At 59.5% G+C, this 57671-nt stretch carries 49 protein-coding genes and 1 pseudogene; 15 read left to right on the top strand and 35 right to left on the bottom strand.

Annotation, left to right across the window (positions count from 1 at the left end; translation table 11 throughout):
- Positions 1-109 precede the first annotated feature (109 nt).
- Positions 110-1813: a hypothetical protein gene (locus LPB405_RS07180; protein ID WP_219100930.1), complete on the top strand. Its 1704-nt coding sequence runs from the start codon at positions 110-112 to the stop codon at positions 1811-1813.
- Positions 1814-1963: 150 nt separating this feature from the next.
- Here LPB405_RS07180 and LPB405_RS07175 read toward each other — a convergent pair whose 3' ends face one another.
- Positions 1964-3457: an amino acid permease gene (locus tag LPB405_RS07175; protein WP_219100928.1), complete on the bottom strand. Its 1494-nt coding sequence runs from the start codon at positions 3455-3457 to the stop codon at positions 1964-1966.
- 308 nt (positions 3458-3765) lie between these two features.
- Entirely contained in the window at positions 3766-4278 is a 513-nt protein-coding gene (locus tag LPB405_RS07170; protein WP_210398960.1) for an OsmC family protein, read from the bottom strand.
- Positions 4279-4503: 225 nt separating this feature from the next.
- Between LPB405_RS07170 and LPB405_RS07165 the strand changes: the two genes are divergently transcribed.
- The 3 genes from LPB405_RS07165 (at position 4504) to LPB405_RS07155 (ending at position 7130) form a co-directional block, all read left to right on the top strand.
- Positions 4504-5397 carry an AzlC family ABC transporter permease gene (locus LPB405_RS07165; protein ID WP_257604888.1) on the top strand — a complete coding sequence of 298 codons (894 nt, stop codon included), beginning with the start codon at positions 4504-4506 and terminating at the stop codon, positions 5395-5397.
- Positions 5398-5870: 473 nt separating this feature from the next.
- Positions 5871-6206, top strand: coding sequence for a branched-chain amino acid transporter permease (locus LPB405_RS07160; protein ID WP_219100924.1), 336 nt, complete (start codon positions 5871-5873; stop codon positions 6204-6206).
- A gap of 9 nt (positions 6207-6215) precedes the next feature.
- Positions 6216-7130 carry an AzlC family ABC transporter permease gene (locus tag LPB405_RS07155; RefSeq protein WP_219102062.1) on the top strand — a complete coding sequence of 305 codons (915 nt, stop codon included), beginning with the start codon at positions 6216-6218 and terminating at the stop codon, positions 7128-7130.
- Positions 7131-7324: 194 nt separating this feature from the next.
- On the opposite strand, the gene tpx is transcribed toward LPB405_RS07155, so the two are convergent.
- Complete coding sequence (gene tpx, locus LPB405_RS07150) at positions 7325-7825, bottom strand: thiol peroxidase (protein ID WP_012903128.1); 501 nt, start codon at positions 7823-7825, stop codon at positions 7325-7327.
- 275 nt (positions 7826-8100) lie between these two features.
- Here tpx and LPB405_RS07145 point away from each other — a divergent pair, with 275 nt between their 5' ends.
- From LPB405_RS07145 to LPB405_RS07135, 3 genes are all read left to right on the top strand, one after another.
- Complete coding sequence (locus LPB405_RS07145; RefSeq protein ID WP_219100921.1) at positions 8101-8877, top strand: LppP/LprE family lipoprotein; 777 nt, start codon at positions 8101-8103, stop codon at positions 8875-8877.
- Between the two features lie 483 nt (positions 8878-9360).
- Positions 9361-9753: a DoxX family protein gene (locus LPB405_RS07140; protein WP_005505158.1), complete on the top strand. Its 393-nt coding sequence runs from the start codon at positions 9361-9363 to the stop codon at positions 9751-9753.
- 166 nt (positions 9754-9919) lie between these two features.
- On the top strand, positions 9920-10177 hold the full coding sequence (locus LPB405_RS07135) for a GlsB/YeaQ/YmgE family stress response membrane protein (protein WP_070675807.1): 258 nt from the start codon (positions 9920-9922) through the stop codon (positions 10175-10177).
- A gap of 155 nt (positions 10178-10332) precedes the next feature.
- Here the strand turns inward: LPB405_RS07135 and LPB405_RS07130 are convergent, their stop codons facing one another.
- Positions 10333-10701 carry a zinc ribbon domain-containing protein YjdM gene (locus LPB405_RS07130; RefSeq protein ID WP_219100919.1) on the bottom strand — a complete coding sequence of 123 codons (369 nt, stop codon included), beginning with the start codon at positions 10699-10701 and terminating at the stop codon, positions 10333-10335.
- Positions 10702-11070: 369 nt separating this feature from the next.
- On the opposite strand from LPB405_RS07130, the gene LPB405_RS07125 reads away from it, so the two are divergent.
- A complete protein-coding gene (locus tag LPB405_RS07125) occupies positions 11071-11283 on the top strand; it encodes a TOBE domain-containing protein (RefSeq protein WP_005505155.1) in 213 nt (70 codons plus the stop codon).
- A 144-nt stretch (positions 11284-11427) separates the two neighbouring features.
- On the opposite strand, the gene LPB405_RS07120 is transcribed toward LPB405_RS07125, so the two are convergent.
- From LPB405_RS07120 to LPB405_RS07070, 11 genes and pseudogenes are all read right to left on the bottom strand, one after another.
- Positions 11428-12606, bottom strand: coding sequence for a hypothetical protein (locus tag LPB405_RS07120; protein ID WP_049341835.1), 1179 nt, complete (start codon positions 12604-12606; stop codon positions 11428-11430).
- Between the two features lie 269 nt (positions 12607-12875).
- Positions 12876-13079 (bottom strand): annotated as a pseudogene (locus LPB405_RS07115) (DUF933 domain-containing protein); the annotation flags it as partial.
- An 85-nt stretch (positions 13080-13164) separates the two neighbouring features.
- Positions 13165-14040, bottom strand: a complete 876-nt coding sequence (locus LPB405_RS07110; protein WP_219100917.1) for a hypothetical protein — start codon at positions 14038-14040, stop codon at positions 13165-13167.
- 1 nt (position 14041) lies between these two features.
- The gene (locus tag LPB405_RS07105; RefSeq protein WP_219100916.1) at positions 14042-15082 is read right to left on the bottom strand and encodes a hypothetical protein; all 1041 of its coding nucleotides are present in this window, start codon (positions 15080-15082) and stop codon (positions 14042-14044) included.
- 299 nt (positions 15083-15381) lie between these two features.
- Positions 15382-16467, bottom strand: a complete 1086-nt coding sequence (gene ychF / locus LPB405_RS07100) for a redox-regulated ATPase YchF (protein WP_049338127.1) — start codon at positions 16465-16467, stop codon at positions 15382-15384.
- 216 nt (positions 16468-16683) lie between these two features.
- Entirely contained in the window at positions 16684-17316 is a 633-nt protein-coding gene (locus LPB405_RS07095; RefSeq protein WP_219100914.1) for a response regulator transcription factor, read from the bottom strand.
- Positions 17317-17442: 126 nt separating this feature from the next.
- Positions 17443-18705 carry a sensor histidine kinase gene (locus LPB405_RS07090; RefSeq protein ID WP_219100911.1) on the bottom strand — a complete coding sequence of 421 codons (1263 nt, stop codon included), beginning with the start codon at positions 18703-18705 and terminating at the stop codon, positions 17443-17445.
- A 164-nt stretch (positions 18706-18869) separates the two neighbouring features.
- Positions 18870-19631, bottom strand: a complete 762-nt coding sequence (locus LPB405_RS07085) for an ABC transporter permease (RefSeq protein WP_219100908.1) — start codon at positions 19629-19631, stop codon at positions 18870-18872.
- Positions 19632-19700: 69 nt separating this feature from the next.
- Complete coding sequence (locus LPB405_RS07080) at positions 19701-20654, bottom strand: ABC transporter ATP-binding protein (protein ID WP_219100906.1); 954 nt, start codon at positions 20652-20654, stop codon at positions 19701-19703.
- Positions 20655-21049: 395 nt separating this feature from the next.
- Positions 21050-22135 (bottom strand): 4-hydroxy-3-methylbut-2-enyl diphosphate reductase, encoded by a 1086-nt coding sequence (locus tag LPB405_RS07075; RefSeq protein ID WP_219100904.1) that lies wholly within the window; start codon positions 22133-22135, stop codon positions 21050-21052.
- 27 nt (positions 22136-22162) lie between these two features.
- A complete protein-coding gene (locus LPB405_RS07070; RefSeq protein ID WP_219100902.1) occupies positions 22163-23386 on the bottom strand; it encodes a dehydrogenase in 1224 nt (407 codons plus the stop codon).
- 156 nt (positions 23387-23542) lie between these two features.
- Between LPB405_RS07070 and xseA the strand changes: the two genes are divergently transcribed.
- Positions 23543-24844 (top strand): exodeoxyribonuclease VII large subunit, encoded by a 1302-nt coding sequence (gene xseA / locus LPB405_RS07065; protein ID WP_219100900.1) that lies wholly within the window; start codon positions 23543-23545, stop codon positions 24842-24844.
- A gap of 53 nt (positions 24845-24897) precedes the next feature.
- Complete coding sequence (locus LPB405_RS07060) at positions 24898-25167, top strand: exodeoxyribonuclease VII small subunit (protein WP_219100898.1); 270 nt, start codon at positions 24898-24900, stop codon at positions 25165-25167.
- Positions 25168-25314: 147 nt separating this feature from the next.
- Here the strand turns inward: LPB405_RS07060 and LPB405_RS07055 are convergent, their stop codons facing one another.
- The 7 genes from LPB405_RS07055 to galU all read right to left on the bottom strand — a co-directional run bounded on the left by LPB405_RS07055 (position 25315) and on the right by galU (position 33339).
- Complete coding sequence (locus LPB405_RS07055; protein ID WP_005505099.1) at positions 25315-26538, bottom strand: pyridoxal phosphate-dependent aminotransferase; 1224 nt, start codon at positions 26536-26538, stop codon at positions 25315-25317.
- A gap of 6 nt (positions 26539-26544) precedes the next feature.
- Positions 26545-27723, bottom strand: a complete 1179-nt coding sequence (locus LPB405_RS07050) for a glycine betaine ABC transporter substrate-binding protein (protein ID WP_219100896.1) — start codon at positions 27721-27723, stop codon at positions 26545-26547.
- Positions 27723-28232, bottom strand: coding sequence for an NUDIX domain-containing protein (locus tag LPB405_RS07045; protein WP_005508451.1), 510 nt, complete (start codon positions 28230-28232; stop codon positions 27723-27725). The genes LPB405_RS07050 and LPB405_RS07045 overlap by 1 nt, the downstream gene beginning before the upstream one ends.
- A 26-nt stretch (positions 28233-28258) precedes the next feature.
- On the bottom strand, positions 28259-29461 hold the full coding sequence (locus LPB405_RS07040; protein WP_219100895.1) for a LysR substrate-binding domain-containing protein: 1203 nt from the start codon (positions 29459-29461) through the stop codon (positions 28259-28261).
- 96 nt (positions 29462-29557) lie between these two features.
- Positions 29558-30058, bottom strand: coding sequence for a DedA family protein (locus LPB405_RS07035; RefSeq protein WP_219100893.1), 501 nt, complete (start codon positions 30056-30058; stop codon positions 29558-29560).
- 422 nt (positions 30059-30480) lie between these two features.
- Entirely contained in the window at positions 30481-32109 is a 1629-nt protein-coding gene (locus tag LPB405_RS07030; protein ID WP_219100892.1) for a hypothetical protein, read from the bottom strand.
- Between the two features lie 321 nt (positions 32110-32430).
- Complete coding sequence (gene galU / locus LPB405_RS07025; RefSeq protein ID WP_005508447.1) at positions 32431-33339, bottom strand: UTP--glucose-1-phosphate uridylyltransferase GalU; 909 nt, start codon at positions 33337-33339, stop codon at positions 32431-32433.
- A gap of 355 nt (positions 33340-33694) precedes the next feature.
- Between galU and LPB405_RS07020 the strand changes: the two genes are divergently transcribed.
- Both LPB405_RS07020 and LPB405_RS07015 read left to right on the top strand, forming a co-directional pair.
- Positions 33695-34354, top strand: a complete 660-nt coding sequence (locus tag LPB405_RS07020) for a 5-formyltetrahydrofolate cyclo-ligase (RefSeq protein WP_257604886.1) — start codon at positions 33695-33697, stop codon at positions 34352-34354.
- Positions 34355-34594: 240 nt separating this feature from the next.
- Complete coding sequence (locus LPB405_RS07015; protein ID WP_005508445.1) at positions 34595-34780, top strand: FmdB family zinc ribbon protein; 186 nt, start codon at positions 34595-34597, stop codon at positions 34778-34780.
- Positions 34781-34889: 109 nt separating this feature from the next.
- Here LPB405_RS07015 and LPB405_RS07010 read toward each other — a convergent pair whose 3' ends face one another.
- The 5 genes from LPB405_RS07010 to LPB405_RS06990 form a co-directional block, all read right to left on the bottom strand.
- Positions 34890-35177: a hypothetical protein gene (locus tag LPB405_RS07010; protein WP_219100888.1), complete on the bottom strand. Its 288-nt coding sequence runs from the start codon at positions 35175-35177 to the stop codon at positions 34890-34892.
- Positions 35170-39171 carry a DEAD/DEAH box helicase gene (locus LPB405_RS07005; protein ID WP_219100886.1) on the bottom strand — a complete coding sequence of 1334 codons (4002 nt, stop codon included), beginning with the start codon at positions 39169-39171 and terminating at the stop codon, positions 35170-35172. Before LPB405_RS07005 ends, LPB405_RS07010 begins: the two co-directional genes overlap by 8 nt.
- Before the next feature lie 123 nt (positions 39172-39294).
- A complete protein-coding gene (locus LPB405_RS07000; RefSeq protein WP_012903100.1) occupies positions 39295-39753 on the bottom strand; it encodes a hypothetical protein in 459 nt (152 codons plus the stop codon).
- A gap of 87 nt (positions 39754-39840) precedes the next feature.
- Positions 39841-40641 carry a MurR/RpiR family transcriptional regulator gene (locus tag LPB405_RS06995; RefSeq protein WP_231840311.1) on the bottom strand — a complete coding sequence of 267 codons (801 nt, stop codon included), beginning with the start codon at positions 40639-40641 and terminating at the stop codon, positions 39841-39843.
- Positions 40642-40895: 254 nt separating this feature from the next.
- Positions 40896-42533, bottom strand: coding sequence for an alpha-glucoside-specific PTS transporter subunit IIBC (locus LPB405_RS06990; protein ID WP_219100884.1), 1638 nt, complete (start codon positions 42531-42533; stop codon positions 40896-40898).
- A 419-nt stretch (positions 42534-42952) separates the two neighbouring features.
- Between LPB405_RS06990 and LPB405_RS06985 the strand changes: the two genes are divergently transcribed.
- From LPB405_RS06985 to LPB405_RS06975, 3 genes are all read left to right on the top strand, one after another.
- Complete coding sequence (locus LPB405_RS06985; protein ID WP_049346414.1) at positions 42953-43831, top strand: endonuclease/exonuclease/phosphatase family protein; 879 nt, start codon at positions 42953-42955, stop codon at positions 43829-43831.
- A gap of 73 nt (positions 43832-43904) precedes the next feature.
- Positions 43905-45719: a glycoside hydrolase family 13 protein gene (locus LPB405_RS06980; protein ID WP_219100883.1), complete on the top strand. Its 1815-nt coding sequence runs from the start codon at positions 43905-43907 to the stop codon at positions 45717-45719.
- Positions 45720-45848: 129 nt separating this feature from the next.
- Positions 45849-47654 carry a glycoside hydrolase family 13 protein gene (locus tag LPB405_RS06975; protein WP_219100881.1) on the top strand — a complete coding sequence of 602 codons (1806 nt, stop codon included), beginning with the start codon at positions 45849-45851 and terminating at the stop codon, positions 47652-47654.
- A gap of 238 nt (positions 47655-47892) precedes the next feature.
- Here LPB405_RS06975 and LPB405_RS09200 read toward each other — a convergent pair whose 3' ends face one another.
- From LPB405_RS09200 to groES, 8 genes are all read right to left on the bottom strand, one after another.
- Positions 47893-48864, bottom strand: a complete 972-nt coding sequence (locus tag LPB405_RS09200) for a permease (RefSeq protein ID WP_257604884.1) — start codon at positions 48862-48864, stop codon at positions 47893-47895.
- A gap of 978 nt (positions 48865-49842) precedes the next feature.
- A complete protein-coding gene (locus tag LPB405_RS06965; protein WP_219100877.1) occupies positions 49843-50265 on the bottom strand; it encodes a type II toxin-antitoxin system VapC family toxin in 423 nt (140 codons plus the stop codon).
- Between the two features lie 9 nt (positions 50266-50274).
- Entirely contained in the window at positions 50275-50541 is a 267-nt protein-coding gene (locus LPB405_RS06960) for a type II toxin-antitoxin system Phd/YefM family antitoxin (protein ID WP_219100875.1), read from the bottom strand.
- 216 nt (positions 50542-50757) lie between these two features.
- Positions 50758-52350 carry a glutamine-hydrolyzing GMP synthase gene (guaA, locus tag LPB405_RS06955; RefSeq protein WP_012903093.1) on the bottom strand — a complete coding sequence of 531 codons (1593 nt, stop codon included), beginning with the start codon at positions 52348-52350 and terminating at the stop codon, positions 50758-50760.
- A 219-nt stretch (positions 52351-52569) separates the two neighbouring features.
- Complete coding sequence (locus LPB405_RS06950) at positions 52570-53700, bottom strand: GuaB3 family IMP dehydrogenase-related protein (RefSeq protein ID WP_049356381.1); 1131 nt, start codon at positions 53698-53700, stop codon at positions 52570-52572.
- A gap of 145 nt (positions 53701-53845) precedes the next feature.
- A complete protein-coding gene (gene guaB, locus LPB405_RS06945; RefSeq protein WP_012903089.1) occupies positions 53846-55363 on the bottom strand; it encodes an IMP dehydrogenase in 1518 nt (505 codons plus the stop codon).
- A 310-nt stretch (positions 55364-55673) separates the two neighbouring features.
- Positions 55674-57260 carry a chaperonin GroEL gene (gene groL, locus LPB405_RS06940; RefSeq protein ID WP_049363229.1) on the bottom strand — a complete coding sequence of 529 codons (1587 nt, stop codon included), beginning with the start codon at positions 57258-57260 and terminating at the stop codon, positions 55674-55676.
- Between the two features lie 106 nt (positions 57261-57366).
- Entirely contained in the window at positions 57367-57654 is a 288-nt protein-coding gene (gene groES, locus LPB405_RS06935; RefSeq protein ID WP_219100873.1) for a co-chaperone GroES, read from the bottom strand.
- Positions 57655-57671 lie beyond the last annotated feature (17 nt).

The raw sequence follows: 57671 nt of genomic DNA, 5'->3' as shown, positions 1-57671 counted from the left end.
GCGTGTTACCGTGTATTTAACCGCGATGTCGCGGTACCGTATACGCACTCGACTTAGCGTGATACAGGAAGAGTGCGGATCACTCAATCACTCATGTAGAAGGAACTTCATGATGGCTAACTCTTCTCGTTCCCGCCGCTACGGTAGCGCTGGCGCTTCTGTTCTTCTTGCCGCGTCGTTGAGCCTGTGCGCTCTGCCTTCTGTTGCGGCGGCTAATACCCCGGATCCGGTGAATCCGCCGGTTATTACGGTCTACAACTACAAGGTTGAGACCAATACCCGTGAGCTGAAGACCGCCCTGCGTCTGAACAAGATTACGCTCAAGGCGACGAAGCTGCCCGCGAAAACCACTGCTTTTTCCCCGGCTTTGCATGAGGCAAACCATAGGGGTTTCCCGTTCCTGAACCCGATCCAGACGGTGCACGTTGCGGGCCCGTTCAAGGATGGTACAGCTACTGCGACCCACTACGTTCCTGGAGAATTGATTGACCCGGCGAAGAACTACAGCTTCGTCGCCAATATCGCCGTTGATGGCCATTATTCGGGCGGCCAGGTGCTACGCATGGACGTTGTGAAAGATAGCGCCGCACCGGTTCTTCAGGTGGATTCGCCGCGCTTGAACACCAAGGGTGAGACTGTGTTGAAGGTGCGCGGTACCGGCTACACCGGTGAGGCGACCCCGCACGGTGTGCGCGTGGTGGTGTCTGATACGAATGTGTGGGTTCCCGGTCGTTTTCCCCAGACGGGTATGCGCTTCGTGGCTGAGGTGACCGTACCTGCTTCGCAGATTCACAACGGTGCTTTTGAGACGGAGGTGAAGGTCCCGGCGGATATTGCGGCGACGCTGAATACCTCTCACAAGTACATTGCGGGCACTATGGCGGCTGGCGTTGAGGGTGCCGAGTACGGCTCGTTTGATGCTCAGAAGCCTCTTGAGCTTTTCGCGCAGGAGCCTGTGGTGTCTGCGGTTCCGACCTATGCTCCGACGGTGGCTCCTCTGCCTGAGGCAACCATCGGCGTGAACCCCACTGACGCACCCACCGTGGCACCCCTGCCGGAAGCAACCGTTGGCGTGAACCCGACCGATGCACCCACCGTAGCGCCCCTGCCCGAGGCAACCATTGGTGTAAACCCGACCGACGCGCCCACCGTAGCGCCTCTGCCTGAGGCAACCGTTGGCGTGAACCCCACTGACGCGCCCACCGTAGCTCCCCTGCCCGAGGCAACCATTGGCGTAAACCCCACTGACGCGCCCACCGTGGCACCCCTACCGGAAGCAACTATCGGCGTAAACCCCACTGAAGCACCCACCGTGGCACCCCTGCCCGAAGCAACCATTGGCGTAAACCCCACTGACGCTCCGACGGTTCCCGCGCTGCCGGAAGCAACCGTTGGCGTAAACCCGACGGATGCACCCACGGTTCCCGCGTTGCCGGAAGCAACCATTGGCGTAAACCCGACCGATGCACCCACCGTCCCGGCACTGCCGGAGGCAACGGCCGCTCCGGCACCGGTTGCCGATAAGACCCCCAACGCTGACAAGCTGGAGGATGCGACCGTGGCGCATCCCAAGAGTAAGCCCGCTCAGAGCAATCCCGCTCAGGAGGCTCCGGTGACCGCCGCCCAATCGGCTAAGGACAACCTGGCAAAGGACAGCCTCGCTAAGGATCATCTGGCTCAGGAGAGCAGCCCCAAGAAGGCCACCCTGGCGAGCACCGGTGCATCCAGTGTTGGCGTGATTGTTGGCATTGGTGTTGCCGCGATCTGTGCGGGTCTGGGTTTGAGCGTTCTGCGCTCGCGCCGCAGCTCCTAAGAGCTGCAGGGCATACAGCCCAGTTCACCCGTCCGGAATAAACTGCGGATAGCAAAAAGCCGCCGGCTCCCCTCATCAGGGGAACCGGCGGCTCTTTACGTATCAGCTCATTCAATCAGCTGTCGCAGGCGTTTTCAGCTGGCGTTCGCGTTACTTCGAAGCCTTAACCTCAATGCCGCTCACGTCAATCTGCTCCAGCGGAATGATGCGGTCACGAGTGACCACGCGGTGCACCAGCCAGACCGCGATAATCACGGGCAGACCAATGTAGGAGCTGAGCACGCCAGCCCAGTCACCGCTCAGGAACGCCTCGTAGTTCTGGCCACCAATAACGACCAGGCACATGAGGAAGGCGATAATCGGGCCCGCGGGGAAGAACGGCGCCACGTAGGGCAGGTCCTTCAGGCTGTGGCCCTGCTTCAGGTATGCGCGGCGGAAACGGTAGTGAGCCACGGCGATACCCACCCAGGTGATGAAGCCAGCCAGGCCAGACACGTTCACCAGCCACAGGTACGCGCCATCCGGCGAGAGCAGCGCGGCGATGAAGCCGATTGCACCGATAGCCGCGGTTGCCAGCAGCGCGTTCATGGGCACGCCGCCGGAGTTGATGTGGGTGAACATCTTCGGTGCCTTACCCTCCTGGGCGAGTGCGAAGAGCATACGAGCCGAAACGTACAGGCCCGAGTTACCTGCAGAGAGCACTGCGGAGAGGATCACGGCGTTCATAATAGCTGCCGCGAAGGCGATGCCCGCACGCTCGAAGATGAGGGTGAACGGGGAGATGTTGATGTTGCCGTCCGCTGCGGTGAGCAGGTTCGGGTCGGAGTAAGGAATCAGGAAGCCGATGACGACCATCGCGCCGATGTAGAAGAGCATGATGCGCCAGAATACGCTGGTCAGTGCGCGGGGCACGTCGCGGCGGGGGTTCTCGGATTCGCCGGCAGCCACACCGATCATTTCGGTGCCCTGGAAGGAGAAGCCTGCAACCATGAAGATTGCGAGCACGGCGGGTGCGCCGCCGACGAAGGGTGCCTCACCGACAGTCCAGTTGGAGACGCCCGGGGAGCTACCACCCAGGATGCCGAAGATCATGGCGATACCCGCGATGAGGAAGACGACCACGGTGACGACCTTGATGGTGGCGAGCCAGAATTCGCTTTCACCGTAGGAGCGTGCCGAGAGGGCGTTGATACCGGTCAGCAGCACGAGGAATCCTGCCGCCCATACCCAGGATGGGATGTCCGGGAACCAGTACCTCATCACCTCGCCGACGGCGACGAGTTCGGCGGCGACGGTAATCGCCCAGTTGAACCAGTAGTTCCAGCCCATGGCGAAGCCGAAGGACGGGGACACGTAGCGTGCCGCGTAGGTCTGGAATGCGCCGGGGACGGGCAGGTGCGCGGCCATCTCGCCGAGGGACTGCATGAGGAAGAGCACCATGATGCCGATGAGGGCGTAGGCGAGGATTGCGCCGCCGGGGCCTGCGGTGGAGATGGTCTTGCCGGAGGCGACGAAGAGGCCGGTGCCGATTGCGCCGCCGATTGCGATCATCTGCATGTGGCGGGCGGAGAGGCCTCGCTTCAGTGCACCTTCTGCGGGGGTGGCTTCCGATGCAGCGCCGGAAGTCTCTGTAGGCTGTGCCATGTCAGGTCTTCTTTCTGAGGCTATTGCTTCGTGCGTTTGCTAGCGGTCTAGTCTGGTGTCCAGTCTAGTCTTGCTGTGCGTGGTGCCGCCGAAGGTTTGGCCTGCGGTCAAGAAATTCTTCAATCATAAGGATTTCTTACGTACCGTAAGTTTTTCTAATCTGAGGGTCAATCCTACTCGCTTTTCAGGCTCTTTTCCACCCAAAACCACAAAAACACAGAAAAACCCTCCCGTACCGCCTCATCACAAGCGGTACGGGAGGGCCCCATATCAGGCGAGTTCGCCCAGTTTATTTAGCTCACCCGGCTTTAGTCAGCCAGGTTGTGGAACGAAACGTTCGTGGGGTGCTCCACAGTACGGGAAACGGTGCAGTCCTTCTGCTCGCTGAGCTGAATCAGACGGTCCACCATCTTCTGAGCCTTGGCGCCCTGCTCGTCCTCGGGGAATCGCACATCAAAGTCCACCTCAACGTCGTCGAGGCGCACCGCGCCGTCTTCGGTCTGCTTCAGCGCCGAGGCGAGAACCTCGAACACCTCCGGGGTGGAGCGGCGGGAGGTACCCGCGTCCACATCCACGGAGGAGCAACCGGCAATAGCGGCGAGTAGCAGCTCGACGGGGGTCAGCAGGCCCTCACCCACACCGAAGTCGAGGGTTGCGCCGTTGGCACCGTAGGCACGGTAGCGCAGGCGGTCGATGCGCTCGATTTTGGTCTGACGGTAGTTTTCGAGTTCGCGGCGTTCCTGCTGGCGCGAGTACACCTTCTTCTGCTCTTCTGCGGTCTGCACGGTGTTGTTCTGCTCAGCGTTGTTCTGTTCAGCCATTGAGGTTCCTTTCGGGTTGTCTGCGCGGTCGCTAGGTTATTCAGCGCCGCGTTGTTTAGTGTCATTCACTATAAGCGTGTTTCTCATATTTTATTCCCGGACTCTTTTTCTCCTCGGTCAACCGCTTGCTCCTATACACTGGAAAGCCGCGGCGGGCGTTATCTTGACCCGCGCACAGGCAGACGAGGCATTTCGCAGAACGTAACGCATACGAGGAACCCACTTATGGCACAGACTCCCAAGCGTCAGGGCGCTAAGCGTCAGGGCGAGAGACTTCAGAGCGCCAAGCTTCAGGGCACTCGACTTAAGGGCACCGGCGCGCAGAATGATTTCCGTTTGGCTGTTGCAGATTCTTCCGTGGTGATGCTCGGTATCGCTGTGCTGGGTTTGGGTCTGGGTATTATCCTCAACGCGCACGGCCTGCCGATCTGGACTGCACCGCTGCTATCTGCCCTAGTTTTTGCCGGTTCGGTGGAGTTTTTGATGGTGGGCATGGTCAGCGGTGGCGCGCCTCTAGCGTCGATTGCGTTGACGGTGTTCCTGGTGAATGCGCGCCATCTGGTGTACGGTCTTTCCTACCCGTTGCACAATGTGAAGGGTTTCTGGGCTAAGGCTCTGGCGATTCACACTCTTTGCGATGAGGCGTTTGCTCTCAACTCCGGTCCCGATCGTAATGAGCGTTCGGGGGCGCGCATTCTGTGGGTGAACGTGCTGATTTACGTGTCGTGGGTTCTGAGCGTAGTCCTCGGGTATGTGCTGGGCGCGAGCTTCCTCAGCAGCCTGAAGGGCGTGGACTTCGTGATGGTGGCCATCTTCACGGTTCTTGCGATGGACGGCTACCGCGCTAACCCGGATCGTGTGACGGCGCTCTTTGTCGCGGCTTCGGCTGCGGTTGCGCTGATTTTTGCGCCGTCCTCGTTCCTGGTGGTGGCGTTGGGGTCGTATGTGGTGTTGCTGCTGGCGCGCTTTCCGGTGGCGAAGCGCCGCGGTACTCTGCCGCATCGTGCGGGGCATGAGGTAGCGGCTGAAGCTGAAAGCGCCGCAGAGAGCCCAATCGCCACAGCAGAGAGCCCAGCCACCGCCGCTACCGCTGATGCGCCCGCTTCCACACAGCGGTAAGAACGTTACATACGTGTTCAAAACCGGTTAGGATAGATGAGTGGAGCTTTGCTCTCCCCTCTTTCTATTTCTAGGATTCGCATAATGCCTCCCGCGTGAACCTGCGCGGAGGCTCCCAGAGGTTGAGGTACCCCATGACTCAGATGAAAGACACCGCTAAGGAAACTAGCGACGCAGAACGCTGTGCCGCCCCGGAGTAACACCGCACCGGGAGCGGCATCACCCGAGGTAACACACGAGAACTACTGACGCGCGCAACTACCCGCGCAGAAAACTTGCGTAAAACTCGTGCAGGAGGAACGGCCCTCCGCCTCCACGTTTCGCGGCTTTCATCAACTCACGTACCTACCGCACTACTTAGCACCCTGCCTCTCTTCGGTTGGGCTCTCCCTACCCTTTTTCGCGGATGCTTTTCAGGGCTTGCCCCACACCGCCTCCGGGTTTTTTATGTGGTGCAGAAAGAGAAAATCTTCATGAACAGTGAAGTAACCACCGGATATATTCTTGCTGCGGTGTTCGTTGCTGCGGGCATTACTTTTCTGTTGCGTCTGCTCCCCTTCGGTCTGAAAAAGGCTCTGGCTGGCTCCGAACTATTGGATGCGCTCAGCCACTGGATTCCGCTCGGCGCGGTCGCGCTACTTGCCATCTATGCGGTGGCGAAAATTAATTACTCCTCGTTCGCTACGGCGGCGCCGTACCTGGCGGGCCTGGTGGTGACCGTGGGGGTGCACCTGTGGCGCAAGAATATGGTGCTGAGCATGGTGGCGGGTACCCTCACCTGCGTTGTGCTGGCTAACTGGGTTTTCTAGGGGGTAATGATGAGCATCTCTAAGAATTCTGCTTCTTCTCAGCCCGCGTCTCAGCAGGCAACCCAGCAACAGGTTGAGCAGGTTATTGCCTCCGCTCTTCCGCTGACCGGTATGCTTCCCGTGGTGGAGGCGCCTGCCTCCCCCGATGCACAAGGCTCTCAGCAACCGCGAGAGAGCGGCTTCGCAGAGGCGATGCGCGTCGCCGGTGTGATTATGCTGGGTTTGTTCTTTGTCGGTATTGGTTTGGGTGTGCTTGTCCACAGCTACCATCTGCCGTTCTGGGTGGCTCCCCTGCTGCCGGTACTGGTGTTTGCCGGTTCGGTAGAGTTCGTGCTGATTGACATGATGTCGAATCATGCCTCGCTGTTCTCTATCGCCGTGATGACTCTGCTCATTAATTCCCGCCACCTCATGTACGGTCTGTCGTACCCGATTGAGCGTGTGCGTGGTGGTTTGGCGAAGTTCTACACCGTGTACACCCTCATTGATGAGGCGTACGCGCTGAACACCGGACCGGACCGCCATAAGCTGCGTGGTTCCCGCATCCTGTGGATTCATGCAGGTCTGCACCTGAGCGTCCTAGCGAGCGCTACGCTCGGCTATGTGCTGGGTGCAAGCTTCTTGAGCGAGCTCAAGGGCGTGGATTTTGTGATGACGGCGCTCTTTGCGGTGCTCGCCATCGATGCTTATCAGAGCTCAAAGGACCGTACCACCGCAGCTATTGCAGGTGTATCTGCAGTGGTTGGTTTGGTGTTGGCGCCGCAGTCGATGCTACTGATTTCGATGGTGGTGTATATGCTGCTACTTATCTCGCGTTTTGTGGTTGCAAAGCGCCGCGGTACCCTGCCGGAGCATATGCTGGTCGCCGATGAGGAGCCTGCCAAAGCCGACGCTCCCGGTCATCCCGGCGCCTCCGCACACTAAGTCTGGATATAGTAAAACGCCCCGCCCACCCGAAATACCGGGTGGGCGGGGCGTTATGCTGTCGCCAGCCGCATGTGTGGGTGAACCCATGCGCTGTAGACGTTCAGTATCTGCTGTGCTGCGTACCGCCAGGTAACCCTGACGGAAGTAGCGCGGATGCCGGGATTGTATCCGGCTCCCGTACCAAGCTTAGCTTACTTGATAGCTGCCAGGGCTGCTTCGTAGTTGGGCTCGTTGGTGGTTTCGGGGACCAGCTCGGTGTAGACAACCTCACCGGCGGGGTTCACGACGACCACAGAGCGTGCCAGCAGACCCGCCAGGGGGCCGTCAATCAGCTTCACGCCGAAGTCCTCACCGAAGGAGGAGCGGAAAGCGGAGGAGGTGACGACGTTTTCAATGCCCTCGGCTGCGCAGAAGCGGCCGATTGCGAAGGGCAGGTCGTTGGAGACGCACAGCACGACGGTGTTCTCCAGGCCTGCAGCCTGCTTGTTGAAAGTGCGGACGCTGGTTGCGCAAACACTGGTGTCGACGGAGGGGAAGATGTTCAGCACCAGGTTCTTACCTGCGAAATCTGCGGAGGAAATCTCGGAGAGATCAGCCGCGAGAACCGAGAATTCGGGCAGCTTTGCGCCGACTGCGGGCAGGTCGCCGTTGGTGTGGATTACGAGTTCGTTCTGTAGAGTTACTTCAGCCATGCTTTCATTGTCCCTTGGATGCGGCGGGTGTGCAAGGGGACACAGGCACTAGCGGGCAGAGTTTCCGCATAGCTGATTTTCTGCTATGCCGATTCGCCTCCCCTGGCTCTGCTGTAGCCGCTGTCTAGCGATAATCCCGGCCTGTGACTCTACGGTAACGAACGGCACTGACCGTGCGCACCGCGTGCCCGCCTCTTTTTCCCTATACTGGACGAGTTCACTATTCGCTTCTTGACCAGTACCAATGCGCGCTGCCGCGCATTTCAGGAGTATTCATGTCTTCTACTCGCCGCCGCTTTACCGACCGCATCTCTTTGGCTCTACCCGCATTGGGCGCCGCTCTAGCTCTTGTTGTCACTTCCTGCTCGGCAAGCACTGATTCTGCTGTTTCGGGTACCGTAGTGTCTTCTTCTAGCAGCGCTTCTGCATCCGCGAGCGCGACCTCCACTCAGGCGCTGTTCCCGACCCCGTCGGCGAGCCCGAGTGCATCCGCGAGCGCTTCCCCGAGTGCTTCGTCGCCTGCTCCGGTGCCGTCGGTGGTGACGATTACGGTTCATGCTGAGCCGACGGCATCCGAGTCGAAGTCGGATTCCAAGTCTGAAGCTAAGTCTGAGTCGAAGAAGGACTCCACCTGCGCCTCTGATTCTGCATCGACCGTGGTGTCTAAGGCTCTGCGCGATTTGAAGAATAAGAAAAATTGGGATCAGTGGACGAACGTTTCGGCAAGCTACGAAGGTTACGATCCCTGTGCTGAGCTGTCGTGGATTGACGCGGTTCCAGGTTCTTCCCCGTCTTCGTGCTGCACCGCGGCGATGGTGCACCACATTCTGCTGTTCCACCGCGGCAAGTTCATTGGTACCGCAACCTATGAGCCGTACTCGTTCTCCCCGGTGATCACCCGCACCTCAGACAGCTCGATTCGTGTGACCTACCGTTACATGAAGGAAGATGAGAAGGTGCACAATGCAAGCGGTCGCGCGACCGCTGAGTTCACCTGGAGCTCTTCGCAGAACAAGGTTGTGATGACCGGTGAGGTTCCGCCGAGCTACTAGGCTGAGCTACTAGGCAGCCCGTCTCATAGGCTCGCAACCTGCGAATCTACGTGTTTGAGACCCAAGATGTTGGGCATACGAAAACCCGCCGTCTCGCATATGGTGACATATGTGAGACAGCGGGTTTTTCGTTGCTTAAGGATATGTAGAGTGCCCGAAGGCTAACTGTTTAGGCAACGAACTTCTTGTAACCGAAGTATGCGGCGCCTGCCAGGATAGCGATGCACAGAATCTTCTTCACGGTATAACTCCTTTGATTGTTCCGGTAGGCACCCGGCGTTTTACTCCGTCTGGCGACTCACCTAAAGGTGAGGGCAGGCGGGGCGTCATCCGCACGTGGTGCCGTTGTTCCCTATCTTACCTGCTTTTGAACAACGTATTTCCGTTTGGCGTGCTGAGTCCGCATTCTAGACAGTCAAACACGCGACGGTTAGCGCACCATTGAGCCGAGGAATACGCCTCTGACGGGCGCATAATGGGAGCATGAGTATTTTTAAGAAGAAAGAGTACAGCGCTGAGCGCTCGGCTACTCGCATGGCCCGCGCCCTCGCAGTGATGGGTGCGCTGCACTTCATCATCCCGGACCCCTTCGACTCGATTGTGCCGAAGTACCTGCCGGGTCCTGCCCACGCGTACACTCACGGTTCGGGTGTAGCTGAGCTGGGCACCGCTGCCCTGCTGGCTAATGATAAGACCCGCCGCGCCGGTGGCCTGCTTGCTGCTCTGCTGTTTGTTGCGGTGTTCCCCGCGAACATTCAGATGGCTCTGGATGCGCGTAACCAGTCCACTCAGCGTAAGGCTATTGCGTACGGTCGCCTGCCCCTGCAGCTGCCGATGATTTGTAGCGCTCTGAAGATTTGGCGTAAGTCGAAGTAGTCGCTTCGTTCATTAGGAACGGCACCTCAGTGTTTTACACGTAAAACATTGAGGTGCCGTTTACCTTAACATACCCGTTATTAAGCTTTCCGTAACCAGCATTGCCTACACTGGAAATAACACGCCACCTGTCACAGCGGCAGGTGTACAACCTTTGGAGAGAACAATGGGCACTCTTATTGGCACCATTATCACCGGCGCAATTATTGGCGCGATTGCACGTTTCTTCATGCGAGGCCGCCAGAACATTTCGCTTCTTTGGACCATTGTCTGCGGCGCTATCGGTGCGGCTATCGGCAACTGGGCGGCCGCTCAGCTGGGCGTTGCCGTAACCGACGGTATCGACTGGATGCGTGGGATTCTTTCGGTCTTCGCGGCGATGCTGACCATCTCCCTGTACCTGGGCATGACCGGCAGGAAGTAACAATCCGTCCTATTGAGGGCGCGCTGAGCTTTTCTCAGATGAGCCCCTCATACACAAAGGCGGCACCTCCCCTAGCGTGAGCTAGTGCGGGAGATGCCGCCTTTTCTGCGCCTCACAGGAGGCGTTTTATACTTCTTGGCTTATATCGCCTTGGGTTATGCCTTCTTAACGACGGAGGACTTCAGGTACATCTGGCCTGCGCCGGGGACCTTCGCCTCAATGTCGTGGCCGTTGACGGGGGATTCGAGCAGGCGGATGCCGCGCACCTTGGTGCCTGCCTTGATGTCTGCGCCGCCCTTGACCTTCAGGCCCTTGACGATGGTGACGGAGTCGCCGTCGACGAGCTCGTTACCGACGGAGTCCAGAACCTTGGAGCCTGCTGCTTCTTCGGTTTCGCCTGCTGCGGTACGTTCCCATTCGTAGCCGCACATGGGGCATGCCCAGAGTTCACCCATTTCGTAGGTGTAGTTTTCGTTACATTCGGGGCAGGCGGGTGCTTCGATTTCGTTGAGGTTTTCGCTCATGGTTCCTTCTTCGATCTGTGCGGATGCGCCGCCGCTCCCCTGTTACTGCGGGTGGTACTGCAGTATTAATGCGGTGGTGCTGCGGCGTGTGGGCGCGCGTCAGCCAGGCAAGGGGTGCGACGGTGGAGGGTGCGAGGGTTCTCGCGTTCGTGCTGACTATACCATTTGGCGGGTGTGAACCGCATGTGCGGGGCTGGTTTTTGCCGGTCTTTTGGGGTGGGTGCGGGGCGTGGGTGAAACCGAAAATAAAATTTGCCTGGTTTGTGCGTAATATTTACGAAAATTCGGGTTTTTGCTCATTATGCAGAAGATAAGGCGTGTAAAGTATCTAGAGCATTTGTACGTTTATTGAGTGAAAGGCACGGCTTCATGAAGCTTTCTGCACGTAACCAGTTCGCTGGCAAGGTTGTTGAGATTACTGAGGGTGCAACCAACGGCATCGTTAAGATTGAGATCGCTCCCGAGGTTGTTATCTCTGCGTCCATCACCAACGAGTCCATCAAGGAGCTGGGCCTGAAGGTTGGCGAGACTGCTTACGCAGTCATCAAGGCGTCCAACGTTATGGTTGGTGCTGACCACTAATCCCGGTCGATAAGACTTACACCCGGGCAGCTGTATTATTCGGCGCGCGAGGGTTAATAGGGCGGAGCCCCGCACTGTGTGTACAGTGCGGGGCTCCGCTTTTATGCTTTTATCGCTTAGACATTGAAGCGGAACTCCACCACGTCACGGTGTAACTCGACGTTTCAGGGTGGTAAGCGATAACCTACGAGGAGAGGCCCCATTCCAGGGTCCAATTTCCGTGGCTGCCTTTTCCAGCCCTTCCCCATAGGTTTCCCACAATTTGGGGCACTTTTCACTGATCCACTCGAATCCCTGGCGGACATCGGCGTCATCAATTCCCCAGTCCCTTATGCAATCCGATTCAATTGCGGAAGCTAGATTCTCAATCATCCACTTCGATTGAAGGTCATCGACATCGGCAACCCATCCAACCGCTCTGATGAGCCAGGCGGCTGTAGCAGTCACGCGCTCAGTCGCTCCTTCAAGTTCCCACTCATCAAACGAGCATAGGGCACCTTGACGTAGCAGAGAAGCAAGAGCTGTAGCAATTCCATATTTCAGCGCCCTTACCTCTTCCTCAAATAACCTCCCGTCTTGGCACCGCGGTTCCAAATCTCTGACTGCCAGGAGGGTACCTGTCAGAACATTCAGTTTAAGACCTCCAGGAGCCTGGGAATCAATCCTCTCAACCGCTTCAAGAAGACCGCTTGCTACAGGGGGATGGAGATTAACCAGATCCCGGTAGAAGGAGTGACCTGGACGTTGCTTTTCTGCCGTCGGTCCCGTAACAAGCGCGACGATACGCGAGTCCTCAATCGTTGCTCCCTGTCTTATTGCTTCCTTAATAAATTCGAGCAATCCGGGATAGGGTTGGTGTCCGTCACTTTCTGCATAACGGCGCTCGAACCCGTCAACATAATGGCTCACAACAGCATCAGTTAGGTTATCTTGCACCTTCACGCCGTCGGACGATCCAGGAAGCGGAAGAGCAGGATTGTCGCGAAGAAGAGTGAGAAGGAATTCCCGGTCCTCTTTCTTATACCCACTAACTTCCTCCCATAACGTCACCAGATGCGGGGGTTCTGTGGCTCGATTAATAATCCCCGGTAGCTCATCGCGTCGCTGGCGTTGAGAAACTAACGTTTGACTCTCGAGGAATTTGGCTTGCAACTCACTGTCACGTCTTGCTTGTTTGGCTTGCGACTTGCTGTCACGTTTTGATTGCCGTAATCCTAGCGCCCATAACACAACAGGGATTATGAGGGCCGCTAAGCCCACGAGAAACATCGGGTCGTCCCACGCCAATTTAGCTGAAAGAGAATTCCACCAGTCGATTATCATTTCTTGCCTCCTAAACACTGAAGCCGAGCTCAACCAAGTCATCATGCATCAGCAATATTCTGCGTTTCCTCAGTTACTTCTGCCGGCGGAGGTGTGAGATATTCCCCCGCACGACGAGTTGTAGTAATGTATTGACGATAATTTTTACAATCTCTTTTTGATATAGCGGCTTACATTACGCATTAAGGGTACAAAAAATCCGGTGACAGTGAGATGAATTTCGTCATCCCTCCGTCACCGGATTCTCAAAGTCCTATCGACCCGTCAGATTAGACGTTGAAGCGGAACTCCACCACGTCGCCGTCCTGCATAATGTAGTCCTTGCCCTCCATACGGACCTTACCGCGAGCCTTCGCCTCCGCCATGGAGCCAGCCTCATCCAGATCCTTGAAAGACACAACCTCAGCCTTAATGAAGCCACGCTCAAAATCAGAGTGAATCACGCCGGCAGCCTGCGGCGCAGTATCACCCTGGATTTTTCCTTCGCTTCATATCAACTACAGTAAAGGTATTTTTTTACAAGACTAACGCCAGAAACTATCTAAACCACATTTACTATTACATATAATTTTGTCGCAACCAGGCAATCGCCTCCATGTACGAAGTGAATGATGCATTTATGTTAGTTGAGTTAGAATATCTAATCTGAATCTCGACCCGCGTAAATTTAAGATCATCAGACATCCCTTTAGAGTTTTTCATTCTTGCGAGAAATCCAAGAGCTTCATCAAGATTCTGAGCAACATAATTTACGCCATACAGGGGAAGAATAAATATGCTGTCAATTTTACGGGATAGATGCTCTCGCAATCGTCCAGCAAAATTACTAAATTGATTTTCAGCATTCTCACGAAGGGACAAAATAACATTTTGTTGCCCCGCATCCCCAATCGACGCCCAACGCTTAACTTGAGCCGCCATATGGTCCGCAGATGTCTTCTCATCAAACCAAAAGTCTATATTTTCGACCCGAAATGAGTCGACTAACAGTTCCATTGGAAAGTGCAAAACATCAATTCCCTGAGACTCCATCTGGCTAATACCACCTTGAGTCCATTCACCTGCCACTAAAGCACCAAGAAAAGGATTAGCAAAATGATAAGTTCTCCTCAGCGGGATAAGCGCATTAGCAATTTCACCAGCCTTATTAACTGAATGCTTTGTGTAGCGCCTCCAAGCACTTTCGATAAAGGCAACAGGAGTGCCAATAATCTCCTGTGTACCTCCACGTTCCAAAACGAAGTCTAGGTCATGTTTATTTTGGTGCACATCGACCCATGTAACTTTCTTCTTTTGTCCTCGCGCAGGTCTAGGACCTTGGCGGTCAACATATAGGTCAAATTCATAAGCAATAGGAAGAAGCATATCGTAAAAAGCTTGTTCCATCATATAGCCAGCAATTTGCCCCAACGCATGTGAAGGTGATGTAGCCATATTATCCCTCAATCCATAGATATCCCTCATGCAGAGGATGATTATGCTTACGGTTTTTCCATTTAGTGTTACGATCTCGAACTTTAGTAAATGACCAGGAGTTAAACCCTGCTGCCACAGCAAGCTCACCAAGCCACTTTTCTACTGGAGCATGAACACCATATGGAGCTGAATCTCCCACTACGTAGCACACTTTTGCTCCTGTCTTAGTCGCACGACGCAACGAGTGAAATACCTTTGCATTATCATAAAAATAGCCAGCCAGCATTGTGTTATATGCTTTATGACCTGCACGTTCTTTACGAGCTTGTGTAAGATCATCATACACAGGCATAAATTCATTCATGATAGGACTCATCAGAGGAGATTCAAGGGCCTCGTCCGCGTTCCAGCGCCCCATATTTTGTGTAGCGGATCGCAACAAAACAGTTCGTAGTTCTCGTAAGTCTTTCCACCCTTCAATTTCTCCAAGCAAAATCTGCTCCAGGCGAAGAGTGTCAGCATAATCATAATTATTGGCGTAAGGGGGTGACGTAATTACCGCTTCCGCCCAATTATCCTCAACGCCTGCCAGACTCCTTGCGTCAGAATGAAGTATGGTAGCCGTTGCAGGGTTATCCCCAAGCAAAAATTGTCGTTTTTCCATATCTGATGCGAAAAGATCACCAGCAGACGCGAAAGCACTTAGCGGTTCAGCTACGCGACTTTTGGTTTTATTCGGCAATACATACTGCCATTGAGCAGTACCTGCCGGGGAGCATGCACGAATAATCGAGACGAACGCAAGCCACAATAGCTCAGCGATTCCATCTGTATTCTGTTGTTTCAATACCTCATCGCGAATCCTCAAAAGCGTATGCAATGACTCTGAGTCAGGGAAACACTTAGCAATAAGAGGTGCTGTAGGTACCTGAACTGGACGATCTATTTTAGCTGCCGCCAATACCTCATCTACACGTTCGCGTAGCTCATCTGGGTTTTCGGTCCATAAAAGCTTGGCACTTGCGATACGCGCGACCATTGGATGAGCTTCTGTAGCCACAGATTCTATTTTCTGTTCTTGCGCAGCGAGCAAAGTCGTTCCAGAGCCGCCAAAAGGATCAAGTACCGTTTGCACGCCCCAATGCCGCATCAAGCTACCGGCCCAATCTGCTGAGTAACCAGCGCTATATCGGAACCACCTATGAACCGGGCGCTTCATGTTATCTGCGAAAGTTGTTGTGTTCCGGAGGTATCCAGACCCAGTCATAAGGAATTTCTCAGTATCTTCTGCAAATGAAGGTACGAGTGATGTTGTATCCATTCTTCTTCTACCCCTATGGTATTTGGAACCGACGTAGCTTAGACGTTGAAGCGGAACTCCACCACGTCGCCGTCCTGCATAATGTAGTCCTTGCCCTCCATACGGACCTTACCGCGAGCCTTCGCCTCCGCCATGGAGCCAGCCTCATCCAGGTCCTTGAACGACACAACCTCAGCCTTAATGAAGCCACGCTCAAAATCAGAGTGAATCACACCAGCAGCCTGCGGCGCAGTATCACCCTTGTAAATAGTCCACGCGCGAGCCTCCTTCGGGCCAGCAGTCAGGTAAGTCTGCAAACCCAGAGTCGAGAAGCCCACACGAGCCAGCTGGTCCAGGCCGGACTCATCCTGACCGTTCATCTCCAGCATCTCGCGAGCCTCCTCCTCAGACAGCTCCACCAGATCAGCCTCCAGCTTCGCATCCAAGAACACAGCCTCAGCCGGCGCCACCATGTCACGCAGCTCCTGCTGCTTCTCCTCAGACGCCAGAATGCCCTCATCCGCGTTGAACACGTAAATGAACGGCTTAGCAGTCAGCAGGTTCAGCTCCTTCAGGTGGGCCAGCTCCAGCTTCGCGTCCTTCGCACGCGAAATGATGGTGTCACCATCCTCCAGGATCTTCTGCGCAGCCTTGTAGGTCTCCAGCTGAGCGGCGTCACCCTTCTTAATCTTCACAGCCTTCTCCAGACGCGGAATAGCGTTCTCCAGAGTCTGCAGGTCAGCCAGAATCAGCTCAGTGTTGATGGTCTCCATATCGGACGCGGGGTCGACCTTGCCGTCCACGTGAATGACGTCCGGGTCATCAAACGCACGCACCACCTGGGCGATAGCGTGCGCCTCACGAATGTTCGCGAGGAACTTGTTACCCAGGCCCTCACCCTCAGAAGCGCCCTTCACAATACCCGCAATATCAACGAACGAAACAGTCGCAGGCAGAATACGCTCCGAACCAAAAATCTCAGCCAGACGGTTCAGACGCGCATCCGGCAGGCTCACCACGCCCACGTTCGGGTCAATGGTCGCGAACGGGTAGTTAGCCGCCAGCACAGTGTTGCCGGTCAGAGCGTTGAACAGGGTGGACTTGCCCACGTTAGGCAGGCCAACAATGCCGATAGTTAGAGCCACAAGTTTTCCTTCGAATCATGTACCCCACCAAACGCTCAGGATGCGCCGCGTACGTGATGCGGCGGGTGCGGGCGGGCACAGGGCGAAAATGGTGCCCGCTTCCAAGCGCGGCACCGGCGGTCTCAGGAAGAAACGGGTGCGGGGCGCCTGCGGGCATAGACACTACCATTCTACCGTGTTCGGGCAGGAGCCGCCCGTGTTGATGAGAGCAGGGGGCTAGAGCCAGCCGTTCTCCGTGGCAATACGCACCGCATCCTGACGAGTCGACGCACCCGTCTTCGCCATCGCCGCCGACAAATAATTACGCACCGTACCCGCCGACAAAAACAACGCCGCCGCAATCTGCTGAGCCGTACCACCCGACGCCGCCTCACGCAGCACCTGCGCCTCACGCTCCGTCAACGGAGAAGCACCCGTCACCAAAGAATCCGCCGCCAACGACGGATCCACCACACGCAACCCCGCATGCACACGACGAATCGCCTCCGCCAACTGGCGAGCACCCGTATCCTTCACCACAAAACCACTCGCACCAGCCTCCAGGGCGCGGCGCACATAGCCCGGGCGGCCAAAAGTCGTCACAATCAGCGTACGCACCGGCTTACCCGACTCACTCAAAGCACCCGCATCACGCAGCGCCGCAGCCGCCTCAATACCATCAGACAGCAAAGCACCGGGCATCTGCACGTCCAACAGCACCACGTCCGGCTTCAACAGGGCGACAGCGCCCAATACCTCATCACCGCTACCGACCTGACCCACAATCTCCAGGTCAACCTCCAGGCCGAGCAGGGCGGCAAGAGCCTCACGGATGAGCTGCTGATCGTCAGCGAGCAGAACACGAATCATGGGAGCCTCCCTGGGGTGAATACGGGACAGAAAATACCGGGCGGAACAACCGTGAGCGGTTGCCTACCACCACCATACAGGGGCGGATAGCTTCCCCGTCCAGGGCGCGGCGCCATGTTCCACAATCTACAGCAGCGAGGTGTCGCCGTCCATGCTCACACGGATGCGCGTGCCCACCCCACCGGCAGGGTTCTCCACCAGCCACTGCTCGGGCGCCGCCTCAATCACCACGCTACCGCCGGACGCCGCCACACGCTGAGCCATACCCGTCAGACCGTTACCGCGTGCATCACCCACGCCCACGCCGTTATCGAGGATGTCCAGACCGGTTGCGCTCAGACGCACCCGCGCGGCGTTCGCGCCCGAGTGGCGCACCATGTTCGTGACTGCCTCACGCAGAACCCAGGAGAACAGCTTCGCGTTCACGCCAGCCACCGCGAGCGCACTCTGAGCCTCCGGCAGTTCGGCGCGAATACCGGCGGTCTGCAGGGCACGGCCCGCACCCTCAATCTCACCCGAGAAGTCGGGCACACGCAGGCGCGTCACGGTTGAGCGAACCTCCGCCAGGGATGCGCGGGACAGCTGCGCGATCGCCTCCATCTCCGCACCGGCGCGGGCGGGGTCAATCTCCAGCAGGCGCTGCGCCAGCTCCGCTTTGAGGGTGATGACGGTCAGGGAGTGGCCCAGCACGTCGTGCACATCGCGGGCAATCTCCTCGCGCTCCTCAGAGAGCGCCAGGGAGGCACGCGCTACGTCCGCACGTTCGCCGAGCTCAATCAGGTAGGAGAAACCCAGCATGCCCACCATCGGCGCACCGATAAAGAGGGCAATTCCGCCGTGCGCGGTGACGTCAAAACCGATGCCCGCCATAAAGATTAGCCAGCAGGCCAGGGCAATCGTCGCCGCTACACCAAACCGCAGGCGGTACGGGGCGATTGTGCCAAAAATCCAGAACGCCACAAAGTACATGCTGAACGACAAGAACACCACATACGCAGATTCCAGCCGCAGCGCCGTCAGGCCAGCCACCGGCAGTGCCATCAGCGCCGTCCAGATGACGCTTCGACGCACCGTGGAGGTGACCGGCACCAGCCACGGCACCGCGTACGCTGAGCAGTTCACCACCGCAAACAGCACCACCAGTGCCACACCGGTCCAGCGCACCGGCGCCAGCTCCGGGGTGGTGAGGAAGCTGTCCAGCGGCATGAGCAGAAACACCAGCCACGGGGCGCTGAAGCCCAGTGCCAGCCAGTTCACGTTGCCGCGGCGTTCGCGGTGGAGGAAGCGGAAGCGGTGCTTACCCAGGGTGCGCTTCGCAGCGGAGGGTGCCGCCTCGTTTTCTGCGTTGGCCTGGTCAGCGTTTTGCGGGTGCGTGTGGGTTTCGGTCATGGTTCTAGCCTAACGTGCGGGTGCCGCGGGTGCAGATACCACCGGCGCGGCGGTGTCAGTAGGGGCTGTGTTAGTAGGAACAGTGTGAGTGGATACGGCTTCCGCCGCAGCCTCGGGAGCCCCTGATACTACGGGACCCGTAAGACTGCGGCGGGAAGAAGCGTTTAGCGGCGGGTTGCGCGGCGCATCAGCAGGGCAGAAACACCCAGGAAAATCGCCGCCCACACGACCAGGCTCACCACGGCGTACCAGAGCGGCTCGGTGACGAACCAGTCCTCACCACCACCCAGAATAATGGTCTGACCTGCGGCGAAGGGGTAGCGGGCAATCTCAGCGGCACCGTACAGCGGAGTGAAGCGGGCGTACTTCAGCAGGTCGGTGCTCAGCGGGGAGAACACGGTACCGAAGAAGCTCATAATCACCAGCAGACCGTTCGCAATGGACACGGCGTTCTCGTTACGAATCAGCAGGCCCATCATGATGCCGTAGAAGGCGAACACCAGACCGCACAGCACCGTCAGCGCGCCGGCTGCAAGCTGCTGGTTCACGGGGATTTCAACACCGGTGAACATGCCCACAATGTTCACCGCAATCACCGGCACCGCAGAAATCACCAGGGCGGTCAGCGCCTTCGCGCCCAGGTACTTGCCGGTGGTCAGCGGGGTCAGCGCCAGCTGGCGGTTCCAGCCGCTGGAGAGCTCGGTGACGGTGCTGCCGCTAATCGCCACGGTGTTCTGCACAGCACCGTACAGCGCCATGCCAATCATGACGTAGGCCGCTACGTTGCCGTCGCCCATCTGCTGGGAGGAGTAATCCTGCATCGCGCCAAAGAGCAGGAAGAAGACGATGGGCAGTGCCACGCCGAAGAAGAAACGGTCGGTCGAGAGGATAGAAGCGCGGATGTCGTAGAGTGCGTAGCGGAGCATGTTGTTTTCCTTGAGGTGTGTAGCGGCGGTGTGATGTTGAGGCGGTGCAGTGTTTAGGTGGTGCGGCGTTTAGGCGTCGGATGCCTTGGAGGCGGCGGCCTGCTCGGTCAGCAGGGTGAAGGACTCGTCCAGGGAGGGCTTGGTGACCTCCAGGTCGCTGATGCTGTAGTTGTTCAGCAGAGTGCGCAGTACCTGCTCAATCTCCAGCACGGAGATGCGGTGGCGGTACCCGCCGGACTCTTCGGTGACCTCAACCGGCACGTCCAGGTCGGTGATGGGTGCGGGTGCGAGGAAGGAAAGGTGGCGGTGGCCGGTCAGGGCACGAATCTCGTCGGAGGAGCCGTCAGCGATGATGGAGCCGGATTCCATGAGCACGATGCGCTGGGCGAAGTTCTGTGCTTCTTCCAGGTAGTGCGTCGCAAAAAGAATGGTCGTTCCACGCTCGGCGATGGCTTCCATACGCTCCCAGAAGGTGCGGCGCGCATTCACGTCCATACCGGCGGTCGGCTCGTCCAGGATCAGCAGTTCCGGCGAGTGCATGGTCGCCAGGGCGTAACGCAGACGCTGCTGCTGACCGCCCGAGCACTTGCCAACCTTACGCTTAGCAATCTCGGTCAGGTCGGCGCCGGCGAGTACCTCATCCACGTCAATGGGCTTGGGGTACAGGGCGGCAATCATCTCGACCGTGGCGCGAATCGTCAGGTCCTTGAGCAGGCCACCGGTCTGCTGCACCGCACCGAGTAGACCGGCGCGTGCCGCCTCGGAAGCGTTGCGACCGAAGACGCTCAACTCGCCGCCACTGGGCTGGGTCAGACCAAGAATCATGTCGATGAGGGTGGTCTTGCCTGCACCATTGGGGCCGAGCAGTGCGATAATTTCGCCGCGCTTGACGGTCAGGTCAATCGAGTCGACGGCGACCACGGTGCCTGCCGCGCGGGTGGAGAAAACCTGTCGGAGGGAGCGGGCAGAAATAACGGTTTCTGCGGTGTTTTGCTTGCTGTTCTGAAGTGCTGCGGTGTTCATGTTTCTATTACACCGCCGGTTTTTGCGCCGATGCGGTACAGAGTGTCATGACCTGCCCATGACAAATGTCATGAGTTCGCGGAGGGGCTGGTATGACGCGGTAATTTCCGGGGCAATAGGCCCTGGGCAACGAAGCTGCAGCGGAGGCGATCGCGCGAAGCGGGGGCTCCGTCCTCAAGGCGCCCCAGCGCCGCAGAGGGGGCACTCCCCCGCGTAGCGTGAGCGCAAAGCTGCGCATGCGCCCCTAACCGTGCATCCCTCAAGCCTCCTCCCCCGCGTAGCGTGAAAGCGAAGCTACACAAGCGCACCTACCTACCTGCGCATCCTCAGGCACGAAAAACCCCGTGTCTTCTCCCCAAAGCGGGAAGAGGACACGGGGTCATCAGTATAAGAGTTTAGCGAGTGGGCTTAGCGCCGCGGCCACCGAGCTGGCGGCCCACGTTCTCGTCATTCTTGAGGGCGGAACGCAGTTCCTTCGGCAGGGAGAAGAGAATATCTTCCTTCGCGGTCTCTACCTCTTCGATGGTGCTGTAGCCGTACTCGGCGAGCAGAGCCAGCACCTCCTGAACCAGAACCTCGGGCACGGACGCGCCGGAGGTCAGGCCCACGGTCGCCACGCCCTCGAACCAGGACTCGTCCACCTGGTGTGCGAAGTCTACACGCTCGGCACGCTTAGCACCGTATTCGAGTGCCACTTCCTTCAGACGCACGGAGTTCGAGGAGTTCGCCGAACCAACCACAATGACCAGGTCAGCGCGCGGAGCAATCTCCTTGATGGCGCCCTGGCGGTTGGAAGTTGCGTAGCAGATGTCGTCCGAGGGCGGATCCTGCAGGGAGGGGAAACGCTCACGCAGACGCGCCACGGTTTCCAGGGTTTCGTCCACGGACAGGGTGGTCTGAGAAATCCAGACGACCTTCTCGGGGTTGCGGACGGTCACCTGATCCACCTCGTCGGGCGAGTTCACAATCTGGATGTGCTCGGGCGCCTCACCGGCGGTACCCTCGACCTCTTCGTGGCCGGTGTGGCCAATGAGCAGGATGTCGTAGTCCTGCTTGGCGAAGCGTACAGCCTCGCGGTGTACCTTGTTCACCAGCGGGCAGGTCGCGTCAATGGTATTCAGGGAACGCTCGCCAGCTGCGGAAACCACCGCCGGGGACACGCCGTGCGCCGAGAACACGGTCACGGAACCTTCGGGAACTTCGTCCACTTCATCAACGAAGATAGCGCCCTGCTTTTCCAAGGTCTCCACCACGTGGCGGTTGTGAACAATCTGCTTACGCACGTAGACGGGCGCGCCGTAGTGCTCCAGCGCCTTCTCAACAGCGATCACGGCACGGTCAACGCCTGCGCAGTAACCACGCGGGGTGGCGAGCAGGACTTTCTTCTCACCGTTGACGGGGGCGGCGGCTTCAACCTCGGCGCGGCTGCGGCGCTCGCGGGGTACGGGCGGCAGGCCCAGGGCAATAGTTTCAGTGGACATGGTTACTATCCTACGTTGTTCGGACTTTTAGTGTGTGATGACTGTGGCACCGCTCGCAGGGCTACGGCCCAGGGCGGTGAGGCGAATCAGGATACCGAGCAGCAGGGCGAGGATTGCCAGGACCAGCCCGTAGCTTGCCGCCGCCTCCAGATGCCCGGTCAGTGACGGTGCGAGCTGATTCCATACCCCGGTAATCAGCGCCGTTCCGGCGGTGCTGTGGCTGGTAATTCCTAGGGATTCGGGGCTCTGGCCGCCTAACCAGGCTGCGGCACCCCATCCCAGCAGGGCGTAGAGCAGAGCCGTAACCACCGGAACCAGGATGCGGTGCCTGGGCGCCAGCAACGTAGCCAGCAGTAGGCTCAGCACCGAGATGATAGTCAGCGGCACGGTGGACTTGCCCAGCGCGGCGGCACGGTTAATGCCGGCGTGCAGGTACCACTCTTGCTGGTCCTGCTGGCTGTTGCCGTCCTTCACCCGGTCAATATTGAGGGTTTCAGGGCCGAGCTTCGTCAGGTCCGGGTCGAAGGAGCCGATAGAGCCGATCTTCGCATCCAGCGCACGGTAGAAGGGGGTGAGCACAATGACGGCGGGACCGTCCTGGTGTTCAAGGTTGTAGCGGCGAGTTTCCTCGGCGATTTCCTTCCAGAGGCTTCGATATTCTTCAGTTTTTGACAGCTCAGCCGCGGAACGGTTGAGCAGGGAACGTATGCCGTCTTGTGTCGGCTTTACAAGAATGGAGTATAAGCCGCTTTCTTTGGTGCCGTCGAGGAAGGTTGTCATAGCCTCGGAGTTCATGAGGTCTTCCACCGCGCCGTCCGCAATGCGCGAGGCAAGCTGCGAGTCCTCCGCCAGGTTGGAGGAAATCTGTGAGAAACCGCGCTCTGACATGAGCTTTGAGTTCACCCAGGCACCCGCGGTTGCACCCAGACCGGTCACCAGGGCCAGGGCGCACAGCACAACGGTCAGGAACCTGCGCAAACCTGCCGCGAAGGGAGGCTCCGGGGCAGCCTGCAATTCAGCTTTGGTGGGGGCTGTCCCGTGGCCGAGCGTGCGGGTGGGCTGTAGCAGGGTGGTGTCTTCATCCGCCGTGTAGTGGCCGTCCGTGTAGTAGCCATCCGTGCGGGTGATCCGGGTGCCGACGTCTCGGGTCGCATCCGCCGGGTAGTTTTGCGCGCCCGTACCCGCCGCAGACGAAGCTGCGGCGGTGTTGAGGGCATTGTTCTGGTCTTCTGACTGATCGGGTGAGCGCATGAGCCTAGGGTACCCGCTCACACTGTTCAAAGCCGATTCAGACCCGCCGAATGCGCCAGAAGCTAAGTTCCACCTGCACTGCGTGCAAGATACCCCGATTCGCTCGGCTGACCTGTGGGCAGGCGCATAACCAACCAATCAGGGACAATAGAGGGTATGAACTTCTACAACCCCTCCGCAGCGCAGCCGGCACCCGCACTCGTGGTGCCGCCCGTGCACGAGCGGCAACTTCCCGGGAAGTCTCAGGAAACCACCGCCACCAACCCCTGGCCCCTCGCCCTGCTCGCGCAGAACCTCAAAAACTACGTAGACAAGGTTCCCGAGCTCTGGGTGGAGGCACAGGTCGCCTCCCTCAACGGCCGCGGCGGCAACGTCTTCATGGAGCTCAAAGACCTCAACGAAGACTTCTCCTTCACCCTCGCGCTCTTCGGGCGTGCCGGTAGCGGCCTGGCGGCCGATGTGACCGTAGGCGCTCGCATCGTCACCCGCGCCAAGCCGAGCCTGTGGAAGAACGGCAAGCTCTCCCTCATCGGCAAAGAAGTGTACGCGGTCGGCACCGGCAACCTGCACGAGCAGCTGCAGCGTCTGCGTGAAGCTCTCGCCGCCGAGGGGCTGTTCTCTGACGCCCGGAAGAAGCCGCTGCCCATGCTACCGAACCGTGTGGGTCTGATTACCGGTCGCGATTCTGACGCGGAGAAGGACGTCATCCGCAACGCCTCCCTGCGCTGGCCCGGCGTGGTCTTCGAGGTGCGCAATACCCGCGTGCAGGGTGAGGGCGCGGCGGCTGAGGTCATTGCGGCTCTCGCCGAGCTGGACGCCCACCCGGAGGTGGACGTCATCGTCATCGCCCGAGGCGGCGGCTCCTTCGAAGACCTGCTGCCTTTCTCCGAGGAGACGCTCATCCGCGCCGTCGCGGCAGCCACCACCCCGGTGGTCTCGGCAATCGGTCACGAGGCGGACTCCCCCATCCTCGATGCGGTCGCTGACCTGCGCGCCTCCACCCCCACCGATGCGGGTAAGCGCATCGTGCCCGATATTTCGGAGGAAACCGCCCGCATCACCGAGGCCTGCGCCCGCCTGGACCGTGCGGTGCTCGGCTACGTGGGCATGCAGATGAACTACATTGCGCAGCTGCGTAGCCGCCCGGTGCTCACCCATCCGGAGTCCTCCCTGCTCATGCGTGTGGAGGAGCTGAGCCAGCTACGCGAGCGCGCTCACCGTTCGGTGCAGCACCGTCTGGAGCGTGAGTCGGCGACTCTGTCGCATACGTTGGCACGGGTGCGTTCGCTTTCGCCTGCGCAGACGCTCAACCGCGGCTACTCTATCGTTCAGGATGCCGCGGGCGCTATTGTGCGCGATGCTTCGGCGCTGAGCGAGGGCGAGCAGATTACGGTGCGTGCGGCGACCGGGCAGGCGCAGGCGACCGTGACTTCTACGGATCCCTCAAACATCTCCTAAACCTCGATACCCCTACGTTTTACCCCTAGTTTTTACCTCTGAAAGGTTCCTCAATGAGCGAGAACATCAGCTTCAACAGCGCCGAGTTGGGCGCACCCGTCGAAACCCTCGGCTACGAGCAGGCGCGTGCCGAGCTGGAGCAGGTCGTGCGCCAGCTGGAGTCCGGCGCCAGCGACCTGGAGACCTCCATCGCCCTGTGGGAGCGTGGCGAGGCGCTTGCCGCCCGCTGCGAGGCGTGGCTGCAGGGCGCGCAGGAGCGCCTGAACGCGGCACGCGGCGCACAGGCTGGTGCACAGGCAGGTCAGGAGCCTGCAGCGAACTAGCACGCCTCTCTCTCCTCCTCCCCCCCCCCCGGCGCGTTGCTGCGCCCTCTGGCGCATCCGCAAAGCCTCTAAAAATAGCCTGCCCCGCAGCTCAACAGAACTGCGGGGCAGGCTATTTTCCGTCTATATGCAGCAGAGGCGGCAGGGCTAGTGCTTCTGCTTGTAGTCAGCCATGAAGTTACCCAGGCGCTCCAGGGCGCTGGTGAGGGTCTGCGTATCGGGCAGGAACACCAGGCGGAAGTGGTCCGGGTCCTTCCAGTTGAACGCGCGGCCGTGGCTGAAGAGAATCTTCTGGCTCTTGAGCAGGTCCAGGGCGAACTGCTCGTCGTCGGTAATGTCGAAGCGCTCAACATCAATCTTCGGGAACAGGTACAGTGCGCCGTCCGCACTGGTGCAGCTGATGCCGTCAATCTCGTTGAGCATCTTGTGCGCCAGGGTGCGCTGCTCGTAGAGGCGGCCGCCGGGGACAATCAGCTCGTTAATGGACTGGTAGCCGCCCAGTGCAGTCTGGATTGCGTGCTGTGCCGGAACGTTGGAGCACAGGCGCATGGATGCAAGCAGGTGAATGCCCTCAAGGTAGCTTGCGGCGTCCTTCTTCGGGCCGGTGATTGCGACCCAGCCTGCACGGTAACCACAGACGCGGTACGCCTTGGACAGGCCGGAGAAGGTCAGGCAGAGCACGTCGTCGCCGGTGAGGGTTGCCATGTTGATGGCCTCTGCACCATCGTAGGTAATCTTTTCGTAAATCTCATCAGAGAACACGACCAGACCGTGTTCGCGTGCCACATCCACAATCTGCTTAAGCACGGAACGCGGGTAGACGGAACCGGTGGGGTTGTTCGGGTTAATAACCACGATGCCCTTGGTGCGCTCGGTAATCTTCGACTTAATGTCTTCGATGTCCGGGTACCAGTTGTTTTCCTCATCGCAGAGGTAGTGCACGGGCTTGCCGCCTACCAGCGCGGTGGCTGCGGTCCACAGCGGGTAGTCGGGCATGGGGACGAGGATTTCGTCGCCGGTCTCGCACAGTGCCTGCAAGGTCATCGGGATCAGCTCAGACACACCGTTACCCAAGTAGATAGACTCGGTGTCGAGGTTCATGATGCCGCGGTTCTGGTAGTGGTGCACAATGGCGGTACGTGCCGAGTAGAGACCGCGGGAGTCAGAGTAGCCCTGAGTTTCGGGCAGGTGACGAATGATATCCATCATGATGGCATCCGGCGCCTCAAAGCCGAAGGGCGCGGGGTTACCAATGTTCAGCTTCAGGATGCGGTGGCCCATCGCTTCCATGCGATTGGCCTCGTCCAGAATGGGGCCGCGGATGTCGTACAGGACGTTGCTCAACTTTGAGGACTGACGGTACTTCGTCATGATGCTTTACTTTCTAGGGTGATCCAAAATGAATTGTGCTGCGTCATCATCTGCGATGGGGTTGGAACCGCTAGTCAGACGCAACAGGAACGAGAGGTTACCCGTGTCTAATGTAGATGATACGCGGTTAATTGCCGTCCGGGCGCTATCTGGCAGGGTACGGCGAATAATGGGCACCAGTTGCTGCTGCAAAAGCGCCGTCGAGGGGTCTTCCAGGGTGACCAGGCGATTCTCTTCAATCGCGGAGTCGCTGCTGTGCAGCAGGGTCACCTGCACGGTGTCTGCGGTGAGGGCGTTGACGCGCTCGGCGGGGTCGTCCTGAATCTTCGGGTCGTGCACACGGTAACGGTAGAGGCTACGCAAAGAATCCACGCCGTAGGTGCCGCTGGAGTACCCGGTCGGGATGGAGAACGCCAGGGAAGACTGCACCTCACGCAGGTTCGCGAGGGAGTTGAGCTTGTGGCGGGCGCTCACGGCGCGGGTAGTGACCAGCACATCCTTGTTGGTGGCGCTAGCACCGTTGAGAAGCATGAGCTCTTCGGGCAGGATGCGCGAGATGGCGTTAGTCATGTCGGTGGTGCTCATGGCGCGCAGGTTGATGGGGTCAGCGGATCGGGTGGAGCTTGCCGAGGGGCTCGCGGTACCGTCCGTAGCATGTGCGGAGGTGGTGCTCTCCTCCGTGGTGGGGGTGGCCGCCGGGGGCAGGGTCACGCCTGCGGCTTGAGCGGAGGCACTCACGGAGGCGGCAATACGTTCGTTCTGCGCGGCGGCGGGGCTGATTTTGCCGTCGTCGGTCAGGTAGAGCAGCAGGTCGCCGCTGTAGTCGATAACCAGGTCCAGCGATTCAACGGCGGCAGTGCTACTGGTTTCCTCATCGTCGGGCAGAGTTGCGGTGGGGGTGGCGGAGTTTGCCGAAGGAACCATGAGCCCGCGCAGGGCGGTAGCGCGACTGTTGTCGGTGTCGACAAGTTCAACGGAGTAGCCAACCTGTCGCAGGGCGCGCGCGTACACGTGCGCAACGGCGCGCATCTCACGCAGGGCACCGTAGCCGATGCGCAGAGTACCGTAGCTGGACGCGGAGGGATCCACGTGCGGGGTCGTGTCGTTGCTACCGCAGGCGGCGAGCAGCGGCATGAGCGCCAGGGAGGTGAGCGCCGCACGGCGGGTGAGGGTTAGTCGGTTCATTAGGGAAGCTTCCGTGCGTTTTCGTCGGCGAGAAATTCGCGGTATTCGCGTGCCCAGCTGGCGGCGTTGGAGTAGCCCATCATGGAGGCAACCTCGTCGATGAGGGTGCCGTAGCGGATGGTGTCTAGCTCAGCGATGGGTACCCAGCGTGCGGTGTCGGAGGAGCCGTTGATTTCGTGGCGCAGTTCGCCGGTGACAATGTGGGCGCGGAAAACCACCCGCAGGGCGCAGAAGGGGAGCGCCTGCGGGTCTTTCTGGGTGGAGCGCACGGGAAAGTGTCCGGCGTGCACACCCAGAATGTCTTCAATGGCGACGCTGTAGCCGGTCTCTTCGAGGGTTTCCCTCAGCGCGGTCTCGTCCGCCTGTTCGCCGGGTTCCATGCCGCCTCCGGGCAGGGACCAGAGGGGGCTGAGCGCGCGATCTTCGGGCACCCAGCGGGTCATGAGCAGCTTGCCCTGCTCGATGATGACTGCGTAGGCTGCGGGTCGGGTTTCCATTGCTAATGCCATGGTTTGATTTTACCGTCTATCGTTCTTTATCGTTTCTTGCCGCGGCGTGCGCTGGCGGCTTTGGCGGACTGTCGAGCGTGCTGGCGTGCGTTGCCGTTTTTCTTGGCGTTGGCGCGCTTTTTATCGCGGGCTTCACGGCGGGCGTTGGCTGCTCGTGCCTTCGCTTTTTCCTTTGCTTTTTCGGCGGCGATGCGTTCGGCGCGTGCCTGTCGGGTTTCGCTACCGCGGTCGCTGGTTGCGGTGCGGCCGCGCACAATACCGATGAAGTCCTGCAGGAGCGCCTCAAGCTCTTCACTGCGCGGCTCGCCCTTGGGGGCACGCGGCCAGACCAGGTGCACAGGGTAGGTGTCCAGACCCGCAACGGGGCGGTAGGTGAGGTCCTTGCGGTGGTAGAAACGCGCGATGGACATGGGCACAATGTACAGGCCCACACCGGCGGCAACCAGCTCGATGGTTTCCTTATCGGTCAGACCTTCGGGCACGATGCGACCGGCACTCTCACGCCATGCGCGGGAGACTTCTTCATAGGCGGGAATATCGGAGGCGGGCTGTAGCAGGAACTCCTCGGCAAGCTCCTCCACGGGTACCTCATCGAGCACGGTGAGCACGTGGTCCACGGGCAGAATGACCACGGGCAGCTCCTCGTAGAGGCGGATGCTGTGGTATTTCTCGCCGTCGGTGCTTGCCGGTTCGCGGTCGGGGCGCACAATGCTCATGTGCGCGAAGGGGGTCTCGGGTACGTCCTTGCGCTCAATGGGGGCGTGCTCGGTAGCCTCAGCGCTAACCTCGACGGGCGTCTCGGAGACAGCGGCACCCTCTTCTGCGGATCCAGCAGCGGGGTTATCGGCGGGATCAATCAGGCACAGGTCCTGATGCAGAGAGTCCAGGCCGCGCGCCTCACGCACGGGCACCTCCGCCAGCTGCACGCGGTCACCGAAACGCTCATGCCAGCGGTTGAACCACTTACCGGGCATAATCGCCGGCACGTAGCTAACACGCAGCACGGAGCGCTGCAGCACGGGGACGGGCAGAGCCTCCGGAGTCTGGATCATTGCCAGCTGCTCGGGATGCAGGTACACGCGGGTGGGAGCCTCGGCGGGCGCTTCGGTTTCTACCTCATCGGTAGCGTTTTCGGACGCACTCATCTCGGGGTCGATTGCGGTGAGGGCAGGGTCGTTGGCGAGCTGCTCTTCGGGGGTGCCTGCGGTGGAGGATGCGGATGAACTCATCCCTCCACGCTAGCACATCTTGGGCGGGGGTATTGGGGTCAGATGAGTGGCCTCAACCCGGCGAGATAGTGCTCCTATCCCCTGCTGGAGGCAGGACTAGTTCTCGCTGATATTCGCCGTATCGTTCTCAACGCTTTCGCGGTTGATGCGGCGTTCACGCAGCTGAGCAACAATCACCATTGCCGTAATAACGATGGCGAGGGCGAGCGGGAACATCCAGGGTTCCAGGCCGAGCGCGGCAAGAATTGCGAAGCCGATGGTGGTGTAAATACACGCCCACATGAAGGTTCCAACCAGCATCGCGGGAACCCAGCGACGCAGAGGCATTTTCGTGAAGCCGGTCGTGATGATGACCGCGGTTTGCAGACCCACGGTGAGAAAGCAGAGGGGCACAGCAATAACGCCCCACCGGTTAATCAAGCGGCGCGCTTTACGGTAGAGCGGGCTGTCCATGGCTTTGCGGATGCGGTCGAGGCGGGCACCGCCTTCAGCAGCAAGCGCGCCAAGAGCGTACACGATGCTGGTGCGGACGATTCCGACCACCCACATGAAAGCTAGGGCAACCTCAATCGGGAGTGCGTCAAACCAATCTTTCACCCGGCTATTCTCTCATGAGTGGGCGATATTAACCTGATTGAAGGTTCTTTGAGGCTTCTTATTCGACTTTTGGAGGGGTCAGAAAATTTTTTTAAATTTTTTCAGCCGGGGGTTATTGCCCCTTGTCGCCTGCAATGGCGCGGATTTTACTTAGGGCAACCTTAGTTTATTGACAGGGTGTCGCTATTTTCAGCTTGTCACCCGCACGGGAATTAGGATATATTTTTATTACCGAATAGGGCAGGCCTTGTGGGAAGGCCTTCCTAATCGGTCTAGAAGACTTTCTTCCTGTGTGTGATGCTAGAAAAGGAACCCCATGGACGGGGTTCCTTTTCTTTTTAACTTCTTCCCAATCATCCCCAGGCATACAAAAACCCCGACAGTGTGAACTGTCGGGGTTTTATGCGTGTCTGGAGCAAAGTCTACTTCTTACCCTGGTTCTTGTCCTGGCGGTGCAGTGCACTCAGCGGCTTAGGCAGCTGAACCGGGTTCCAGGTGTTGCTAACCGCCTCAAAGGAGGAGCCGGCACCGGGGTGACGGTTCGTCGAACGAACACCGCCGGTCGCAGTAGCACCGGTCGAAAGAGCCGAATCGTTCAGCGAGGCGATATCCAGCGCGTCGAATTCGGAATCATCCAGGACATCCGGCAGAGGAATCTCTTCGGGAATCGGCTGAGCGGGAGCCTGAGTAGCAGGTGCCGCAGGTGCCTGACGGACGGGCGAGCCGTCGCGCAGAGCCTGGCGAGCCACCGGCTGAGCCGGATGAATTGCCGACTGCTGAACAGGAGCTGCTACCGGCTGTGCGGGTGCCTGAGCGGGGGCCTGCTGAACCTGAGTAGGCTGAACGGGCTGTGCAGGCTGAACGGGCTGTGCAGGCTGAGCGGGAACCGCAGGTGCCTGAGCGGGCCGACTCGGAACTACCGGAGCCTGCGCTACCCGCTGAGGCTGTGCCGCAGTACGCGGTGCACCGGAGGAAGTAGCGGAACCGCTCTCCTGATCAAAGAGCACGCTACCACGGCGAATCGGCTGGAAACGGCTCGGACGCTGCTGCTGGCGACGCTCCTGACGGTGTGCGACGGGCGCCTCCGCCGCGCGGGCAGAACGGGCAGGTACGGCACGAGAAGAATGAGCAGGTGCCGCAGCAGGCGCTTCCGCACGAGGAGCCGCCTCGGGAGCCTCATCGGAGGACTCCACCGCGATGTGCGCGCGGCTCGGACGTGCCGCCTCGCGGTTCACACCATGTACAGGCTTGCGGGTAGTAGCCTCACGGGTGGCGGGGCGAGCATGATGCGCAGGCTCTTCAGCAACTTCAGGCTCCACACCCTCAGCCGCCGAGTCCTCTACAGGCTCAGAAGCGTCATCGCCGGCTTCTTCATGTTCATCGGACTCTTCGTAGGCTTCGTCCTCCTCATCACCTTCTGCCTTAGCTTGGCGTGCATCGCGGCTCGCCTTGACCTGGTTAGCAACAGACTCCAGCAGACCAAAACGGCTCACAGCCCATGCACCGCCGGCAAGAATCAGCAAGAGAACAGCCCAGCCCCACGCCAGAACTCCAAAGAGCGCCAGAAGACCGGTGACCAGGGCAAGCACACCCAAACCGGCAGCAACCAGCAGGGCAATACCGCTCGGACTCGAAGTATCAAAGTAGGACAGCGGCGAGGACTTTGCGTCCTCCACCACCGGAATCTCGTCGGTGTAGGGGGCAGTCGGGGAAGATTCGCGAATCTGCGAAATAGAAGCCGTATCGGGCGCAGGCTGGGCGGATTCCTCCACCGCGTGGGAGGAACGGGAAGAAGCCTGCGGAAGAGCAGAAGAGGGCAGGGAGGTGCCCGGTGCCACCGCGTGATCGGAGGACTGGTATGCCTCCGACTCGTTCAGCAGCACACCGGCGGAGGCGAGAATATCCTCCGCGGTACGCTCAGCACTAATCAGGGGACGTTCAGGCTCCATGACAGGGCCAGCGGGCGCGCGACGCAGGCTCCTGGGCACAAACCACAGCAGCAAAATCACGGTCAGAATTACCAACACGCCGGAGGTGTTCAAAAGCGTCATATTCAGGTCGCCCTCTATCGTCCCTTTATCCCTAGACTTTAATCATACCCTTATATTCCCAATGCTTTCCATAAGCGGCAAGAATCGGGCTGGATATGCACATATACCCCAGAAGGAATATGCACACTACAACGTCGTCGCGTCCCTGCACAAGGCACACCCTGGGCCCTCACCCAGTAGCACCCCAAGCACATAATAGACACATACGACGCAAAGGAAGGCGCCCTCCCTTGGGGCTAAAACGCCCCACCGGAAAGAACGCCTTCCTCAGCGTGGTTGGTATTTATCGGTTGCCCTCTTTAGAGAGCGGATGCAGAGTAATTAGCAGTTCTCTGCGACAAAGTCCTTCAGCCATGCGCGCAGGTCGTCACCGAACTCGGGGCGCTCAGCAGCAAGAATAACGTTTGCCTTCAGGTAGGACAGCTTGTCACCGGTGTCGAAACGGCGGCCGGAGAAGACCACGCCGTAGACGCCTTCACCTTCGCCCTCACCCTGGGCCAGGGTCTGCAGGGCGTCGGTCAGCTGAATCTCGCCGCCACGGCCCGGAGCGGTGTTCTCCAGAACCTCGAAGACTTTCGGGCTCAGAACGTAACGGCCGATCACAGCGTAGTTCGAGGGAGCCTCATCAGCCGCAGGCTTCTCAACCAGACCGGTAATCTTAACGAAACCGTCCTCGCCCTCAACAGCCTCAATAGCAGCTGCGCCGTAAGCAGAAATAGCCTCGCGAGGAACCTCCATCAGAGCAACGACGGAACCGCCGGTGCGCTCCTGGACCTCCACCATACGAGCGAGCAGGTCTTCCTTCTCGTCAATCAGGTCATCGCCGAGCAGAACAGCGAATGCTTCGTCACCAACGTGGCGCTTTGCGCGCAGAACAGCGTGGCCCAGACCCTTGGGGTCGCCCTGACGCACGTAGTGCAGGTCGCCACCCATCTCATTGGTAGCTACCACGGATGCGAGTAGGGCGTCCTTACCCTGCTCAGCGAGCTGCTGCTCCAGAACGGGAACGCGGTCGAAGTGATCCTCGAGAGCGCGCTTGTTACGGCCGGTAATCATCAGAACGTCGTTCAGACCGGCACGGATTGCTTCCTCCACCACGTACTGAATCGCGGGGCGATCAACGACGGGGAGCATTTCCTTGGGGGTTGCCTTCGTTGCGGGCAGGAATCGGGTGCCCAGACCAGCAGCAGGAATAACTGCCTTAGTAACAGACTTAATTTCAGTAGCCATGCCACAAGAATACCCTAAGTTGTAAAGTGCTTAAGGCGATTTATAGACACTATGACATGAAAAAATCTTCAACGTGACTAACTGCATATCCACAGCGGCACATTCTTCGGCGTGCAAAGAAAATGCACCCCACAGAACTCAGCACTATTTTTCTCAAACCCTATACTAAAAAGTGGAATCCACGTCCCCGCAGATATAGGTCAATTTTCACCACCCACCAGGGCAGTTTTACCCTGCGCACGGATACCTCTCAGCCACGATACCTCTCAGCATAGAGTGAACGCACCTTACTTCCTACGGGACGCGCCACTCCCCAACCCTTCACACAAGACCCGCAACGACGATGGGACACACCATGCACCTCAACACAACCCCCGCCACCAGCAACTCCGACGCCGGTGCCAGAGCAGACGATATCTCCCTAGACAAAGACATTCTCCGCTCCCAAATCCGCCCGCGCCGCCTCACCGCACGCAGCCACCGCGGCGAACACGGCCAGCAGCAGGTGGAAGAGCTCTTCACCGCCCACATCCTCGAAGCAGTCGCACAGCGGGTCCACTCCCCCGGTATCATCGCGGCGTACCTGCCCACCAAGTCCGAACCGCCCATCGTCGAGGCGCTAACCCGCCTGCACAAGGACGGACACCGCATCCTCGTACCCGTCGTACGCCCCGGTCGCAAACTCGCCTGGGTGCACTGGGATCCTGCCGTCGAGCATCCGCTCAGCCCCATGGGCATCCCGGAACCCGAAGGCGAAGAACAGGACGAACGCGCCTTCGTCGACGCCGACCTGCGCCTCATCCCCGCACTCGCCTTTGATGCCGGCGGGCACCGCCTCGGTCAGGGAGGCGGCTACTACGACCGCATTATTCCCCTGCTCAGCGCACAACAGCTGGAGGAGCAGAGCATCGGTATCGTCTTCAGCGACGAAATCTACGAGGCTGTCCCCTACGACCAGTGGGATGCTATTCTGCCGGTCATCCTCACCGAGCAGGGTATCTACCGCACCCGTTAGCAGGTCTAAAAGTACCCGATTCTCTCGTGCCCGTTTCACTCCTGATTGACACCCCGCATCTTTCTGCAAAAGCACAAAGATATGCGGGACACACCCACAAAATCACTCAGGAAAAAGGCAAAAAGAAACCAGAAATAGCTTTTTGAGAAGAAAACGCAAATAGCTCCCAACGTTTCAAAAGCGGTACACTCAAACCACGTTAATAAACCATCCCAGCGAAAACGGATACAGAAGGACAAAATGCCGGTCTACGTTTACCAGTGCAAGAATTGCAACCATGTCTTTGAACAGCGCCAGTCCTTTAGCGACGATGCACTGCGCATCTGCCCGCAGTGCGGCGAAGAAACCCTGCGCAAGCGCTACAACACCGTCGGAGTGACCTTCAAAGGTTCCGGCTTCTACAGCACCGACAAGGGCAACTCCTAAACGGGGTCAACTCCTAAACGGGGTCCCACACCAGCCCAAAAGAGGGGCGGGGCAACACACGTTGCCCCGCCCCTCGGCGTTTTAAGAAGTGCTCTCCCTCAGGAAGACGCTACACGATATTGTTACCCCAATGCGGAGGACGCTGCTGACGCATCCATTCCAGACGCTCACGCTCCTCCGGGGTCAGCGGCTGCGCAGAAGCAACCGCTCTCTGAGAACTCTCCTTCTGGGCATCAGCTTTCTTCGGGGAAGCCCCCGCGGCAGAGGAAGTACCCGAAGCCACAACCGGAGGCGTAGTCACGCCCACCAGCAGAGGCTCAGCCCCGCTCACCGAACCGCCGCCGCTCACACGACGGTGCCCACGGCGCGGCTTCGGCGTTGACGAATAGCTAGCCACGGACCTCAGCGTCCTCGTCCATATCCAGGTAGTGCAGCACGCGCGCCACCACGGCGTCCGGATCAGCAAATACTTCCAGGGTGCCCAGCGTAATGTAGTTCCAGCCCGTGCGGCTCAGACGCTCCGGCAGCAGACGGGTACGCTCACGCACCGAAGCACGCGCATAATTCGGCTCACCATCGGAGCACGCCACCAGCGGCATAGCCGCCGGAACACTCGGGTTCGAAGAGACCACGGGAGCCACACCCAGCGCGGGAACCGGCTCAGCCGCCAGCTTCTCCGGGGCGTGCGCAATCAGAGCGATATCGCCCTCACCGCGGGTCACACGCACACCGCGAGCCTGCAGACGCGCCACCAAATCGTTCAAAAGCCAGTCGCCCAAATCCGGGGTGTCCGCATCGTCAGCCGCCAAGAACGCGTTACGCGGCAGGGTCTCCGGCACGCGCTGTGCCTTCGCTTCCACCTCTTCACGCGCCTGACGTTCCGCGTGTTCACGCAGCAGGTGGTAGAAATCTACCGCGCCATGATGCAGCTTCTGCGGGTCCAGCTCGGACGGGTCAATACACGAAACGATGCGCAGGGCGCGGCGGGCACGAGTCAACGCAACCACAAAGCCCTGACGACCGTGCTCGGCAGACAGCTGACCCAAATCATACGACGCCTGACCCAGGCGGGCACGGCCCACGCCCAGGGAGAAAATCACGGTGTCGCGCTCGAGGCTCTCGGCGCGGGTCAGGTCGACCACGCGGAAAGATTCCTCACCGGCGGCAAAGAACGGCGCCAGCTGCGGGTACAGGCTCAGGGCGTGACGCACCGACTCAGCCACACGCTGAGCGTGCTTCGGGCTAGCCGTCACCACCGCCAGCGAACGGTCCGGGGTGCGGTACGCGTGCTCGAGCACCAGGTTCGTGACGCGCTCCACCTCAACACCGGGCGAATCCAGGTTCGCGTTATCGCTGACCTTACCGCGAGTATCAATGTACTCAACGGTCAGCGAACCGGCAGGCTGGGCGGAGGCGCGGCTCACCGGAGTCGCATGCAGCTGCGAACCGTAGAACTCACGGTTCAGGTAGTCGAGAATCACCGGGTCCATGCTGCGGTGCAGCATCGCCAGGGTGCGGTTGGGCAGTACGGTAGCGAGCACGTCGAAGGTGCTGTCCAGTTGCTCGTCGGTCGGCTCGGGAGCGCCGAAAGTCGGCGCAGACACGATGAACGGCGAGGGGTAACCCGAGTGCGGGTCGCCCAGGGCAATCACCTGGTCGGCGCGGGTAATCGCCGGCAGGTTCGCCGCCAGCGGGGTCGACTCGGAGTCCAGCAGCAGCACCGTATCAAAACGCATGGAGGCGGGAACCTTACGCGCAAGGGCGAACGGGCTCGCCGTCCACAGCGGAAACAGGGTACGCGCCATGACCGGGGCGTGAGTCAGCAGCTCTTCGAGCACGAACTCGTAGCCGCGCAGCTGGCTCTTCAGGTACGCCGCCTGGTCGTGCTCAGACTCAATACGCTCGGTCCACACGCGCGCAACCTTCGCCAGCAGACGCGCCGGGGCGCTGGTCATGTGGGCGTAGTCGGCACGGCGGAAACGGGACTCCGTATCGCGCAGGCGGTCGCCATCCAGCAGCTTACCCTCGTGATGCTGCAGCAAGAACTCCAGGGCAGACTGCCACCAGGCAAGCTCCAGCTCATCGGAAACAACCTCAGTCGGAACCTGACGCGCGTACAGGTCATCGAGCAACTCCGACAGGCCGCGCTCACGCAGCTTCTGAGTCAGGGCGTCACGCTCCGGCAGGGTCATGAGCAGCACGCGGTCCGCCATGAGGGCATCCAGGCGCGCATCCAGAGCATCCAGGTCGGTGCGCACGAAGTCGGTGCCCTCAATGGTATCCGCAAGAACAATACCCAGACCCGCCAGCTCAGACACCAGAGAGTTCAGGGCTGCAGCCAGCTGGTCCAGGTTCTCCGGAATCTGCGGGGTGCGGGGCGCCTCAATGTGGCGAATCCACTCGGCACGCTCAGCCTGAACCACCTTCAGCTGCTCGTGCAGGTCACCGATATTCACGCCGGGCAGGATGTATTCCTTCGCCGCGCGGCGCAGGCGGGAACGCTGCATACTGCTCATCTCGATGCCGTTCTCACGGCGCCACGAACCGGAGGCAGTCGCCGCAATCAGGTCGGTCACCGGGCGGTCGTAGACATCCGCACGGAAACGCTTGAGCGTCTCACGGATACGCATCAGAATCGCCAGCTGCGACTCCCACTCAGCGATGGTGCGGCCGCGGCGCAGACCCAGCATGGCGCTGGTCTGGTTCATCGCCTCACGCAGGTTCAGCAGGGAGGACTTGAGGGTAATGACCAGGGCGTACGCCTCGGCGGCTTCCTCGTCATTGACCAGGCGGGCACGGTACCACGGGGAGGTGCGCGAAGCCGCCGCAAAACCATCAATCTCACCCAGACGCACCAGCTCGGCACGCACCTGCTCACGCTCCAAGAGCGAATCGAGCATAGGGCGGTCAAAACGCACGCGGGTTGCCGGGCCGTCCTCGGAGGCGGTCAGCTCAGCCAGACGCTGCAGCGCCGAGTAGACAGAAATCTGCCAGTTGGCGTCCTTGTTCAGCAGGGCACGAGTGTGGTCGAGCAGCGCGGCACGGGTCGCCACAAGCTCTTCGTTCAGGTCCTCAGAGTTAGGCTCTTCGGCGCCCTCATTACGCACGATTGCGCGAATGAACTCGGCGCGCTGAGCCTCAGCATCGTGCTCGGCAAGCAGGTCGTAGCGCAGGCTCTCAATACCGGTGCGCTTGAGCAACGCCGAGAATTCAGCGAGGGTGGAGCGCTTCTCGCCCACCACGAGCACGGATTTACCGCGACCCATCAGGGCGAATGCAATATTCACGGCGGTACGCAGCGGCTCGGTGCCGGGCGCCGCAGTGATGGTGAAGGAGAATCCGCTGACCGCGGTGTCGACAATTTCCTGGGCGTTCGCATCCGCGTCCAGCAGGAGCATTTCCTCTGCCGGGTCACGCTGGTCCAGGGGCGGCTGCAGGTTGTGGGCGTTGAGCTCGCGCGGCTTCACGCCGGGCACCTTCAGCGCCGCCAGGTCACGAACCAGCGGGGTGATGGCGGTGTGCGGCAGTTCGCCCAGGCTTTCCTTCAGGTCAGCAAAGGTCGAGATGAAGTACTTCGACTCGATGGTCATGCCCGGAATACGGCCTGCTGAGGCGCGCATACGTTCAATGACCGGCTCGGGGTCCAGACGGGACATGGAGTTCGCCAGCTGCGCCACGTCCATAGTGCCCAGGTCGATGCCGTACTCCTGCTTGATCTGGCGGACCATCGCCGGGTTTAGGCGTGCGGAACCGGCGAGGCGCAGCTCGAAGTCGTCATCCTTCGGGTGCGGGGTGATGCTCAGCGGCGCCATGAGAATCGGTGCGATGAAGCGCTTCTCGTAGGCGGCGGCATCCTCGCGGGTGTCGTGTGACAGCCAGGAGGCGGTACCCGCCACGAAGTAGCCGGAGTCCAGGCCGTGGTCGGTGGCGAGCTCGTAGATCTTGGTGCGCAGGGTGCGTGCGGAGCGCATGCCCGCCTCCAGCTGCGACTTGTCGCGCAGAATCGTGGAGAGGCGGGTCTTACGTCCGGCGAGCAGCTGTGCCAGGCCGGAGGGGTTCGCCTCGGACAGGTCGATGTGCACGTAGTCGACCTGGTTGAAGTCGAGCATCGCGTCGGGACCGGTGTAGACGTCCATCTGTTCCGCCCAGCGCTCAAGCCCCGCCGAGGGGTCAAAGTCCTCGTGGGCGGGGTTCAGGTGTGCGGGCAGCTCGGCGATGTTGATTTCGTCGGCTACTTCGTGGGTTTCCTCTGCTGAGGTCGCGGCGGCTGCGGCGGGCTGAGCGGTATCAGCCGGGGCGCCGGGTGCGTGTTGCGCGTCGGTAGGCTCGGGAATCTGGTTCACGTCGTGAGTGTCCTTGTGGGTCAGTGCGGTGTACGTTTGCGCGTACACACCGAAGATGGTGGTTCTTCCGGGGTCCTCTGCCCGGTGTGCCTCATGCTGTGTTTCAAGCGGGGCGGGTGTCAGTGCGCGCCTGCGTGCTTAATGCGCCGATGTGCTTAATACGCCGGGTGCTTACTTCGACCACATTGCGATGTTGGCGACGAGCAGCACTACGGTCACCAGTACGTAGAAGACCAGGGCGGGCAGAAGCGCCCAGCGGTACTTGGGCGCCAGCTCGCCTTCCAGGTTGCCGAAGCGCAGGGAGCGGAAGAGGAAGAAGCTCAGAATCGCGCCGGGCAGGTTACCGATGATGACCAACAGAATGGTCAGGTACAGGGCGTAGGCTCGTTCGGTGCGTTCGTTCTCTGCACCCGCGAGCTTGAGGGTGCCGCCCAGCAACAGGCTGAGGCATGCGTTCAGGAATGCCACGGTGAAGAAGGGAATCTTCAGGGCTGCTTGGAAGTCCATCTGGGAGTTCGCTGCACCCAGCACAATCCACAGCAGTAGCAGCGCGGGGATGATCATGAGGTACCAGAACAGGTACTTACGCATCTTCTCGGTGTTTTCGATGAGCGCGAAAATTGCGGTCACTGGGTGTCTCTTTCAGATGGTCTCAGGCGGATTCGGTCGGATTCAGGAGGAGTGAGTGAAGGAGCAGGTGGGCACAGTAATGCCTTATCAGGCGTCGGTTTCATCCCCAGCGTTGAGGGCGTCATCCACCTGGTCCTGTAGGGATTCGCGGCGCTCATTCTCAACGTGTTCAATGTAACGGCGCACGATGTAGTCCAGCAGCACCGACAGCGCAACAAAAGAGTAGTAGGGCTTACGCTGGGTGCTGATCTGGGTGGGGGTCGTCTGGTAGTGCAGGGAGTACTCGGCGTGCGAGGACATGTAGTTCACACCAATGGCGGTCACCGCAATCATGGGGATGCGGCGTAGCGCCAGCATCTTAATGTGTTCGCGCATGTTCTCGGTCTGACCGGAGAAGGACACAATGATGACCACGTCGTCCTGGGTCATATTGTTCATGGCGCTTTCGAACTCATTACGTGCCGGGATGACCTGGCAGAACTTACCGCAGACCTGCATGGACTTGGTAAATTCCTGCACAGCATTGCGCTGAGCGTAGCCGGTACCGAAGCAGTACACAGTGCGAGCCTCATGGATGCGCTTGAGCAGTCCGCTCAGCTCCATGTGCTCGAGGTAGTCATAGGTGCGCTGAATGTCTTCGCGGCCGCTCTCAATGAACCGCGGGTTGAAGGGTTCGCTGCGGTTCAGAGAGGACTTAATGAAGTACTTCAACTCAGCAAATCCGGAGAAGTTCAGCTTCTTCGTCAGGCGGATAATTGAGCTGGTCGAAGTATAAGTTTTATGTGCCAAAGAGTTGATCGTTGACTCCGCAACGAACTCTTCATTTTCTAGCATGAATGCCAAAATTTCCCGTTCAGTTTCACTGAATCGGTGCTGGTTCGCATTCACGACGTCTTGTAAATCCACTCAAAGCTCCTGAATCCGATGGTGAGCAATATATAAATAGTACACGCTCTAGGGTCATCGGCCAGGGTGGGCGAGGTTGGTCGTCTCTCACTTTGGGTGGGTGCCTCGTGCAGATTTGAGTCCGGGTGCGAGCCTGGATACAGCTTCGCCGGCGGCATCGGTGTTATCCGATACCGCCGGCGAAGTCTATACCTTATGAGGCGTTATGCCGTCAGACGGTTGAAAGCTGATTCCTCTTAGGAGAGGGTCTTAGCTTCGTTCACCATGGTCTCGAAACGCTCGCGAACCTGGGGAACGTCCATACCGACGATAACCTGGAATGCCTTGCCCTTGCGGACCAGACCCAGAGCTCCTGCGCTCTTGAAGTCTGCATCCGAGGGGCTGACGAGGGACTCATCAGCAACGGAGACACGCAGGCGGGTTGCGCAGTTGTTCACGGTGGTGATGTTCTCTGCGCCACCGAGCAGTTCGAGGAAGCCTGCTGCGCGGGGTGCGTAGAGGTCGCCATCAGCGGACTCAGCAACTGCGCCGCCCTTCTTCTCAGCAGCCTTAGCAGCCTTGTACTCTGCCTTGCTGTAGAGCTTGGTCTCGCCGCCGTCTTCTTCACGACCGGGGGTCTTGAAGTCGAACTTCAGAATCATGAAGCGGAAGATTACGAAGTACAGGACGGTGAAGCACAGGCCCACACCAATCTGCATGAGGTAGGTACCGGAGTGGTTTGCCCACAGCGGGATCCAGTTCTGGAACAGGAAGTCCAGCAGACCGCCACCCATGTAACCAACCAGACCCAGCTGGTACATGATTGCTGCCATGGATGCTGCCAGGATTGCGTGGACCAGGAACAGCGGGGGTGCCAGGAACAGGAAGGTGAACTCGAGGGGCTCGGTGATACCAATCAGGATCGCGGTGAGGCTGACGGGGATCATCAGAGCGAGAACTTCCTTGCGCTTCTCGGGGCGAGCGGTGGTGTAGAACGCCGCTGCGATACCGATGGGTGCGAAGACCTTGGAGTTACCGTGCAGTGCGAAGCCGCCGCCGGGGAACAGTTCCTTCAGGGGCTTGTCGCTCTTAGCGAACTCGCTCAGGTGGCTCGGCCAGTCCTTAGCGATACCGTTCGGGGTAACAACGTTACCGAAGACGAACGGGGAGTAGATGAAGTGGTGCAGACCGGTCGGAATCAGGAAGCGCTCGAGGAAGGTGTAAACCCACACACCGAGTGCGCCGGATGCGATGAAGAAGCCCTGCAGGGAGGAGATGCCGTGCTGAGCGTAGGGCCACAGCCAGGAGAACAGGAATGCCACGGGCATCATCAGGAAGAAGCAGACGCCGTAGACGTACTGCGAGCCCTGGAAGATACCGAGGAAGTCGGGCAGCTTCTTGTCGAACCAGCGGTTGTGTACCCACACCACGATTGCGGAGATAATGATGGCACCGAAGATACCGGTGTCCATGGTCTTGATGCCGGCGATCATCTTCAGACCGGTACCTGCAGCACTCTCAGAGATGTCGGTGCTGTAGTCCAGGTCGAAGAAACCGGTGCCGCCCTTGCCCCATACCTTGAGCATGGCGCCGACGAAGTAGTTGAAGGTCAGGTAGACCATTGCAGCTTCCATCACTGCACGTGCGTTAGCGGTCTTTGCCAGTGCAATGGGCAGACCAATCACGAAGAGCAGTTCCATCTGGTTGAAGACGGTCCATGCGCCGGCTTCCCAAACAGACCAGAAGTGGTTCCACGCGCTTTCCTTGTCAGCAGCGAGGGGAATCAGGTCGCCGTTCTGTGCAATGATCGCAATACCGACCGCGAGGCCAGCGAATGCGAAGAGAAGAACGGGTGCCAGCATGGCAGAGCCGAACCTCTGTACTTTTTCCATCATGAGGCTATACGCCCTTTCGGGTTGTCGAGTGAGCGGACGCAGGTGCCGGCGATCGTTGCCGGTCTGCGGTGGCAACGCCGTATCTTTATACCCTCAAACGAAAGTATATGAGACGGGTGCCACATATCCTGCGTGCGCTAAATGCCGAATGTGTTTTAGACAGAAACAATAATGCCAGGTCATACCTGCCCACAGGTACCAAAACTGTGAGTTTTGAAAGAGTTTTTCAGAACCTGAAACATATCCCGGCACTGGTTAAAAATACTTGCTGCAGATGAGACTTTTTCCCTATTACCTAGCGCACAGAATCGATAGCATAAACAGTGCGCCCATAGAGGTCAGAGTGCATAAACACTCACCACCTCAATACGCGGTGCGCATATCATTCTTCAACCTCACACATACCCCGGACTTAATACATGCGCTTCCTCACCCTCAATACGCACAGCTGGTGCGAAATCCACCAGATTGCCAAGATCCGTACCCTCGCCAAGTTCATTATTGAACAGCAGGTGGACGTCATTGCGTTGCAGGAAGTCAACCAGCTCACCTCCACCCCCGTGGTGAAGGAGCCCCTCAACTACCGCGGCGGCGCCGGCGTTCCGGTCCGCGAAGACAACTACGCCCTGCTGCTCGTGCAGGCGCTCAACGAAATGGGTGCCACTTACGAGTGGACCCTCACCGAAACCCACATCGGCTGGGACCGTTACGACGAATGCGTAGCTATCCTCTCGCGCCTGCCGATTCGCGGTATCAAGCCCATCAATATGTCCCCCGGCTACGGCTACCACCAGGTGCAGCGCCGCGCAGCACAGGCAACGCTCATCGAAACTGAGACGGGCACCTTCTGGTGCGCTACCACCCACATGTCCTGGTGGGACTTCGACGGCGAGCCCCTCTTCGCGCAGGAATACGCACACCTCTCGCAGGAGCTTGCCGAGTGCGCCCGCACCGCACCGGTACTGCTCGGCGGCGACTTCAACTCCGCAGCACATCTGAGCAATGAAGGCTACGCGCTGGTCACCTCCAGCGGCATGGTGGATACCCGATCCCTAGCGGAGCACACCGACGGCGAGAACACCGTCCACCGCGAAATCGCCGGCTGGGAAGGTAGCACGGATGCCAAGCGCATCGACTTTGTCTTCGCTGACCGCCTGGTCGACGTGGTATCCCACGCGGTTGTCTTCCGTGACAACTCCCCCGAGGCGATCTCCGACCACAGCGGCCTACTGCTAGAGATTGACCCCTCCAGCTGGGCGCCGGAGAGCCTCCTTACGCCCCTCACCAGCCAGTCCTAAAGGGGCATCAGACGTTAGCCGCCCGCAGAGCGGCACCACACAACACTCATCCATACCAAGGGAAGGAAGAACAATGACGACCCAGACCCAGTGGTGGCAGGAACCCGTTGTCTACCAGATTTACCCCCGCTCCTTCAACGACTCCAACGGCGACGGCATCGGCGACCTGCCCGGTATCACCGAGAAGATTCCGTACCTCGCCGACCTGGGCATTCAGGTGCTGTGGCTCTCCCCCATCTACGCGTCCCCGAACGACGATAACGGCTACGACATCTCCGACTACCGTGCCATCATGACCGAGTTCGGCACCATGGAAGACTTCGACAAGCTGCTCGAAACCGCGCACGAGCACGGCATCAAGCTCATGATGGACCTGGTCGTCAACCACACCTCCGACGAGCACGAATGGTTCAAGCAGGCACGCTCCTCCAAGGACAACCCCTACCGCGACTACTACATCTGGCGCGACCCCAAGGGCTTCGACGAGGACGGCAAGCCGATTCCGCCGAACAACTGGATTTCCTGCTTCAGCCCCTCCGTGTGGGAATGGGACGAGGCGACCGGCCAGTTCTACCTGCACTACTTCTCCATCAAGCAGCCCGACCTGAACTGGGAGAACCCGAAGGTCCGCGAAGAGGTCTACGACATCATGCGCTTCTGGCTGGACAAGGGCGTGGACGGCTTCCGCATGGACGTCATCAACCTGATTTCCAAGGACCTCTCCTTCCCCGATGACCCGGCAGTCCTGGCTGGCGGCCTCGACAACTGCCTGGCGGTCGCAGCTAACGGCCCGCGCGTGCACGAATTCCTGCAGGAGATGAACCGCGAGGTCTTGAGCAAGTACCCGGTCATGACCGTGGGCGAAACCCCCTGCGTGACCGTGGACGACGCCGCGCTCTACACCGGTTTCGACCGCAACGAACTGCAGATGGTGTTCCAGTTTGAGCACATGGACGTAGACGCCTCCGAAGGTGGCGTGACCGGCAAGTGGTCCGACCGCCGCTTCAACCTGGTTGACCTCAAGAAGGTCCTCACCCACTGGCAGGAGGGCCTGCACGGCCGCGGCTGGAACTCCCTGTACTGGAACAACCACGACCAGCCGCGCACCGTCTCCCGCTTCGGTAACGACTCCCCCGAGTACCGCACCGTCAGCGCCAAGATGCTGGGCACCGTACTGCACCTGATGCAGGGCACCCCCTACATCTACCAGGGTGAAGAGCTGGGCATGACCAACGTCTTCTTCGACGATGTGAAGGACTACAACGACCTGGAGATTCACGACTCCTGGCGCAAGTACGTTGAAGAGTCGGGCCGCGTCTCCGCTGAGGACATGCTGCGCTACATCAGCGCCTCCGGTCGCGACAACGCCCGCACCCCCATGCAGTGGACCGCCGGCGAAAACGCCGGATTCACCTCCGGCACCCCGTGGCTGAAGCTGAACCCGCGCTACACCGAAGTCAACGCGGAGGCAGAACTCGCCAACCAGGATTCGGTGTTCTACCACTACCGCGATCTGATTAGCCTGCGCCGCGAGCACCCGATCGTCCTGACCGGCGAGTACCGCCTGCTGGATGAAGAAGACGAGCAGGTCTACGCCTACCTGCGCGTGAACTCCGACGAGGACGCCGCCGCAACCGGCGAGCGCGCCCTGCTGGTCGTCGCGAACTTCACCGATGACACCGTTCAGCTGAACTACGCGGGCGGCAACCTGGATTCGGTGGTACTAACCAACTCGCAGGCACTCTCCCCGACTGAGCTGAAGGCCATCGAGAACACCCCGAAGCTGATCAGCTCGAACTACCGCGATGAGAACCGCGAGTTCACCGATGAAGGCACCCTGTTGCGCCCCTACGAGGCGAAGGTGTACCTCTTCGGTAACGCCAAGTAGTCGTACCCCACTCATACTGTGCGAAGGGGGACCAGATACAGACATTCCGGTCCCTCTTCGCCCTATACTTCAATCACAGACAAAATTTGTTCCTCTTTTCGGCTGGATGGCCGGTATAGAAAGGCAATTATGAGCAACTCCGAGGCATACGAGGTTCCCTCCTACAAAGGCCGCCAGTGGTGGAAGGAAGCCGTGGTGTACCAGGTGTACCCCCGCTCCTTCAACGACGCGAACGGCGACGGTATCGGTGATCTGAAGGGCATTACCGAGAAGCTGCCCTACCTGGCTAAGCTGGGCATCAACGTCATCTGGCTCTCCCCCGTGTTCGACTCGCCGAACGTGGACAACGGCTACGACATCTCTGACTACTTCGCCATCATGAGTGACTTCGGCACCATGGAAGACTTCGACGAGATGCTTGAAACCGCCCACAAGCACGGCATCAAGATCCTGATGGACCTGGTCGCAAACCACACCTCCGATGAGCACCCCTGGTTCAAGGAGTCCCGATCCTCTAAGGACAACCCCTACCGCGACTACTACATTTGGAAGGACCCGAAGGGCTTCGACGAGGACGGCAACCCGATTCCTCCGAACAACTGGGCGTCCGAGTTCGGCGGCCCGGCATGGGAGTGGGACGAGGCGACCGGCCAGTTCTACCTGCACATCTTCTTCAAGGAACAGCCCGACCTGAACTGGGAGAACGAGAAGGTTCGCGAGGACCTGTACTCCATGGTCCGCTGGTGGCTGGACAAGGGCGTTGACGGCTTCCGCCTGGACGCTATCAACATCATCTCCAAGCCCGAGGGCTACCCGGATGACCCCTCCACCGACTACGAGAAGCACACCTCCTCGATTCCGTTCGTCATCACGAACGGCACCATGGTGCACCCGTGGATGAAGGAGCTCACCCGCGAGACCTTCAGCCGCTACGACGTGATGACCGTGGGCGAGACCAGCGCGACCAGCCCCGAGGACGCTAAGCTGTGGGCTGGCTACCACACCGGTGAGCTGAACATGATCTTCCACTTCGATCACATGGGCGTGGATAACGACCCGAACGGCAATCTGGGCGGCAAGTGGTCCTACGCGCCGTACAAGCTGACCGAGCTCAAGCGCATCCTGAACGAGTGGCAGACCACCCTGGAGGGTAACGCTTGGGGTTCGCTGTACTGGAACAACCACGACCAGCCGCGCGTTGTCTCCCGTTTCGGTAACGATTCGGATGAGTTCCGTACCCTGTCCGCTAAGCAGCTGGCAACCACCCTGCACTTCATGCAGGGCACCCCGTACATTTACCAGGGTGAAGAGCTGGGCATGACCAACGTGAAGTTCGATTCGATTGAGGATTACCGCGATGGTGACTCGATCCGCTTCTACGAGGACATGCACGTTGACCACAAGCGTCTGAGCCACGAAGAGGCGATGCAGGCAATCTACATTAAGGGCCGCGACAATGCTCGCACCCCGATTCAGTGGGATGCCTCCGCTAACGCTGGTTTCAGCCCCGAGGGTGTGACCCCGTGGATTGCTGTGAACCCGAACTACCCGGCGATTAACGCTGAGGCTGTTCTGGCTGATGAGGATTCGATCTTCTACCACTACCAGCAGCTGGTGGCTCTGCGCCGCGGCAAGCTGAAGGACCTGATGGTTTACGCGTCCTTCGCTCCGGTGGATTCGGTTCAGGTTCCGCACAACGAGGACGAGGCTGTGTACGCGTACACCCGTACCGGTGGCGCGGACGGCAGCCCCGCAAACGAGTCTTTGCTGGTTGTTTCGAACTTCACCGCTGAGGAGCAGGAGCGCGACTTCGCTGTGCTGAATGAGGCTCGTGAGGCTGGTGCTCGTGTTGAGCTGGTGAGCTCGAACTACAAGGACGATGCGGGTTCGACCCTGCGCCCCTACGAGGCGAAGGTATACCACATCGTTCGCTAAGCGTTGTAGCTCGTTGAGTGCTACGGCGTGCCGATAAGGTGATAGACAGCAGAAGGAGGGTGAGGCTTATGCCCTGCCCTCCTTTTGTGTTGCCTTCTTTGTTCTCCCCTATGTTGTCCCCGGTATTGTCCCGGCGTGCTTTCTTGGCTCGGCTTAGCTGGAGGCTCTGCTCAGCCGGAGGCTCTGCTCAGCCGGAGGCTCTGCTCAGCCGGAGGCTCTGCTCAGTTGGAGGCTCTGCTCAGTTGGAGAACACGAGCTGCAGGATTGGCACGGCGAGCGCTATCATTCCCAGGCTGACGACTGCTCCGGAGGCGATAATGGGTGCGGCTGTTCCTTCGTGCCGGTAGTGGGTTTCCAGAATGACGATGTTAGCGGCTGGCGGTAGCACTCCGAGGATAAAAAGTACCTGCGGGTGTGCCAGTAGCTGCTCAAGGTGCACTCCGGTGTGCGTGTGCATCCAGTGTGCGGCGGTTAGTATGCCAACGCTGTAGATGCTCACGAGCACGACACGCAGTAGCGCCCACCGGAGGGCTTGTGTTAGGTCGGTTCGGTGCAGGCGAGCGGTGCTCAGCCACATGCCGAGCACCATGAGCCCTACGAAGCTGAAGACCCAGGTGATGAGCCGGTAGATACCGGCGGCGTGGGTGTTGAGGAACGGTCCGGCGGGCAGGCATATCAGCCCGATTGCTACGGCGATAATGGGGCGGTTCGTGAGCAGGGACCGCAGTACTGCACCGACGGCAGCTTTGTGTGTGACAGCTTTTCGGGTGGGCTTGGCTCGGCTAGTCGTGAGTCCGTCTGTATTGGCTTCTCTGCGCATGAGTGAGGTGCCGAGGACATTACCCATGACGGAGTTGCCGATATACGCGCCGACGTAGAGGCGTACGGCTTCCTCGCCCCAGAAGCTGGCGACTACGGGGATTCCGAAGATTCCGGCATTGAGGTAGACGAGGGCGAGCCGTTGCACCGGATCGTTCGTGAAGAAGGCGGCGCAGCGTACGAGAAGCGCCATGAGCACCATGGTGGAGGCTGCCATGAAGAAGAGTTCGGGACGGCTGGTGGCGACGATGTAGACGATGACGGTGGGGATAATCCAGCGGGTCAGCAGGGCGGAGGCGCTTTCTTTCAGGCTGTTGCCCCAGTGCTCGGGTAGCAACATTGCGAGTCCGAAGCCTACCCCTAAGTAGAGGAGTGGGAGGATCATTCCCATGCTCGTTCCTTTCGCTGTTGCTGTGTCTGTGCCGTTGTTTTACGGCTAAGGTCCCTGTCTAATAACCCTACACTGAACCTTCAGGTTGAGGTTTATTGATTTTTTGTTGTATTTTTCGAAATTTTCGCGTCATATTGCATCTTATTCGCTGATGCTCTCGTTTTTTATACGGTTCGCTTCTAATCTTGAAATATAGAGAGAATATATTTTCCACCACATTCTTTCGTTCTATCACAGACACTCATTTCTTACGAGATGAGGAACTAGGCTGTTTCTTCTCCCGTAAGGCTAAATATGCAGGAGCCCGCAATGCAACAACCGTATCAATCTCCCCCTCCCGAATCCGGTGGCGTCCCCCAGCAATCTGCAAAGCGTCCTGCGCAGGCTTCTAGCCAGCATGCTGATGCGCATATTCCGCGGCGCTCTTCTTCTGCCCTGCTTACTACCCCTGCTACAGCTTCTGTATCCGCTGTACCCGCCTCTGAGGGCCCTGAGCAGACCTTTAGGGTGACTCACCCGGTGTTGAGTGTTATCTCGTGGCTGATTGCGGCTGCGAGCGCTGTGTGGCTTGTCATTCTGGGCGTCTCATTGGTGTTGAATGTCGCGTCGGGAGTGAGTCATGATTCTGAGTTTATGATGCTGACCTACGGCGTGTATATGGCGTGCGCGTTTGGGTTCTGCTGTTTTGGTACGTTTTTTGCTCTGCATTTTGGGTTGGGGTCGAGCGCTCATTGGCGTGATTCGATTCGTCACCCACATCACCCGCATTAAAGGTTTTTCTTTTCCCCGTGTGGTTTTGTGGAGAGTTTTTAGTTCTTTTATTTGAACTCTCGTTTTAAATATTTTGGTGTTTTTCTTTAAAATTCATGCGAAAAATCTAGGCTACGGAATATTTTCAGAAACGCTCATATGAAAGAAGCCGCCCGGCGCATCCACATTCGGATGCACCGGGCGGCTTCTTTTCAGGCCTTACCTTCGCTATGTTGTAGGTTCGAAGGGGTTAAGGAGTCGAACCGGGAGGCGCTCAAAATCTTTGACATTGCGCGTTACCAGGGTAAGACCGTGTGCCAGCGCGGTCGCAGCAATCCACGCGTCATTCTCCGGCGCTTTATCCGGTACATGAAGCCCTGCACAATAATCAGCTACAGCCCCGTCAATAACAAGAGTTCGTTTCTGAAATTTCTCTCGAACTGTCGAGCACCATTCACGCAGATACGCTCCTTGTGCCGGATCTTTACGCTCCATGGCGAGTACTCCACGCTCCAGCTCCATCAGGGTCACGACGCTAATATAGAGCGGCCTATCGGAGTAAACACGAAACCACGATTCAAATACAGGGTCAGCCTTACCGCGTGAGAGCTTCCACAACTCAGAAATGATATTGGTATCAAGCAGGTACATCGTTGTTCCCTAGAACTCTACAATGGGGCGCTGATGTGCGGAACGTTCTACCGTGGGGAATTCTTCGGGCAGGTCCATACCTTCAGCAGGTTGAGGGTAGTTGGCGAAGAAGTCATACAGGGAAGAGCTCTCATTCTGACTACGCGAATACTCTTCATAGGTCATAAGGACATAGGTGGGTTCACCACGCTTAGTGATAATTACGGGTGATTGCTGAGCCTGCTTCTGGGCTTTGGCGAGGTTCTGATTGAACTCGCGGCTAGTCATAACGGTCATGATTTCCCCTTCTACGCGCAACACAAAAATATAAAGAATGTTACTACGTAGCTACATTATATTTTCCTTTCAGTACTACGACAACCCCTCCATCTTCAGACCCGCTATATATCGTTAGGAAGATACGAAGAAGCCGCCCGGCGCATCCACAAACGGATGCACTGGGCGGCTCCTTCACAGGCTCCCAGCTACAAAGCTAGGTAGCCCAAAGCGGGATTACTCCCACTCAATGGTTCCCGGGGGCTTGGAGGTAACGTCCAGCACCACTCGGTTAACGTCCTTGACCTCGTTGGTAATACGGTTCGAGATCTTAGCCAGCAGGTCGTACGGCAGGCGCGACCAGTCAGCGGTCATTGCGTCTTCCGAAGAGACCGGGCGCAGAACAATCGGGTGGCCGTAAGTACGGCCGTCACCCTGAACGCCCACGGAACGAACGCCAGCCAGCAGAACCACGGGGCACTGCCAGATGTGCTCATCCTGACCTGCTGCGGTCAGCTCTTCACGCACGATAGCGTCAGCGGCACGCAGGGTCTCCAGGTTCTCGCGATTAACCTCGCCGACAATGCGGATGCCCAGGCCGGGGCCGGGGAACGGCTGACGTGCCACGATCTTCTCGGGAACGCCGAGCTCACGACCGATAGCGCGAACCTCGTCCTTGAACAGGGTGCGCAGCGGCTCAACCAGTTCGAAGGTCAGGTCGTCGGGGAGGCCGCCCACGTTGTGGTGGCTCTTAATGTTTGCGGTGCCGTCGCCACCGCCGGACTCGACAACGTCCGGGTACAGGGTGCCCTGGACCAGGAACTTGATGTCTGCGCCCTCTTCGCCCGCTTCGGCAATCAGCTTGCGCTGTGCCTCTTCGAAGGAGCGGATGAACTCGCGGCCGATAGCCTTACGCTTCGCCTCGGGCTCGGTGACGCCCTCGAGAGCGGAGAGGAAACGCTCCGACTCGTCGATGGTGATGACCTTGATACCCATGGAGGCTGCGTAGTCCTGCTCGACCTGTTCACGCTCGCCCTCACGGAGCAGACCGTGGTCAATGAAGAAGCAGGTGAGCTGGTCACCAACAGCCTTGTGCACGAGTGCTGCTGCCACGGAGGAGTCAACGCCGCCGGAGAGCGCGCAGATGACGCGGTCGCTACCGACCTGCTCGCGAATCTTAGCAACCTGCTCTTCGATGATGTTGTTGGTGGACCAGGTGGGCTTCAGACCTGCCACATTGTAGAGGAAGTTCTCCAGGGCGACCTGGCCGTAGTCGGAGTGCTTCACCTCGGGGTGCCACTGCACGCCGCCGAGCTTGCGGGACTCATCCACGAATGCTGCCACGGATGCGCCGGGGGTCGTTGCCAGCACCTCGAAGCCTTCGGGGGCTTCGGTCACGGAGTCACCGTGAGACATCCACACGTTCTGGGTGGTGGGGGTGCCGGTCAGGAAGGAGGAGTTCTCAGCGCAGATCACAGCGTCGGTTGCGCCGTATTCGCGCAGACCGGTCTGGGCGACGGTGCCGCCGAGGGTCTGGGCCATGACCTGGAAGCCGTAGCAGATACCGAAGATCGGCACGCCAGCTTCAAACAGGGCCTTGTCACCCTTGGGGGCGCCATCGGCGTAGACCGAGGAGGGGCCACCGGAGAGCACGATGGCTGCCGGGTTCTTGGCGAGCATCTTCTCAGTGCTCATGGAGTGGGGGACGATTTCGGAGTAGATGCCGGCCTCACGCACGCGACGAGCAATGAGCTGTGCGTACTGTGCACCGTAATCTACCACCAGGACGGGACGCTCTTCGAGCTGGTCCAGGTTCACAGAGTTGGTCACGAAAATTACCTCAACGTGTTGGTACTAATCCGCGCACTTGCGCGGGGATATATCTATTTTACGCTATCGCTGTACGCCGCCGACGGTACGTAGCCGCTCCCCCATCCCGGGGTGCCGCTACATGCCCTAACGGGGGTAGCGCATGCGTATAGAAAGCACCGCCCGGCGACCGGCAGATCAAAACTTGCCAACCGCCAGGCGGTGATTCATGAAGCTACATTAGCCGCGGTACGCGGGGACCACGGTCAGGTCCGCCTTCTGGAACTTCTTCAGGTCCAGGTAGCCGCAGTTAGCCATTGCGCGCTTGAGCGCACCGACAATGTTGCTGGTGCCGTTCACGTGGTGCGAAGGACCGTACAGGACCTCCTCCAGGGAGCCGACAACACCCAGCGGGGTGCGCACGCCGCGCGGGAAGTCCAGCGAGTGCGCCTCGTTGCCCCAGTACCAGCCCTGGCCGGGAGCCTCGGATGCGCGAGCCAGCGGAGCACCCAGCATGACAGCGTCAGCGCCCAGTGCGAGAGCCTTCACCATGTCGCCGGAACGGCCCAGGGAGCCATCAGCAATCACGTGCACGTAGCGGCCGCCAGACTCATCCAGGTAGTCCGAACGTGCCGCAGCCACGTCGGCGATAGCGGTTGCCATCGGTGCGGAGATGCCCAGGCCCTGGCGGGTGGTCTGTGCAGAACCGCCGCCGAAGCCCACCAGCACACCGGCCGCGCCGGTACGCATCAGGTGCTTAGCCTGCGAGTAGCCAGCCACGCCACCAACGATGACCGGAACGTCGAGCTCGTAGATGAACTTCTTCAGGTTCAGCGGCTCGTGCGAGGTCGAAATGTGCTCAGCAGAGACGGACGCACCGCGGATGACGAACAGCTCAACGCCAGCCTTCACCACGGTCTCGTAGTGCTCCTGGGTGTTCTGCGGGCTCAGGGAGCCGGCAACAACCACGCCGGAGTCACGAATCTCTTCCAGACGTGCAGTGATCAGTTCCGGCTTAATCGGCTCGGAATAAATCTGCTGCATGCGGGTGGTTGCGGAGGCGGGGTCCGCCTCGGGCAACTCAACAATCTCGTCGAGCAGCGGCTGCGGGTCCTCGTAGCGGGTCCACAGGCCCTCGAGGTTCAGCACGCCCAGGCCACCCAGTTTGCCCAGCGCAATGGCGGTCGCCGGGGACATGACCGAGTCCATGGGCGCACCAATGATGGGGGTGTCGAACTTGAACGCGTCAATCTGCCAGGAGGTGTCAACGTCGCGGCGGTCGCGGGTACGGCGGGTGGGAATCAGCGCCACATCGTCCAGGGAGTAGGTGGGGCGGGCGTTCTTGGAGAGGCCAATCTGAATTTCAGACATGGGGTGAATCCTTTCGAATTCGGTTTGAGGGGTGCCGCTGGGCGTTATTCGCGCCGATGCCCGCCCAATACCTGAACGGGTATGGGGCGGGCTCAACGGCGCATGGTGTGCACACCATGCGGCGAATCATCGTTGGTGAGGCGTTTTAGCCGCGGTAGTTCGGTGCCTCAACGGTCATCATGATGTCGTGCGGGTGCGATTCCTTCAGACCTGCGGGGGTGATGCGCACGAACTGACCCTTGTACTTGAGCTCCTCGATGGTGCGGGAACCGACGTAGAACATGGTCTGGCGCAGGCCACCTTCGAGCTGGTGAATCACTGCGGAGAGCGGGCCGCGGAAGGGAACCTGACCCTCAATACCCTCGGGAATCAGCTTCTCTTCGCTGGAGACGTCAGCCTGGAAGTAGCGGTCCTTGGAGAAGGACTTGTGGCGGCCGCGGGTCTGCATTGCGCCGAGCGAACCCATGCCGCGGTATGCCTTGTACTGCTTACCGTTCATGAAGATCAGCTCACCGGGAGACTCGGTGGTACCAGCCAGCAGGGAGCCGAGCATCACGGAGTCAGCGCCGGCAACCAGTGCCTTGCCGATCTCGCCGGAGTGCTGCATACCGCCGTCAGCGATCAGCGGCACACCTGCCGGGATTGCTGCCTTAGCGGACTCGTTGATAGCGGTCACCTGGGGAACGCCAACACCGGCGATAATGCGGGTGGTGCAGATGGAGCCGGGGCCAACGCCGACCTTCACGCCGTCAGCGCCGGCGTCGATGATTGCCTGTGCACCCAGGCGGGTTGCAGCCTGGCCACCGATGACGTCCACGTGTGCTGCGGCGGGGTCCTTCTTCAGGCGGGCAATCATGTCGAGCACGCCCTGGGAGTGGCCGTTTGCGGTGTCCACGAACAGTGCGTCGACGCCTGCCTCAACCAGGGTCATTGCGCGCTCGTAGCCGTCGCCGAAGAAGCCGATAGCGGCGCCGGCACGCAGGCGGCCGTCCTCGTCCTTGGTGGCCTTGGGGTACTGCTCAGTCTTGACGAAGTCCTTCAGGGTAATCAGACCGGCGAGCTTGCCTGCGTCGTCGACCAGGGGCAGACGCTCAATCTTGTTGTGGGACAGCAGCGCGAATGCTTCGTCCTTGGTGACGCTGGGGTGCGCGGTGACCAGCGGCATGGGGGTCATGATGTCGCGGACGCGAATGCCCTCGTAGTCGGAGCGGGAGATGTAGCGGATATCGCGGTTGGTGATGATACCTTCCAGCACGCCCTCTTCACTGACGACGGGCAGACCGGAGACCTTGTAGTAGCCACAGACCTCGTCGTATTCGGCGATGGTTGCGTCAGCACCAATGGTGACGGGGTTGATAATCATGCCGGACTCGGAGCGCTTGACGCGGTCCACGTGTGCAGCCTGGTCCTCGATGGAGAGGTTGCGGTGGATAACGCCCATACCGCCCAGACGTGCCATAGCAATTGCCATAGCGGAGTCGGTCACGGTGTCCATTGCGGCGGAGATGATGGGGGTGTTCAGGGTGATGCGCTTGGACAGGCGGGTGGAAGTATCCGCATCGGAGGGGATAACGTCAGTGTTGCCGGGCAGCAACAGCACGTCATCGTAGGTCAGGCCGGTGAAGCCGAAGGGATCCTCGGACAGAGCGGTGGGAATGGTCATTGTCTACCTTTCGGATGCTGGCTTCATCGGTGAGAAGCTCAGCCTATACGTTGCATATGTCAAGATGCGGTACGAACCCGTCTGCTCGCACCCCACAAGGTGGTTTGAGCGCAAACGGGAACAGCTTACCTTCTATAGTAAACCGCTAAAGATTTCTTTGCTGAGAAGCACTCATAGTAAGCGTCCCTCAGCGGGAGGCTGTCGGCAGGTTCTAGCGCCCTTCGAACGCGAGCGCGCCCGAGCCTACCGACAGCGAGTGCCCGGTACCGGCCTCCATGATGGAGGGGGCGGCACCAGGCACACACACTATTTAGTCTTCTTCAGTTTCTTCGGGCTTCTCAACCACCAGGGTCTCGGTGGTCAGCACCAGAGCCGCGATGGAGGAGGCGTTCTGCAGGGCCGAACGGGTCACCTTCACCGGGTCAATCACGCCGGCTTCGATGAGGTCCACGTACTCGCCGGTCTTGGCGTTGTAGCCATGACCCACGGGCAGCTCGGAGACCTTGGAGACGATGACGTAGCCGTCTTCGCCAGCGTTCTCAGCGATCCAGCGCAGCGGCTGAACCAGGGCTCGGCGAACGATCTGTACACCCACGTTTGCGTCGTGGTTGCCCAGGTCCATGCCGTCCAGTGCCTTCAGCGCGTGAACCAGTGCGGAACCGCCACCGGAGACGATGCCCTCTTCCAGAGCGGCACGGGTGGAGGACACAGCGTCCTCGATGCGGTGCTTGCGTTCCTTCGCCTCAACCTCGGTTGCGGCACCGACCTTGATGACGCCCACGCCGCCGGCGAGCTTAGCCAGGCGCTCCTTGAGCTTCTCGCGGTCCCATTCGGAATCCACGCGCTCAATTTCGCGGCGCAGCTGCTGCACGCGGTCCTCGATTGCCTCGGGGTCGCCGCCGCCGTCCACGATGGTGGTGTGGGACTTGGTGACGGTCACGCGGCGTGCCGAGCCCAGGTGCTCCAGGGTGACCTGCGGCAGGTCGATGCCGAGCTCACCGGTCACGACGGTGCCGCCGGTCAGAATTGCCAAATCCTGCATGATTGCCTTGCGGCGGTCACCGAAACCGGGAGCCTTCAGAGCGACCACGTTGATGGTGCCGCGCAGCTTGTTCACGACCAGTGCGGAGAGCGCCTCACCGTCAACGTCTTCTGCGATGATGGTCAGCGGCTTCTTCGCCTGGACGATCTTCTCGAGCACGGGCATGATTTCTGCGATGGTGGAAATCTTGCCCTGGTAGAGCAGCACGAGGCTGTTCTCCAGCACTGCTTCGCCGCGCTCAGCGTCGGTGACGAAGGAGGGCGAGAGGTAGCCCTTATCGAACTGCATACCTTCGGTGATGTCCAGCTCAATTTCGGTGGAGGAGCCGTCCTCGATGGTGATGACGCCGTCCTGGCCGACCTTCTCGAAGGCGCGAGCCAGCAACTCACCAATCTGCTCGGACTGGGCGGAGATAGCTGCAACGTGCGCCACCTCGGGGCCCTGCACGGGGCGTGCGTTCTCGAGCAGACGTGCGGAGACAGCCTCCACGGCCGCCTCGATGCCGCGCTTGACGTCGGCGGGTGCCGCGCCGCTGGTGACATTGCGCAGGCCCTCATTGACCAGTGCCTGCGCGAGCACGGTTGCGGTGGTGGTGCCGTCACCGGCAACGTCGTTGGTCTTGGTGGCGACTTCCTTCGCCAGCTGGGCGCCCAGGTTCTCGTACGGGTCGTCCAGTTCAATTTCGCGGGCAATGGACACGCCGTCGTTGGTGATGACGGGTGCACCCCACTGCTTGTCGAGCACAACGTTGCGCCCGCGCGGGCCGAGGGTTACCTTGACCGCGTTTGCCAGCTTATCGACGCCAGCCTGCAGGGACTTGCGGGCGGCATCGTTGAATTCAAGCTGCTTAGCCATGTGTTCGCTACTCCTAGTGCGTCACAGAAAGGAAATTTTTAAGGGGCTGATGATAGCTCATGCGCCGTACCGGATGAGCGGTACGGCGCATGAGCATCTGAAAATATTAGTCGACGATTGCCAGAACGTCGCGTGCGGAGAGAATCAGGTACTCTTCGCCCTGGTACTTAACCTCGGTGCCACCGTAGCGGGAGAACACGACAACGTCGCCTTCCTTGAGGTCTACGGGAATGCGGTTGCCCTTCTCATCCACGCGGCCCGGGCCAACGGCGACAACGCGTGCTTCCTGCGGCTTTTCCTTCGCAGTTTCGGGGATGACCAGACCGGATGCGGTGGTCTGCTCAGCCTGCTCGATCTTGATAACGACGCGGTCTTCCAGGGGCTTGATAGCCATAATCGGTTCCTCCGGGT

The sequence above is a fragment of the Rothia mucilaginosa genome (genome assembly GCF_019334805.1).
Lineage (GTDB): Bacteria > Actinomycetota > Actinomycetes > Actinomycetales > Micrococcaceae > Rothia > Rothia mucilaginosa_C.
Note: the sequence above shows the minus strand (reverse complement) of the source record. Positions and strands in the feature narration are given on the sequence as shown.

Excerpts from the sequence above, each read along its gene's own strand:
- LPB405_RS07155 (WP_219102062.1), top strand. The coding sequence starts at position 6,216 with ATGAGCATCTCTAAGAATTCTGCTTCTTCTCAGCCCGCGTCTCAGCAG.
- LPB405_RS07075 (WP_219100904.1), bottom strand. The coding sequence starts at position 22,135 with ATGTCCACTGAAACTATTGCCCTGGGCCTGCCGCCCGTACCCCGCGAG.
- LPB405_RS07085 (WP_219100908.1), bottom strand. The coding sequence starts at position 19,631 with ATGCTCCGCTACGCACTCTACGACATCCGCGCTTCTATCCTCTCGACC.
- LPB405_RS07055 (WP_005505099.1), bottom strand. The coding sequence starts at position 26,538 with ATGACGAAGTACCGTCAGTCCTCAAAGTTGAGCAACGTCCTGTACGAC.
- LPB405_RS07015 (WP_005508445.1), top strand. The coding sequence starts at position 34,595 with ATGCCGGTCTACGTTTACCAGTGCAAGAATTGCAACCATGTCTTTGAA.
- LPB405_RS06980 (WP_219100883.1), top strand. The coding sequence starts at position 43,905 with ATGACGACCCAGACCCAGTGGTGGCAGGAACCCGTTGTCTACCAGATT.
- LPB405_RS07060 (WP_219100898.1), top strand. The coding sequence starts at position 24,898 with ATGAGCGAGAACATCAGCTTCAACAGCGCCGAGTTGGGCGCACCCGTC.
- LPB405_RS06950 (WP_049356381.1), bottom strand. The coding sequence starts at position 53,700 with ATGTCTGAAATTCAGATTGGCCTCTCCAAGAACGCCCGCCCCACCTAC.
- LPB405_RS07170 (WP_210398960.1), bottom strand. The coding sequence starts at position 4,278 with ATGGCTGAACAGAACAACGCTGAGCAGAACAACACCGTGCAGACCGCA.
- LPB405_RS07070 (WP_219100902.1), bottom strand. The coding sequence starts at position 23,386 with ATGCGCTCACCCGATCAGTCAGAAGACCAGAACAATGCCCTCAACACC.
- LPB405_RS06975 (WP_219100881.1), top strand. The coding sequence starts at position 45,849 with ATGAGCAACTCCGAGGCATACGAGGTTCCCTCCTACAAAGGCCGCCAG.
- groES (WP_219100873.1), bottom strand. The coding sequence starts at position 57,654 with ATGGCTATCAAGCCCCTGGAAGACCGCGTCGTTATCAAGATCGAGCAG.
- tpx (WP_012903128.1), bottom strand. The coding sequence starts at position 7,825 with ATGGCTGAAGTAACTCTACAGAACGAACTCGTAATCCACACCAACGGC.
- xseA (WP_219100900.1), top strand. The coding sequence starts at position 23,543 with ATGAACTTCTACAACCCCTCCGCAGCGCAGCCGGCACCCGCACTCGTG.
- LPB405_RS06960 (WP_219100875.1), bottom strand. The coding sequence starts at position 50,541 with ATGACCGTTATGACTAGCCGCGAGTTCAATCAGAACCTCGCCAAAGCC.
- LPB405_RS07130 (WP_219100919.1), bottom strand. The coding sequence starts at position 10,701 with ATGAGCGAAAACCTCAACGAAATCGAAGCACCCGCCTGCCCCGAATGT.
- LPB405_RS07145 (WP_219100921.1), top strand. The coding sequence starts at position 8,101 with ATGTCTTCTACTCGCCGCCGCTTTACCGACCGCATCTCTTTGGCTCTA.
- LPB405_RS06985 (WP_049346414.1), top strand. The coding sequence starts at position 42,953 with ATGCGCTTCCTCACCCTCAATACGCACAGCTGGTGCGAAATCCACCAG.
- LPB405_RS07140 (WP_005505158.1), top strand. The coding sequence starts at position 9,361 with ATGAGTATTTTTAAGAAGAAAGAGTACAGCGCTGAGCGCTCGGCTACT.
- LPB405_RS06965 (WP_219100877.1), bottom strand. The coding sequence starts at position 50,265 with ATGTACCTGCTTGATACCAATATCATTTCTGAGTTGTGGAAGCTCTCA.
- LPB405_RS07045 (WP_005508451.1), bottom strand. The coding sequence starts at position 28,232 with ATGGCATTAGCAATGGAAACCCGACCCGCAGCCTACGCAGTCATCATC.
- LPB405_RS07165 (WP_257604888.1), top strand. The coding sequence starts at position 4,504 with ATGGCACAGACTCCCAAGCGTCAGGGCGCTAAGCGTCAGGGCGAGAGA.
- LPB405_RS09200 (WP_257604884.1), bottom strand. The coding sequence starts at position 48,864 with ATGGGAATGATCCTCCCACTCCTCTACTTAGGGGTAGGCTTCGGACTC.
- LPB405_RS07160 (WP_219100924.1), top strand. The coding sequence starts at position 5,871 with ATGAACAGTGAAGTAACCACCGGATATATTCTTGCTGCGGTGTTCGTT.
- LPB405_RS07030 (WP_219100892.1), bottom strand. The coding sequence starts at position 32,109 with ATGACGCTTTTGAACACCTCCGGCGTGTTGGTAATTCTGACCGTGATT.
- LPB405_RS07175 (WP_219100928.1), bottom strand. The coding sequence starts at position 3,457 with ATGGCACAGCCTACAGAGACTTCCGGCGCTGCATCGGAAGCCACCCCC.
- LPB405_RS07020 (WP_257604886.1), top strand. The coding sequence starts at position 33,695 with ATGCACCTCAACACAACCCCCGCCACCAGCAACTCCGACGCCGGTGCC.
- LPB405_RS07120 (WP_049341835.1), bottom strand. The coding sequence starts at position 12,606 with ATGATAATCGACTGGTGGAATTCTCTTTCAGCTAAATTGGCGTGGGAC.
- LPB405_RS06990 (WP_219100884.1), bottom strand. The coding sequence starts at position 42,533 with ATGATGGAAAAAGTACAGAGGTTCGGCTCTGCCATGCTGGCACCCGTT.
- LPB405_RS07090 (WP_219100911.1), bottom strand. The coding sequence starts at position 18,705 with ATGACCGAAACCCACACGCACCCGCAAAACGCTGACCAGGCCAACGCA.
- guaB (WP_012903089.1), bottom strand. The coding sequence starts at position 55,363 with ATGACCATTCCCACCGCTCTGTCCGAGGATCCCTTCGGCTTCACCGGC.
- LPB405_RS07125 (WP_005505155.1), top strand. The coding sequence starts at position 11,071 with ATGAAGCTTTCTGCACGTAACCAGTTCGCTGGCAAGGTTGTTGAGATT.
- LPB405_RS07050 (WP_219100896.1), bottom strand. The coding sequence starts at position 27,723 with ATGAACCGACTAACCCTCACCCGCCGTGCGGCGCTCACCTCCCTGGCG.
- LPB405_RS07135 (WP_070675807.1), top strand. The coding sequence starts at position 9,920 with ATGGGCACTCTTATTGGCACCATTATCACCGGCGCAATTATTGGCGCG.
- groL (WP_049363229.1), bottom strand. The coding sequence starts at position 57,260 with ATGGCTAAGCAGCTTGAATTCAACGATGCCGCCCGCAAGTCCCTGCAG.
- LPB405_RS07180 (WP_219100930.1), top strand. The coding sequence starts at position 110 with ATGATGGCTAACTCTTCTCGTTCCCGCCGCTACGGTAGCGCTGGCGCT.
- galU (WP_005508447.1), bottom strand. The coding sequence starts at position 33,339 with ATGGCTACTGAAATTAAGTCTGTTACTAAGGCAGTTATTCCTGCTGCT.
- LPB405_RS07110 (WP_219100917.1), bottom strand. The coding sequence starts at position 14,040 with ATGGCTACATCACCTTCACATGCGTTGGGGCAAATTGCTGGCTATATG.
- LPB405_RS07095 (WP_219100914.1), bottom strand. The coding sequence starts at position 17,316 with ATGATTCGTGTTCTGCTCGCTGACGATCAGCAGCTCATCCGTGAGGCT.
- LPB405_RS07040 (WP_219100895.1), bottom strand. The coding sequence starts at position 29,461 with ATGAGTTCATCCGCATCCTCCACCGCAGGCACCCCCGAAGAGCAGCTC.
- LPB405_RS07080 (WP_219100906.1), bottom strand. The coding sequence starts at position 20,654 with ATGAACACCGCAGCACTTCAGAACAGCAAGCAAAACACCGCAGAAACC.